Annotated in this window: 46 protein-coding genes (1 of these 46 only partly in view); 22 read left to right on the plus strand and 24 right to left on the minus strand. The window is 70.4% G+C overall.

From position 1 onward, the window contains the following. The 9 genes from AAFN69_RS19080 to AAFN69_RS19120 form a co-directional block, all read right to left on the minus strand. A protein-coding gene (locus AAFN69_RS19080; protein ID WP_347729758.1) for an ABC transporter substrate-binding protein crosses the window boundary here: on the minus strand, positions 1–1364 show its 5' portion. The gene continues 268 nt to the left of window position 1, outside the view; the window shows 1364 of its 1632 coding nt (coding positions 1–1364); its start codon is at positions 1362–1364; its stop codon lies off the left edge, out of view. A 114-nt stretch (positions 1365–1478) separates the two neighbouring features. Then, positions 1479–2417 carry a GNAT family N-acetyltransferase gene (locus tag AAFN69_RS19085; RefSeq protein WP_347729759.1) on the minus strand — a complete coding sequence of 313 codons (939 nt, stop codon included), beginning with the start codon at positions 2415–2417 and terminating at the stop codon, positions 1479–1481. Positions 2418–2580: 163 nt separating this feature from the next. Continuing rightward, positions 2581–3702 (minus strand): dipeptide ABC transporter ATP-binding protein, encoded by a 1122-nt coding sequence (locus AAFN69_RS19090; protein ID WP_347729760.1) that lies wholly within the window; start codon positions 3700–3702, stop codon positions 2581–2583. Positions 3703–3715: 13 nt separating this feature from the next. Continuing rightward, complete coding sequence (locus tag AAFN69_RS19095) at positions 3716–4777, minus strand: ABC transporter ATP-binding protein (RefSeq protein ID WP_347729761.1); 1062 nt, start codon at positions 4775–4777, stop codon at positions 3716–3718. Positions 4778–4787: 10 nt separating this feature from the next. Beyond that, the gene (locus AAFN69_RS19100) at positions 4788–5765 is read right to left on the minus strand and encodes an ABC transporter permease (RefSeq protein WP_347729762.1); all 978 of its coding nucleotides are present in this window, start codon (positions 5763–5765) and stop codon (positions 4788–4790) included. A 119-nt stretch (positions 5766–5884) separates the two neighbouring features. Continuing rightward, on the minus strand, positions 5885–7687 hold the full coding sequence (locus AAFN69_RS19105) for an ABC transporter substrate-binding protein (RefSeq protein ID WP_347729763.1): 1803 nt from the start codon (positions 7685–7687) through the stop codon (positions 5885–5887). Positions 7688–7785: 98 nt separating this feature from the next. Beyond that, positions 7786–8826 (minus strand): ABC transporter permease, encoded by a 1041-nt coding sequence (locus AAFN69_RS19110; RefSeq protein ID WP_347729764.1) that lies wholly within the window; start codon positions 8824–8826, stop codon positions 7786–7788. A gap of 1234 nt (positions 8827–10060) precedes the next feature. Continuing rightward, positions 10061–11962 carry a translational GTPase TypA gene (gene typA / locus AAFN69_RS19115; RefSeq protein WP_347729765.1) on the minus strand — a complete coding sequence of 634 codons (1902 nt, stop codon included), beginning with the start codon at positions 11960–11962 and terminating at the stop codon, positions 10061–10063. 734 nt (positions 11963–12696) lie between these two features. Next, positions 12697–15282: an ABC transporter family substrate-binding protein gene (locus AAFN69_RS19120; protein WP_347729766.1), complete on the minus strand. Its 2586-nt coding sequence runs from the start codon at positions 15280–15282 to the stop codon at positions 12697–12699. Positions 15283–15612: 330 nt separating this feature from the next. Here AAFN69_RS19120 and AAFN69_RS19125 point away from each other — a divergent pair, with 330 nt between their 5' ends. From AAFN69_RS19125 to AAFN69_RS19150, 6 genes are all read left to right on the plus strand, one after another. Continuing rightward, positions 15613–15861 (plus strand): hypothetical protein, encoded by a 249-nt coding sequence (locus AAFN69_RS19125; protein WP_347729767.1) that lies wholly within the window; start codon positions 15613–15615, stop codon positions 15859–15861. Between the two features lie 38 nt (positions 15862–15899). Beyond that, on the plus strand, positions 15900–16721 hold the full coding sequence (locus AAFN69_RS19130) for a hypothetical protein (RefSeq protein ID WP_347729768.1): 822 nt from the start codon (positions 15900–15902) through the stop codon (positions 16719–16721). Position 16722: 1 nt separating this feature from the next. Continuing rightward, on the plus strand, positions 16723–18669 hold the full coding sequence (locus AAFN69_RS19135; protein WP_347729769.1) for a fumarate reductase/succinate dehydrogenase flavoprotein subunit: 1947 nt from the start codon (positions 16723–16725) through the stop codon (positions 18667–18669). Continuing rightward, positions 18666–19472 carry a succinate dehydrogenase/fumarate reductase iron-sulfur subunit gene (locus AAFN69_RS19140; protein WP_347729770.1) on the plus strand — a complete coding sequence of 269 codons (807 nt, stop codon included), beginning with the start codon at positions 18666–18668 and terminating at the stop codon, positions 19470–19472. Before AAFN69_RS19135 ends, AAFN69_RS19140 begins: the two co-directional genes overlap by 4 nt. Before the next feature lie 790 nt (positions 19473–20262). After that, positions 20263–22320, plus strand: coding sequence for a TPM domain-containing protein (locus tag AAFN69_RS19145; protein WP_347729918.1), 2058 nt, complete (start codon positions 20263–20265; stop codon positions 22318–22320). A 112-nt stretch (positions 22321–22432) separates the two neighbouring features. Continuing rightward, on the plus strand, positions 22433–23146 hold the full coding sequence (locus AAFN69_RS19150; protein ID WP_347729771.1) for a PspA/IM30 family protein: 714 nt from the start codon (positions 22433–22435) through the stop codon (positions 23144–23146). Positions 23147–23238: 92 nt separating this feature from the next. Here the strand turns inward: AAFN69_RS19150 and AAFN69_RS19155 are convergent, their stop codons facing one another. The 5 genes from AAFN69_RS19155 to AAFN69_RS19175 all read right to left on the minus strand — a co-directional run bounded on the left by AAFN69_RS19155 (position 23239) and on the right by AAFN69_RS19175 (position 28486). Continuing rightward, positions 23239–25857, minus strand: coding sequence for a SpoIIE family protein phosphatase (locus tag AAFN69_RS19155; protein ID WP_347729772.1), 2619 nt, complete (start codon positions 25855–25857; stop codon positions 23239–23241). Between the two features lie 147 nt (positions 25858–26004). Further along, positions 26005–26421, minus strand: coding sequence for an ATP-binding protein (locus AAFN69_RS19160; protein ID WP_347729773.1), 417 nt, complete (start codon positions 26419–26421; stop codon positions 26005–26007). A 239-nt stretch (positions 26422–26660) separates the two neighbouring features. Continuing rightward, positions 26661–27083 carry a (deoxy)nucleoside triphosphate pyrophosphohydrolase gene (locus AAFN69_RS19165; protein ID WP_347729774.1) on the minus strand — a complete coding sequence of 141 codons (423 nt, stop codon included), beginning with the start codon at positions 27081–27083 and terminating at the stop codon, positions 26661–26663. A gap of 53 nt (positions 27084–27136) precedes the next feature. Next, positions 27137–27319, minus strand: coding sequence for an SPOR domain-containing protein (locus AAFN69_RS19170; protein ID WP_347729775.1), 183 nt, complete (start codon positions 27317–27319; stop codon positions 27137–27139). Positions 27320–27733: 414 nt separating this feature from the next. Further along, positions 27734–28486, minus strand: coding sequence for a GntR family transcriptional regulator (locus tag AAFN69_RS19175; protein ID WP_347729776.1), 753 nt, complete (start codon positions 28484–28486; stop codon positions 27734–27736). 279 nt (positions 28487–28765) lie between these two features. On the opposite strand from AAFN69_RS19175, the gene AAFN69_RS19180 reads away from it, so the two are divergent. Then, a complete protein-coding gene (locus AAFN69_RS19180) occupies positions 28766–30157 on the plus strand; it encodes a glycoside hydrolase family 18 protein (protein ID WP_347729777.1) in 1392 nt (463 codons plus the stop codon). 217 nt (positions 30158–30374) lie between these two features. On the opposite strand, the gene AAFN69_RS19185 is transcribed toward AAFN69_RS19180, so the two are convergent. Beyond that, a complete protein-coding gene (locus tag AAFN69_RS19185; protein ID WP_347729778.1) occupies positions 30375–31520 on the minus strand; it encodes a DUF4190 domain-containing protein in 1146 nt (381 codons plus the stop codon). 269 nt (positions 31521–31789) lie between these two features. Then, complete coding sequence (locus AAFN69_RS19190) at positions 31790–33373, minus strand: S8 family peptidase (protein WP_347729779.1); 1584 nt, start codon at positions 33371–33373, stop codon at positions 31790–31792. A gap of 180 nt (positions 33374–33553) precedes the next feature. Between AAFN69_RS19190 and AAFN69_RS19195 the strand changes: the two genes are divergently transcribed. The 3 genes from AAFN69_RS19195 (at position 33554) to AAFN69_RS19205 (ending at position 34638) form a co-directional block, all read left to right on the plus strand. Continuing rightward, complete coding sequence (locus tag AAFN69_RS19195; RefSeq protein ID WP_347729780.1) at positions 33554–33784, plus strand: type II toxin-antitoxin system RelE/ParE family toxin; 231 nt, start codon at positions 33554–33556, stop codon at positions 33782–33784. A gap of 328 nt (positions 33785–34112) precedes the next feature. Then, complete coding sequence (locus tag AAFN69_RS19200) at positions 34113–34382, plus strand: type II toxin-antitoxin system Phd/YefM family antitoxin (RefSeq protein ID WP_007266282.1); 270 nt, start codon at positions 34113–34115, stop codon at positions 34380–34382. Then, positions 34375–34638, plus strand: a complete 264-nt coding sequence (locus AAFN69_RS19205; protein ID WP_347729781.1) for a type II toxin-antitoxin system RelE/ParE family toxin — start codon at positions 34375–34377, stop codon at positions 34636–34638. The genes AAFN69_RS19200 and AAFN69_RS19205 overlap by 8 nt, the downstream gene beginning before the upstream one ends. A gap of 133 nt (positions 34639–34771) precedes the next feature. Here the strand turns inward: AAFN69_RS19205 and ychF are convergent, their stop codons facing one another. Next, a complete protein-coding gene (gene ychF, locus AAFN69_RS19210; protein WP_347729919.1) occupies positions 34772–35860 on the minus strand; it encodes a redox-regulated ATPase YchF in 1089 nt (362 codons plus the stop codon). Between the two features lie 286 nt (positions 35861–36146). Here ychF and AAFN69_RS19215 point away from each other — a divergent pair, with 286 nt between their 5' ends. After that, positions 36147–36719 carry a DUF6542 domain-containing protein gene (locus AAFN69_RS19215; protein ID WP_347729782.1) on the plus strand — a complete coding sequence of 191 codons (573 nt, stop codon included), beginning with the start codon at positions 36147–36149 and terminating at the stop codon, positions 36717–36719. A gap of 87 nt (positions 36720–36806) precedes the next feature. Here the strand turns inward: AAFN69_RS19215 and ppgK are convergent, their stop codons facing one another. Further along, on the minus strand, positions 36807–37547 hold the full coding sequence (gene ppgK, locus AAFN69_RS19220) for a polyphosphate--glucose phosphotransferase (RefSeq protein ID WP_347729783.1): 741 nt from the start codon (positions 37545–37547) through the stop codon (positions 36807–36809). 81 nt (positions 37548–37628) lie between these two features. Next, entirely contained in the window at positions 37629–38645 is a 1017-nt protein-coding gene (locus AAFN69_RS19225) for a 4-hydroxy-3-methylbut-2-enyl diphosphate reductase (protein ID WP_347729784.1), read from the minus strand. 78 nt (positions 38646–38723) lie between these two features. On the opposite strand from AAFN69_RS19225, the gene AAFN69_RS19230 reads away from it, so the two are divergent. Further along, complete coding sequence (locus tag AAFN69_RS19230) at positions 38724–40085, plus strand: APC family permease (RefSeq protein WP_347729785.1); 1362 nt, start codon at positions 38724–38726, stop codon at positions 40083–40085. A gap of 37 nt (positions 40086–40122) precedes the next feature. On the opposite strand, the gene AAFN69_RS19235 is transcribed toward AAFN69_RS19230, so the two are convergent. Continuing rightward, the gene (locus AAFN69_RS19235) at positions 40123–41085 is read right to left on the minus strand and encodes an NAD(P)/FAD-dependent oxidoreductase (protein ID WP_347729920.1); all 963 of its coding nucleotides are present in this window, start codon (positions 41083–41085) and stop codon (positions 40123–40125) included. Between the two features lie 230 nt (positions 41086–41315). On the opposite strand from AAFN69_RS19235, the gene AAFN69_RS19240 reads away from it, so the two are divergent. The 4 genes from AAFN69_RS19240 to AAFN69_RS19255 all read left to right on the plus strand — a co-directional run bounded on the left by AAFN69_RS19240 (position 41316) and on the right by AAFN69_RS19255 (position 44412). Continuing rightward, positions 41316–41966 (plus strand): XRE family transcriptional regulator, encoded by a 651-nt coding sequence (locus tag AAFN69_RS19240; RefSeq protein ID WP_347729786.1) that lies wholly within the window; start codon positions 41316–41318, stop codon positions 41964–41966. Positions 41967–42056: 90 nt separating this feature from the next. Next, positions 42057–43265, plus strand: a complete 1209-nt coding sequence (xseA, locus tag AAFN69_RS19245; RefSeq protein WP_347729787.1) for an exodeoxyribonuclease VII large subunit — start codon at positions 42057–42059, stop codon at positions 43263–43265. A 142-nt stretch (positions 43266–43407) separates the two neighbouring features. Further along, a complete protein-coding gene (locus tag AAFN69_RS19250) occupies positions 43408–43668 on the plus strand; it encodes an exodeoxyribonuclease VII small subunit (protein WP_347729788.1) in 261 nt (86 codons plus the stop codon). A 153-nt stretch (positions 43669–43821) separates the two neighbouring features. After that, positions 43822–44412, plus strand: coding sequence for a malonic semialdehyde reductase (locus AAFN69_RS19255; RefSeq protein WP_347729789.1), 591 nt, complete (start codon positions 43822–43824; stop codon positions 44410–44412). Between the two features lie 158 nt (positions 44413–44570). On the opposite strand, the gene AAFN69_RS19260 is transcribed toward AAFN69_RS19255, so the two are convergent. Next, positions 44571–45104: a DUF4245 domain-containing protein gene (locus AAFN69_RS19260; RefSeq protein ID WP_347729921.1), complete on the minus strand. Its 534-nt coding sequence runs from the start codon at positions 45102–45104 to the stop codon at positions 44571–44573. A gap of 136 nt (positions 45105–45240) precedes the next feature. Between AAFN69_RS19260 and glpX the strand changes: the two genes are divergently transcribed. Then, positions 45241–46272: a class II fructose-bisphosphatase gene (glpX, locus tag AAFN69_RS19265; protein WP_347729790.1), complete on the plus strand. Its 1032-nt coding sequence runs from the start codon at positions 45241–45243 to the stop codon at positions 46270–46272. Positions 46273–46565: 293 nt separating this feature from the next. Here glpX and AAFN69_RS19270 read toward each other — a convergent pair whose 3' ends face one another. Both AAFN69_RS19270 and AAFN69_RS19275 read right to left on the minus strand, forming a co-directional pair. After that, complete coding sequence (locus tag AAFN69_RS19270) at positions 46566–46919, minus strand: WhiB family transcriptional regulator (protein ID WP_347729791.1); 354 nt, start codon at positions 46917–46919, stop codon at positions 46566–46568. A 151-nt stretch (positions 46920–47070) separates the two neighbouring features. Continuing rightward, positions 47071–47748 (minus strand): DUF1707 domain-containing protein, encoded by a 678-nt coding sequence (locus AAFN69_RS19275; RefSeq protein WP_347729792.1) that lies wholly within the window; start codon positions 47746–47748, stop codon positions 47071–47073. Between the two features lie 203 nt (positions 47749–47951). On the opposite strand from AAFN69_RS19275, the gene AAFN69_RS19280 reads away from it, so the two are divergent. After that, on the plus strand, positions 47952–49691 hold the full coding sequence (locus AAFN69_RS19280) for a fumarate hydratase (protein WP_347729793.1): 1740 nt from the start codon (positions 47952–47954) through the stop codon (positions 49689–49691). Between the two features lie 141 nt (positions 49692–49832). Here AAFN69_RS19280 and AAFN69_RS19285 read toward each other — a convergent pair whose 3' ends face one another. After that, entirely contained in the window at positions 49833–51362 is a 1530-nt protein-coding gene (locus AAFN69_RS19285; RefSeq protein WP_347729794.1) for a ricin-type beta-trefoil lectin domain protein, read from the minus strand. 148 nt (positions 51363–51510) lie between these two features. Here AAFN69_RS19285 and AAFN69_RS19290 point away from each other — a divergent pair, with 148 nt between their 5' ends. The 4 genes from AAFN69_RS19290 (at position 51511) to AAFN69_RS19305 (ending at position 57600) form a co-directional block, all read left to right on the plus strand. Beyond that, on the plus strand, positions 51511–52908 hold the full coding sequence (locus tag AAFN69_RS19290; protein WP_347729795.1) for a class II fumarate hydratase: 1398 nt from the start codon (positions 51511–51513) through the stop codon (positions 52906–52908). Between the two features lie 44 nt (positions 52909–52952). Further along, positions 52953–53630: a DUF402 domain-containing protein gene (locus tag AAFN69_RS19295; protein WP_347729796.1), complete on the plus strand. Its 678-nt coding sequence runs from the start codon at positions 52953–52955 to the stop codon at positions 53628–53630. A 384-nt stretch (positions 53631–54014) separates the two neighbouring features. After that, positions 54015–55889: a SpoIIE family protein phosphatase gene (locus tag AAFN69_RS19300; protein ID WP_347729797.1), complete on the plus strand. Its 1875-nt coding sequence runs from the start codon at positions 54015–54017 to the stop codon at positions 55887–55889. Positions 55890–56136: 247 nt separating this feature from the next. Further along, the gene (locus AAFN69_RS19305) at positions 56137–57600 is read left to right on the plus strand and encodes a catalase (protein WP_347729798.1); all 1464 of its coding nucleotides are present in this window, start codon (positions 56137–56139) and stop codon (positions 57598–57600) included. Positions 57601–57671: the final 71 nt, after the last annotated feature.

Genomic DNA, 57671 nt, shown 5'->3' on the forward strand with positions numbered 1-57671 from the left:
AGGAAGTTCTGGATGAGCGGATAGTCCATCTGCCAGCCGGCCCGGAAGGGGCCCGACATCTTGGACTGGGTGATCTGGTTGCGGAAGTCGGCGAAGGTGCCGATCGGATTTCCGGCGCAGGCCCGGTCATTGCCGAGGGCGTTGTTGATGCTGTTGCAGACGGCGTCGACCCAGTCCTTGTGGGAGCCGGTGTCGGCGTTGTACGAGATCTTCAGGGTGCCGCCGGGGATCCCGCCGCCCTCCTTGACCAGCTTCTTCGCCTCGGCGGGGTTGTACTCGCAGGCATCGCCGCAGAGGGTGTCGCTGAAGCCGCCGTCCTCCCCGAGCACCGGTGAGGTCCAGTCCTTGGCGGGGGTGCGGGTCTTCTGGAAAATGGTCTCGGTGATCTGATCGCGGTTGATCGCCCGGGAGAGACCGGTGCGGAGCTTGGCACCGTCGGGGGTGTTCCACGCCTTGTCGTAGTAGGGGAAGGCGAGGGTCTGGATGATTCCGGCGGGGGTGTTGATGTAGCGGTCGCCGAGATCCGCCTTCACATTCTTCAGCTGGGACGCGGGAACGTCGTCGACCAGATCGAGATTTCCGGCGGTCAGATCGGTGTAGGCGGTGTTGTTGTCGGTGTAGACCTTGAGATTCACCCCGCCGTTCTGGGCCTTGTCGTCGCCGGGGTAGTCATCCCATTTCCGCAGGGCCATCTGGGAGCCGCGGTCGTACGAGGAGACGGTGTACGGGCCGTTGCCGACGGGTTTGGCGATCCAGGCGTCGTGATCGTCGTAGAAGGTCTTCGGCAGCGGGGCGAAAGCGGCGTAGCCGAGGGTTTCGGGCCAGGTGGAGAATTTCTGGGTGAGCTTGACGGTGAAGGTCCGCTCACCGGTGACCTTGAGGCCCGACATGGTCTTCGCCGTCGGATTCCCGGACTCCGGGTGGATCTGCTCGTACCCCTCGATATAGCCGAAGAAGTAGGCGTTCCGCTGGTTGTTCCGGAGGTCGGCCCCGTAATTCCAGGCGTCGACGAAGGACTGGGCGGTGACCTTCTCGCCATTGCTGAAGGTCCAGCCGTCCTTGACGGTGATGGCGAAGTTGACCGAGTCGGAGGTCTCGATCTTCTCGGCGAGCATGTCCTGGGCCTCGCCGGTCTTCGGGTCGTACCGCTTGAGACCGCGGAAGATCATGTCGAGGACCTTGCCGCCCTGCACCTCATTGGTGTTGGCGGGCTCCAGCGGATTCTGCGGATCACCCCAGGACGCGCTCACCACTCCACTGGCGCCGCTGCCGCCTCCGCTGTCGCCGCCCCCTCCGCAGGCCGTCGCCGCCAGGGCGACGGCCAGTGCGCATGCGGTCCACTTGGCGTGCGTGGCTCCACGCATGGAGTGCCTCCTCGGTCCCGATCATCACTTAGGACCGAATATCACCTGATAAGGAGGCACAGCGCATGTCAGCCGCCGCCGTTCGGACGAAGCTCCGGGGCCGGTGAGGTGAGATCACCCCCCGGACACGGGGAGGGTCACCTCCCAGGTGTCGACGGCGAAGTGGGTGCGCATGCCGTGTGCCTCGTAGAGACGGAGGGCGCCGGTCACATTCTCCGTGTCCACGCCGAGGCCGATGGTGTCACGGCCGTACCCGGCGTACACCCCGAAGGCATGGCGCAGCAGATATCCGGCGATACCCCGGCCGCGCTCGCTCTTGCGCACTCCGAGCGCGCTGATCCAGCCCATCGACTCCCGGTCATTGCGGGTGAGCAGGATGGCCACATCGCCGGATCCGGCGGCGGAGGCGATCCAGACCCGCGACCAGTCGATGTGCGCGCCGAGGTCGTCGAGCCACTTTTGGTAGGTGCTCGGCTGGTGGTCGAAGTGCTCGGCGAAGGTCTCCTCCACCAGGGCGTGGGCCGCCCGGCGGTCGGCCTCCTCGCGGCAGTCCCGCAGGGCGATCCCCTCGGGCGGGCTCGGGACCGGATCGCCGGCGCCGGTGATCGCCCTGGTCAGGACGTGGTACTTGCGCACGGTCCGCCAGCCGCGGCCGGTGAGCAGGGAGACATCCAGGGTCGGGCGGACATTGAGATGGAGATGGACCACGGCCCGGTCCGCGCCATTGGCCGCGGCCCGGCGCACCGCCTGCGCCTCCATCAGCTCCAGCAGCCGCTCCCCCGCGTCCTGGTGCTCGGGAAGGATGTAACTGTCCATGTCGATCCGGTCGGCGCCGGAGTCGTCCCACATCAGGCCGTATCCCACGAGCCGGTCGCCCCGGTGGGCCAGCCAGGAATTCTCGGCCAGCCCGGCCTCGGGGTGGGAGAGGTCGTCCCGCACGGAGTGCAGATCGGTCTCCGCCCGGCCGATCTCGATCAGGTCCACGGCATTGAGCAGGTCGCATATCTCGGCGGCGTCCGCGGGAACCGCGGGTCTGATGGTGAGGTCGTCCATGGGATCACTGTCCGGCGCGGGGCGGGGCCGCTGCAACGGATTTTCGCCCGGGGGCGCTCCTCGGGGGCCGGGCACACGGCAGGGCCCCGGGACAGCGGCCGGTTCTCACCGGCCCGCTGTCCCGGGGCCCTGTCGCGCGGGGTCCGCCGGGGCGGAATCCCGTTCAGCTCTTCGGGTCGTGACCCTCTTCCAGCGCCACCAGCGCCGGGTCCATGATCACGTCCTCGGTGCGCACCACCGTCGGGTCCTCCGGGAAGTGGCAGGCCGTGAGGTGGCCCTCGCGGCTGCCGGAGAGCTGCACCAGCGGCGGCGCCTCCGACGCGCACTTGTCCTGCGCCTTCCAGCAGCGGGTGCGGAAGGGGCAGCCGGACGGCGGCATGATCGGCGAGGGCACATCGCCGGAGAGGCGGATGCGCTCCTTCTTGTTCGCGTCGACATCCGCCTCGGGCACGGCCGAGAGCAGCGCGTGCGTGTACGGGTGCCGGGGCCGGGTGTACAGGGAGTCGCGGTCGGCGACCTCCATCACCTTGCCCAGGTACATCACGGCGACGCGGTGCGAGAAGTGCCGGACGACCGCCAGGTCGTGCGCGATGAAGAGGAAGGCGATGCCCAGCTCGTCCTGGACCTTCTGGAGCAGATTGACGACCTGCGCCTGAATGGACACATCGAGCGCCGAGACCGGCTCGTCCGCGACGATCAGCTTCGGCTCCAGCGCCAGGGCGCGGGCGACGCCGATGCGCTGGCGCTGGCCGCCCGAGAACTCGTGCGGGAAGCGGTTGTAGTGCTCCGGGTTGAGACCGACGGTCTCCAGCAGCTCCCGGACCCGGGCCTCGCGGCCGCCGGCCGGGTTGATGCCGTTGACCTCCATCGGGCTCTTGATGATGGTGCCGACGGTCTGCCGCGGGTTCAGCGACGAGAACGGGTCCTGGAAGATCATCTGGATCTCGGACCTGATCGGCGCCAGCTGCTTGCGGCTCGCGTGGGTGATGTCCTGACCGGAGTAGGTGATCTTGCCACCGGTCGGCTCCAGAAGCCGGGTGATCAGACGTCCGGTCGTGGACTTGCCACAGCCGGACTCACCGACGAGTCCGAGGCTCTCGCCCGGGTACACGGTCAGATCGACCCCGTCGACCGCCTTGACGGCGCCGACCTGGCGCTTGAAGGGGAACCCGCCGTAGATCGGGAAGTGCTTCTGCAACCCCTCGACGGTGAGCAGCGGCTCACCCCGGTCGCCGGGTGTCCCGCTGGATTCCTGCTGCTTAGGCAGAGTGACGTTCTCGCTCATGTCTCTGCGTCTCCTAGCCCAGCCGGGGCTTGATCTGATCGATGAAGATGGACTGCTTCTGGTCCGCCGAAAGATGGCAGGCGCTGGCCCGCCCGGCGGGCAGCGTCGGCCTGTCGGCCGAGCACAGTCCACCACTGACCTGGTCCTTGAAGGAACAGCGGGGGTGGAAGGCGCAGCCGGTCGGCGGGTTGAGCAGGCTCGGCGGCGAACCGGGGATCGGGACCAGCGGCTCGTCGAGCGGACCGCTGAGACGCGGCATCGAGCTGAGCAGACCCCAGGTGTACGGGTGCTTCGGCTGCTGGAGCACCTCGCGGACACTGCCGCGCTCCACCGCCCGGCCCGCGTACATCACCAGCAGATCATCGGCCATGTTGGCGATGACACCGAGGTCGTGGGTGATGAAGATGATGGCCGACCCGAACTCCTGCTGGAGGTCCTTGAGCAGGTCCAGGATCTGGGCCTGCACGGTCACGTCGAGCGCGGTGGTCGGCTCGTCCGCGATCAGCAGATCGGGGTCGCAGATCAGCGCCATGGCGATCATCGCGCGCTGGCGCATACCGCCGGAGAACTGGTGCGGGTAGTCGTTGAAGCGGGTCGCGGGCTGCGGGATGCCGACCTTGGCCAGCATCTCGATGGCGCGCGCCTTCGCCTCCTTCTTGGAGGCGCCGGTGTGCTTCATGTACGGCTCGGCGATCTGACGGCCCACCGTGTAGTACGGCGAGAGCGCCGTCAGCGGGTCCTGGAAGATCATCGCGACCTTGTTGCCGCGGAGCTTCTCCATCTCCTTCTCGGGGGCGCCGACCAGCTCGGTGCCATCCAGGTGGATCTCGCCCTCGACGTGGGCCGTCTTGGGGTTGTGGAGTCCGAGGATGGTCAGGTTGGTCACGGACTTGCCGGAGCCCGACTCGCCCACGATACCCAGCGTCTTGCCGCGCTCGACATCGAAGGACAGGCCGTCAACCGCGTTGACGAGGCCGTCCTCGGTGGAGAACCGCACCCGCAGGTCGCGGACCGAGAGGAAGGCCCCCGGCCCGGTCGGGGCCGGTGTGTCTTCGGTCTTGGTCAGAGTGGTCACGGTCGATCTCCTAGGCGAGGCGCACGCGCGGGTCGATGTAGGCGTAGGCGAGGTCCACGAGGATGTTCAGAATCAGGATGAAGAAGGCTCCGAACAACATCACGCCCATCGTCAGCGGCAGGTCCTTGGTCAGCGAGGAGTCGACCGCGAGCCGGCCGATACCGGCCAGGTCGAAGGTGAACTCGGTGACCACGGCTCCCGCGAGCAGACCACTGAGGTCCATGCCGAGAATGGTGACGATGGGGGTGAGGGATCCACGCCAGGCATACCGGAAGAATACGTACCGCTGCTTCATGCCCTTCGCGCGCGCCGTGCGGACGTGCTCTTCCTGAAGCTGTTCGATCATCGTGGAGCGCGCCATACGCGTGTACTGCGCGGTGAAGATGGTCGCCATGACGGCCCAGGGGATCAGCATGCCGACCACCCAGCCCGCCGGATCCTCCGTGAACGGAACGTACTCGGGATTCTCGAGCCAGCCCGTGCTGTACACGAAGAGACCGAGGACGATCGGACCGAGGAAGTAGATCTGGAACGAGCTGAGCACCATCGAGGCGCCACTGACGATCCGGTCGAGCGAGGTACCGCGCTTCCAGGCCGCGAGCATGCCGCTGCCGAGACCCAGGGTCAGGAAGATCACCAGACCGCCGACGGTGAGCGAGAGCGTCAGCGGGAAGCGGTCGATGATCGAGTCCCAGACGAATTCCTGGGTGCTGAAGGAGAGGCCCAGGCACGGTGCGGAGCAGTGTCCCTGAGCGAAGTCGCGGCCGGCCACGATGCCGCCCATGAACTCCCAGAACTGGGAGGTGATGGGCTTGTCCAGACCGAGGTTCTCGCGAATGTTCGCGATGTTCTCCGGCGTGCAGTTCTTGCCGCAGGAGAGTTCGGCGAAGTCCTGGGGGATTGTGTAGAACAGGAAGAACGTGAACGCGCCGATCAAAAACATGATCACTACGGCGCCGGTCAACCTGCGGAGGAGGAACTGAAGCATCGCGGGAGGCTGCTCTCTTCGAAGGCGGCGGGGGTTGGAGACGTGGGCCCGTGGGGGTGCGCTCCGCCTGGCGCGCACCCCCACGGATCAACCGATGGCCGGGGTGATCCGGCGTACGGCTACGGCTTCTTCAGGAAGATGTCGTTGATGTCGATGTAGCTCGACTCGGTGCTGTACTTCACACCGCCGACGTTCGATCCCGACAGCTGCATCTGCTTCGAGTAGTAGACCGGAGCGGCGGGGTTGACCTTCTCCACGATGTAGTGGTGGATCTCCTCCCACTTCTTCGCGGCGGCGATCGGGTCCATCTTCAGGGCCTCGTTGATACCCTCGGTGACCGTCTTGTCCTTGATGTGCGAGTAGTTCGAGCCACCGTCGGCGACCAGGTCACCGTCGTAGACCGGGGTGATGACCGTGGACGGCGACGGCCAGTCCTGGCCCCAGCCGGTCATGTAGAGGTCGAACGGGTTGTTGATCTTGCCGATCTGCTCGTAGAAGGTGGCGCGGTCGATCTCCTTGGACTGGACATCGAAGCCGAGCTCGCCGAGCGCGTTCTTGATGATCACGGCCTGCTTCTGGCCGCGCGGCGTGTTGGAGTGCGCGTAGGTCAGCTTGGTGCCCTCGGCGACACCCGCCTCCTTCAGCAGCTCCTTGGCCTTCTTCATGTCGCCGTTGGGCTTCTTGAGCTTGCCGAACGGGTCGTACGTCGGGTCGTAGCCCGGCAGGGTCGGGGCCATCAGACCGCCGGCGAGCTCGCCGCCGTACTTGCCGCCGTCCTGGGCGATCATCCGCTGGTTCGGGATCGCGTGGGTGATGGCGTCGCGGACGCGCTTGTCCTTCATTCGGTCCAGGTTGAACGTCATCTGCCAGACGTAGGGCTGGAAGCCCTTGATGCTGCGCTTGTTCACCGCGGGGTTGGTGATGACGTCACGGATCTGGGTCGGGTCGACCGAGTCCGTGAACTGGATCGCGTTCTTCGCGTCACCCTGGTCGGCGATCAGACGCTTGGTCTGGCTGGCCTGGTCGATCGTGAAGGTGAAGTTGTAGCCGTCCACGTACTGGTGGCGCACGGCGTCCGTCTTCGGGTCCCAGTTGGTGTTCTTCACCAGCGTCATGGACTTGCCGGACTTGTGCTCGGCGATCTTGTACGGACCGAGCGACGCGGGCCGCTTGTCGTACTTCTCCTTGGTGTCCGCCTTCTCGGGGACGATGCTGTAACCGGCCATGGCGAGCGCCTGCGGCAGGTCCGGCTGCGCGTCCTTGAACTTGAAGATGACCGTCTTCGCGTCCGGGGTGGCGAGAACCGAGTCGGGCAGGTGCTTGCCCTTGTACGGGCCGTCCGGCAGCGCGAGGCGGTAGTCCTTGCCGTCGGCGCCGGAGAGCCAGCTCTGGACGAAGGTCGGGCCGTCGAAGATGAACTTCGCGTACAGCCGCTCAATGGTGTGGCGGACGTCGGCGGACGTGATGACGTTGCCGTTCTCGTCCTTGATGCCGTCCTTGAGGGTGTACTTCCAGGTCTTGCCGCCGTCGGTGGTGGTACCCGCGTCGGTCGCGACGTCGCCGACAACCGTCAGGTTGCCCTTGTCGTCCTCCTGGAAGTTCGTCAGACCGCGGTGCACCAGGTTGGAGAACTGGCCGGCGTCGCTGACGTAGATCTGACCCGGGTCCATGTGGCTCAGGCCGGACTGCATGTACACATTGACGACGCCACCGGGCTTGGCGCCCGGGACCTCGGCGGCCGGGCCGTTGGAGTCGGCGGCCTTGCCGTAGACAACCGGCTTGGACTGCGCGGCGGCGTCCTTCTGCGACTTGGACTCGTCCTTGGTCGTGCCCTCGTTCTTGGAGCAGCCCGTGAGAGCCAAGGAACCGGCCGCGGCAGCGACGACTATGGCGCGCACCGTACGTGAGCGAAGGGGCTTCATGATGCTCGTGCACCTACCTGTCCGTTGTAATTCAACACAAGCTGCCTGACCGTCCGGTTGCCCGGCGCGGGGGCGGCAGCCACCCCCGCCCTAGGACGTCACCGTCCGGTCTTGGGGTCGAACGCATCCCGGACGGAGTCGCCGAGGAGGTTGAACGCGAGAACGAACACCACCATCGCGACACCCGGGAAGAACATGAACGCCGGGTTCTGCTCGTACACCGCGGAGCCGACCGCGAACATCCGGCCCCAGTCAGGGGTGGGCTCGACGAATCCGACACCGACATACGAGAGGAACGCGATCGTCAGGATGGAGCTGGGCAGCATGTAGGTGCCCTGAACAAGGATCGGGGTGACGATGTTCGGCAGGATCTCCTTGCGGACGATCCGCCAGCGGGAGGCACCCGACACCTTGGCCGCCTCCACGAACTCGCGCTCCCGCAGGGAGAGCACGGAGCTGCGGACCAGACGGGCCATGCCCATCCAGCCGAGGAACCACATCACCAGGATGATCGCGACGGCGCGCAGATAGGTCGGCGTCTCGTCCCGGGGGGAGACGAACATCGCGGTCACGACCGGCATGAAGGCGATGAAGAAGAGCTGGCTGGGGAAGGCGAGGAAGAAGTCGGTGATCCGGCCGAGCCAGTAGTCGACCTTGCCGCCGAAGTAGCCGCTGACCATGCCGATGACAACGCCGGTGACCACGCAGAAGAAGGTGATCACCAGGGCCATGTAGAGCGAGGTGCGCATGCCGTACAGCAGCATGGTGAACACATCGCGCCCGAGCTCCGGCTCGACACCGAACCAGAAGTCTCCGGAGACACCGCCGAAGGTGCCCACGGGCATGGAGAAGTCGTCGAGGAGACCCTCGTAGCCGGCCTCGTCCGGGTAGAGCGTGTACGGGTCCTTGCCGTACAGCTTGGAAATCACCGGCGCCAGGGCGGCGATCGCGAAGAAGAAGATGACGATGCCGGCGGAGATCATGCCGGTGCGGTCGCGCTTGAAGCGCGTCCACATCAGCTGGCCGGGCGAACGGCCGAGGTGGCCCTTGTCGTCCGCCGCGTCGTTCTTCTTGGTCGCGGAGTCTTTGTCCAAGGTGACAGAGGTATCCGTGGCCTCGGCCTCAATTGGACTGGTCATGATGTGTCCATTCACGGGTGTCGGGTGACCCGCGTCCTGCGCACGGCGGTCTCGACGGGCGAGTGGGTTCACTCGTACCGTCGGAGCCGCCGTTGACGATCCCCCTGTCCGGCGGTACCCGTGGCGGGTACGGCCGTACAGCCTCATGCCGGTCAGTCAGTAACGGGCATTTCGGCTGGAAAGTACGTCAATAGGGATTGATTCCACCCTCAGGAGCGCGAGCCGAGCGGTTGACCGGGGCTCAGGATCGGCGGCCGACGTCTGCGGCCGGCCTGGATGGAATGCGCTGGAAACCGGCCGTACAAGCCATCTGCGACGACCCGACCCCACTGGCGCTCGTGGCACCGCGCATGGGTTCCTCCTCATGAGTCCACGTGTTCACTGCAAGGCTGGGCACAGGACACCCCCGCCGACACCCCTGACGGCGAAGAGCTGTACCCCGTGTGCTCGTGAGTCGGCGCTCCCCACAGCGCATGACCCGTTGACCCGAGCTAGTGAAGCCAACTATTGGGTAAGTTCGGGCTGTAAACCACACTTAAAGCATCTCGTTTTGGCAACATCAGCCGAGGCCCGAGGACCAAAATTCGGACAAAGGGATCACAGACAGACACCCCCGAAACGGACTGTTAATACAGGTTTCCGGTGAGCTACGCCCGATAGTCGGACAGGTCGGGTAGGAAAACCTGTTGACGGACGGTCCGGCGGCGATGGTCCAATCCATCAGTTTCCCACGCGGGGAGCGAGCGCAAACGACCCGGGCGGCCCCTCTTCGGGGCCGCCACCCGTGTTTTCGGCCGGATGGCCGATCTTGGTCGTTATGGGGCTTGTGCGGGGTGGCGGGCCGGACGGATGGCCGCCGGAGCCTCACAGGGCGCCCATGGGGCCTGTGAGGTTTCTGAGGCGAATGGGGCGCACAGGGTGCGTGTGGCGGTCCTGGGGGCGGTGGCCGGGGCGCTGGGGGCGTACGGGGGCGGTCCGCGGGGGTGACCCACGCGGAGGGTGCACAGGGGAGCGCACGGGGAGGGCGCGCACGGCCCGTCCGTACGGCCGGGGCGGCCGGGTCCGCTTCGAGCGGGGTGCGGCTTCGAGCAGGGTGCGGCAAGGATTCGAGCGGGGGGCGTCATGGTGATGACGCAGGTGGGGTTGGGCACAAGTACGGCGGCCGGCCCTGGTCAGGGTCGGCCGCCGTACTTGTTCAGAGCTGTTCGGTTGTACTCCGGCTCGTGCGGGCCGGTCAGCCGTGCTTGGCGCGGGAGGCCGCACGGGCGCGCTCGCGCCCGTCCAGGTTCACCTTGCGGATGCGGACCGCCTCCGGGGTGACCTCGACGCACTCGTCGTCGCGGCAGAACTCCAGCGACTGCTCCAGCGACAGCTTCCGCGGCGGGACGATCGCCTCGAAGGAGTCGGCCGAGGAGGAGCGCATGTTGGTGAGCTTCTTCTCCTTGGTGATGTTGACGTCCATGTCGTCGGAGCGGGAGTTCTCGCCGACGATCATGCCCTCGTAGACCTCGGTGCCGGGGTCGGTGAAGAGGACGCCGCGCTCCTGGAGGTTGGTCATCGCGAAGGCGGTGACCGCGCCGGAGCGGTCGGCGACCAGGGAGCCGTTGTTGCGCGTGCTCAGCGGGCCGAACCAGGGCTCGTGACCCTCGTGGATGGAGTGGGCGATGCCCGTGCCGCGGGTGTTGGTCAGGAACTCCGTACGGAAGCCGATGAGGCCGCGGGACGGGACGACGAACTCCATGCGGACCCAGCCGGAGCCGTGGTTGGACATGTTGTCCATCCGGCCCTTGCGGACACCCATGAGCTGGGTGACGGCGCCCATGTGCTCCTCGGGGACGTCGATCGTCATTCGCTCGACGGGCTCGTGGACCTTGCCGTCGACCTCCTTGGTGACGACCTGGGGCTTGCCGATGGTCAGCTCGAAGCCCTCGCGGCGCATCTGCTCGACCAGGATGGCGAGCGCCAGCTCACCGCGGCCCTGCACCTCCCAGGCGTCCGGGCGCTCGGTGTCGAGCACGCGGAGCGAGACATTGCCGACCAGCTCGCGCTCCAGGCGGTCCTTGACCTGGCGGGCGGTGACCTTGCGGTCCTTGACCGCAGCCTTGTTGTCCGCGCCCTTGCCGGTGCCGCCCCGGCCGACCAGCGGCGAGGTGTTGGTGCCGACGGTCATGGAGATCGCGGGCTCGTCCACGGTGATCAGCGGCAGCGCGATCGGGTTCTCCGGGTCGGCCAGCGTCTCGCCGATCATGATGTCGGGGATACCGGCGACGGCGCAGATGTCGCCCGGGCCCGCCACCTCGGCGGGCTTGCGGGTGAGGGCCTCGGTCATCATCAGCTCGCTGATGCGGACGTTGGAGATGGTGCCGTCGCGCTTGATCCAGGCCACGGTCTGGCCCTTGCGCAGCTCGCCCTGCTCGACGCGGAGGAGCGCGATACGGCCGAGGAAGTTGTCGGCGTCCAGGTTGGTGACATGGGCCTGGAGCGGCGCGGACTCGTCGTACTCGGGGGCCGGGACGGTCTCCAGGATGGTGGAGAAGAACGGCTCCAGGCTGTCGCTGTCGGTCGGGACCGAGCCGTCGGCGGGCTTGGTCAGCGAGGCTACACCGTCACGCGCGCAGGCGTAGACGATCGGGAACTCGATCTGGTCCTCGTCGGCGTCCAGGTCCAGGAAGAGGTCGTAGGTCTCGTTGACGACCTCGTCGATCCGGGAGTCGGGACGGTCCGTCTTGTTGATGCAGAGGATGACGGGCATCCGGGCCTGGAGGGCCTTGCGGAGCACGAAGCGGGTCTGCGGGAGCGGGCCCTCGGAGGCGTCGACCAGCAGAACGACCGCGTCGACCATCGAGAGACCGCGCTCGACCTCGCCACCGAAGTCGGCGTGGCCCGGGGTGTCGATGATGTTGATCGTGATGGGCGCACCGCCCGCCTTGGGGTGGTACTTCACCGCCGTGTTCTTGGCGAGGATCGTGATGCCCTTTTCACGCTCAAGGTCGTTGGAGTCCATGACCCGGTCGTCGACCTGCTGGTGCGCGGCAAAGGCACCGGCCTGCTTCAGCATGGCGTCGACCAGGGTGGTCTTGCCGTGGTCGACGTGGGCGACGATGGCGACGTTACGGATGTCATGGCGCGTGGGCATACTGGCTGGCGCTTCTCTCGATCGTGGGATGCGGCGTAGAAATGCGGCGGTTTCCTCGTACGCCCCGCCGGGGCGGACGCGCCGCGGCTCACTCCCATGGTACGGGGCTGGCGCGCGCGGGGCTTCCCGGTCCGCAGTGGGAGACGCGGACCACGGGGGAAGGCGAGGGGGTGAGGGCGCTGCCCGGCGTACCTGAACTGCCGGAACTTCCTGAGATCAAGTCAACGGGTGACCCCGATTCTGCCCGCCGGAATCTCCGCCGGGCAAGAAAGTTGAGCCAGTTCTGAGGTTTCCGGAGGTTTCTTTCGAATCTCCTCGGCGCCGGCGGGGCGGGCCGGCCGGGCGGATGGCCGGGGGAACTCTCCGCGTCCGGACGATTACCGAATGTCGATTTCCGGCTCGGGGAATTCTGCGGATTTATCGATTCCTGGCGAGTGGTTCATCCGCGATTGGTAGAGAAACGTATGGGTTCAGGGGGCCAATGGCTCGCTGAAATCCGCCGGGATTCGGCCGGTTCGCCGCAGCCGGTGGATTCCGGTGAGCCATGCGGCGGCGGGGCGGCGGTTTCGCGGATCGCGGCGGGGCGGGTGCGGGGGCAGGGCAGGGGTCGGCTCGGACGGGGAGGCGGAGGCGGGCTCGGACGCGGAGGCGGGCTCCGGCCGGGAGTCCCCGGCCGGAGCCCGTTGGGCCGGTGCGTGTGAGGCCGGTGCGTGTGAGGCCGGCGCGTGTGGGTCTCAGTCGGACTCGGCCGGGTCCGCGCTCTCCGCGGCGTCGGCGGATTCCTCGTCCGCGGCCGGCTCCGCGCCGGAATCGGAGTCCGCGGCCGCGTCGGAATCGGTGGCGGAGTCCGCGTCCGAGTTCGCGTCCGCGTCCGCGTCCGTGTCCTGCTCGGAATCGGCCCCGGCGGACTCCTCCGCTCCGGAGGGGGCGGGAGCGGTGCCGGCGGACGGTCCGGCCTTGGCCGCCGCGGACGGGGCGAAGCCGATGTCCTGATAGCGCGGGGTGGCGAAGCCGAAGGCCCCGGCATTGCGGACACCGGGCTTGACCGCGACGAGCTCGGGGCGCTGATAGAGCGGAATCGATCCGGCCGCCGCCCAGATCCGGGCGTCCGCGCGGCGCACCAGCTCGCGGGCCTCGTTCTCGTCGAGCTCGGCCGCGGCCTGCTCGAAGAGCTGGTCGATGTAGTCCGTGCCCACCCGGGTGTAGTTCTGCTCGACCAGGAGCGAGCCGTCGTCGGCGGGCTCGGGCTTGGCGTAGATGGGACGGGCGTCGGTGGCCGGGTAGGCGGTGGCCGGCCAGGAGTAGAGGGCGAGGTCGTAACGGCCGGAGGCCACGTGATCCTTGAAGTAGCTCGCGTCGGCGACCTTGACCAGCTCCGTCTGGATCCCGATGCGGTCCAGCATTCCCGCGATCTTCTCGCCCACGGCGCGCAGCGACTCCGACCCCGGGCCCGAGGGGAGGACGAAGCGGAGGGAGAGCGGCTTGCCGTCCTTGCCCAGCCGGCCGCCGGCGGCGACCGGGGCGGCCGTGCCGGCCGGGGCGTACGCTCCGGCGGCCCCGCCCTTGCCCTCGCTGCCGCCGTCCCGGGCGGTGGTCCGGGCCGGGAGATCCTCCCCGGACCTCGCCCGGGGCTGGAGCGCGAGCTCCTGGAACGCCACCGGGGCGGGCGCGAGCACCTGCGTACCGCCTGAGCCGGCCCGGTTCAGGTCGTCGTCCCCGACGATGTAGAGCCCTTCGCTGGAGGGGCGGTCGGCGGCGCTTCCGTCGGCGATCCGGGGCCGGCCGGGATTGCCGGGGTTCTTCGGGGCCGCGACGGCGCCCCGGTTCTTCCCGTCGGAGCCGGAGTCGTCGGAGTCCGGTGCGGCGCTCTTCTCCGCCTTGCCCCCGGCCTTGGCCGGTTCCGGTTTCTTGAGCGCTCCGCCGGGGACCCATCCCGCGTCCGCGAGAAGTGCCTGGGCCTCCTGGGTGCTCTGCTCGCCGAGCGCTCCGCTGTTGTCGGTGTACGCCCGCTGGCCGGCCAGCGCCAGATGGCTGCCGGGCGGGATGGCGGGGAGACCGAGCGGGCTCAGCACGGTCTCGGCGAGTTCCCGCCGGTCCAGTGCCCGGGCCACGGCGCGGCGCACCCGGTCGTCGGCGAGCGGTCCGGACTCGCCGTTGAGCGCGAGCTGGGTGAAGGAGGGTTCCAGGGATTTCCGCACGACGAAGCGGCGGAGCCCGGTCTGTTCCGCGGCGTAGACCTTGATCGCCTCGGCGGTCCGGGCGCGGGCGGCCAGCGCCGCCCCGGCCGCCTCCTCGTCGGAGCCGTGGGCGGTGGCCCAGGAGCGCAGGGCGTCGGAGAGGGCGACACGGCGGGCCGCCGGGCCGTGGGCGGGGAGCGGGCCGGCCGCTCCCGCGCGCCGTGCGGCCAGCACGATCCGGTTGGCGGTCGGGCGGTCGATCTCGGCGATGTCGACCCGGTCGGCGGCGAGCGCGGCGGCCCGCTCGCGCCGGGGCACGGCGGTCAGCACCAGACTGTCCAGCTTGGCCGGATCGCCCCACCAGCGGGGGTTGCGGACCAGGGTGGCCCGGCCGGCCTTGCGGTCGAGGGAGTCGAGCCGGAAGGGGCCGGCCGTGGCCTTGAGGCTGTTGCGGGCGCCGTCGTTGAAGGCGGTCGGGGAGCCGGTCACCTGCTTGGGGTACAGCGGGGTGAAGAGGGACTGCCAGTCGGCGTAGGGCTTCTTGAAGGTCACCTTGACCTCCAGGTCGTTGGCGCCCTTCTGGATCTCCTCGATGCGGTCGTAGCCGGCGTTGCGCGCGGTCCAGAAGGCGCTGTCCCGGCCGCTGAGCGCACGCCACTGGGCGGCGAAGTCGGGGGCGCCGACCTCCCGGCCGTCGCTCCACACGGCCTTCTGGTTGAGCTTGTAGAGCACCACCTGTTTGGGCTCGCGCTCCACGATTTCGGCCGATTCCACATAGTCCGGGTTGCGCTGGGGGCGCCCTCTGCTGTCCAGGGTGAAGAGGGAGGGGAGCACTGCGGCGGCGACCCGGGAGGTGCCGGCGTCGGCGTCGGCCTGGAAGGTGTTGAGGGTGGCCGGCACGGCATCGACGGCCCAGCGGAGGCTTCCGCCGTCGCCGACCCGGCTGCGGGTGGCCGCCGCGATGTCCTGGGCGGTGGCCTGTCCGGTGGAGTCGTCCGAGGTGCAGCCCGCGAGGACGGGCAGGACGAGCGCGCCTCCGGTCAGCAGCGCCACGGCGCGAAGGGTGCGGGCGGCCCGGGCGTCCCGGGAGGCCGGGGACGTCCGGGGGCCGGCACTCCCGCTTGGCTCGTCGACCTGGGACATGGGCGCTACCTCTTCGTCCTGTTTCACGGAATTTCGGATGATCACATCTATGGCACGTCACTGAAGTGGACGGGGAGCCGAGGGCGGCGCAGACACGGCGCCCCTCGCCGTCAAAGCCACTCGTACGGCCCAATCGCGGTCTGTACGCATCACGGCGGAAACCGCCAGAATGGGGTTACCTGGGCAGAAACCACTAAGGGTGTGCCCGGAGCGCCGTTGATGAGAGCCGATGAGAATCCCGTACGTCCCCTTCACAAGCGGGATGTGAGGCGCAACACTCGCAGGCGCATGAACGACGCCACCCGCACGCTGCGGAAGTGAGGGCAAGTCATGTCCCAGCAGGAAGATCTGGCCACGATCCAGCACCGCCTCGACGAGCTGACCCAGCGTGTCGGAGAACTGGAACGGACCGTCGATCAGCTGAGTGGCGCCGGAGCCCGACCGCCCGGCGGCCCGGCCGCGCGGAAAACGACGGACCGCACCGAACTGGTCACCATCCCCGACGATCCGTACAACCACGCCCTGTGGACGGACTCGGACGACGAGGGCCTCGGCGTCCGAGACCGGCACGCTCCCTGACCCGGCCTGACCCGAAGGGCAGGTCCGAGGAGACCTCCTTGGCCACTGGTACCCGACCACCACAACCGCACAGCGGAGTGCACGGAGCCACCCGCGCCGCCATCAGCCCACGTCATCTGCGGACGGACCGCTGGTGGCTGGCGCCCGCGCTGACCGCCGGCGGGCTGCTCGCCTTCATCGTCTACTCGACCTGGCGGGCGTTCGCCAACGCGGACTACTACGCGGCGCCCTATGTGTCGCCCTTCTACTCCCCCTGTCTCGCGGAGAACTGCGTACCGATGAAGGGCGGCCCCAACTGGGAGATCTTCGGCAGCTGGTGGGGGCTCTCCCCCGCCCTGCTGATCCTGATCTTCCCGCTGGGCTTCCGGCTGACCTGCTACTACTACCGCAAGGCGTACTACCGGGGCTTCTGGGCCTCGCCCCCCGCCTGCGCGGTCGCCGAGCCGCACACCTCGTACACCGGTGAGACGCGCTTCCCCCTGATCTTCCAGAACGCGCACCGGTACTTCTTCTACGCGGCCGTCCCGGTCGCCGGAATTCTGACCTACGACACCGTCCTCACCTTCCGGAACGATCAGTACGAGTGGGGCCATATGGGCCTCGGCACCTTCATCTTCGTGGTGAACGCCGTACTGATCTGGGCCTACACGGCCTCCTGCCACTCCTGCCGGCACATCATCGGCGGCCGGCTGAAGCACTTCTCGAAACATCCGGTGCGCTACCGGCTCTGGGGCTGGGTCGGCAGGCTCAACGCCCACCACATGGGGCTCGCCTGGGCATCACTGATCAGCGTCGCGATCGCCGATTTCTATGTCTATCTCGTCGCTTCCGGCGTCTTCGACGATCCGAGGTTGTTCTGATATGACGCAGTTCGAACGCCAGCAGTGGGACGTGATCGTGGTCGGCGCGGGCGGTGCGGGACTGCGAGCCGCCATCGAGGCCCGGGAGAGGGGCGCCCGTACGGCGGTGATCTGCAAATCCCTCTTCGGCAAGGCCCATACGGTCATGGCGGAGGGCGGTATCGCCGCCTCCATGGGCAATGTGAACTCCGGCGACAACTGGCAGGTGCACTTCCGCGACACCATGCGCGGCGGGAAGTTCCTCAACCAGTGGCGGATGGCGGAGCTCCATGCCCGCGAGGCCCCCGACCGGGTGTGGGAGCTGGAGACCTGGGGGGCGCTCTTCGACCGGACGCCCGACGGAAAGATCTCCCAGCGCAACTTCGGCGGCCATGAGTACCCGCGGCTCGCGCATGTCGGCGACCGCACGGGCCTGGAGCTGATCCGCACCCTTCAGCAGAAGATCGTCTCGCTTCAGCAGGAGGACAAGGCCGAGTTCGGCGACTATGAGGCCCGGCTGAAGGTCTTCCAGGAGTGCACCGTCACCCGGATTCTGAAGGAGGACGGTCCCGGCGGCGGGGGGCGGGTGTCGGGCGCCTTCTGCTACGAGCGGGAGTCCGGCCGGTTCTTCGTGCTGGAGGCCCCGGCGGTCGTGCTGGCCACCGGGGGAATCGGCAAGTCGTTCAAGGTGACCTCCAATTCCTGGGAGTACACCGGGGACGGCCACGCGCTGGCCCTCCTCGCGGGCGCCTCGCTGCTCAACATGGAATTCGTGCAGTTCCATCCGACCGGGATGGTCTGGCCGCCGTCGGTGAAGGGCATCCTCGTCACCGAATCGGTGCGCGGCGACGGCGGGGTGCTGCGCAATTCCGAGGGCAAGCGGTTCATGTTCGATTACATCCCGGATGTGTTCAAGGAGAAGTACGCCCAGTCGGAGGAGGAGGGCGACCGCTGGTACGAGGACCCGGACAACAACCGGCGGCCACCCGAACTGCTGCCCCGCGACGAAGTGGCGCGGGCCATCAACTCCGAGGTGAAGGCGGGCCGGGGCTCCCCGCACGGCGGGGTGTTCCTGGATGTGTCGACCCGGATGCCCGCCGAGGTGATCCGGCGGCGGCTTCCGTCGATGTACCACCAGTTCAAGGAATTGGCGGATGTCGACATCACGGCCGAGGCGATGGAGGTCGGCCCCACCTGTCACTACGTGATGGGCGGCATCGCGGTCGAATCCGACACTGCGGCCGCGGCCGGTGTCCCCGGGCTGTACGCGGCGGGTGAGGTCGCCGGCGGCATGCACGGCTCGAACAGGCTGGGCGGCAACTCCCTCTCCGACCTGCTGGTCTTCGGCCGCCGGGCGGGTCTGCACGCGGCGGAGTACGCGACGGGCATCGGCGACCGGCCGGTGACCGCCGCCCGTGCCGTGGACGAGGCGGCGGAGGAGGCCCTGCGCCCCTTCGGCGCGGAGGGCGCGGCCGGCGGGACGCCCCCGGAGAATCCGTACACCCTCCATCAGGAGCTCCAGCAGACGATGAACGACCTGGTGGGCATCATCCGCCGGGAGGCGGAGATGGCACAGGCGCTGGAGAAGCTGGCGGAGCTGCGGGTCCGGGCCCGCCGTGCCGGGGTGGAGGGCCACCGGCAGTTCAACCCGGGCTGGCACCTGGCCCTGGATCTGCGGAACATGCTGCTGGTCAGCGAGTGCGTCGCCCGCGCCGCTCTGGAACGCACGGAGAGCCGCGGCGGGCACACCCGCGAGGACTGGCCCGGCATGGACAGAACCTGGCGGCCGGTCAATCTGATCTGCCGCCCGGCCGATCCCGCGTCCATCGGGTCGGCGGCCGCCGACCCGCTGCCCGGCCAGATCTCCCTCGAACGCAGGGCCACCGACCCCATCCGCCCGGACCTGCTCGCCCTCTTCGACAAGGAGGAGCTGGTCAAGTACCTCGCCGAAGAGGAGCTTTTCGAGTGAGCCAGACTCCCGTCACACCCGCCACCGCCTCCCAGCAGTACCTGGCCGCCTTCCGGGTGTGGCGGGGCGACCGGGACGGCGGCCGGCTGGAGGACTTCTCCGTGGAGGTCCACGAGGGTGAGGTCGTCCTCGACATCATTCACCGGCTCCAGGCGACCCAGACCCCCGATCTCGCCGTCCGCTGGAACTGCAAGGCGGGAAAGTGCGGTTCGTGCAGCGCGGAGATCAATGGCCGCCCCCGGCTGATGTGCATGACCCGGATGTCCGTCTTCAGCCGCGAGGAGACCATCACGGTGACCCCGCTCCGCGCCTTCCCGGTGGTGCGCGATCTGGTGACCGATGTGACCTTCAACTACACCAAGGCCCGGGAGGTGCCGGCCTTTGTGCCGCCACCGGGGGTGGCGGCGGGCGAATACCGCATGCAGCAGGTGGATGTCGACCGCTCGCAGGAGTTCCGCAAGTGCATTGAGTGCTTTCTCTGCCAGGACACCTGCCATGTGGTGCGCGACCACGAGGAGAACAAGGAGGCTTTCGCCGGACCGCGCTTTCTGATGCGGGTCGCCGAGCTCGACATGCACCCGCTCGACGCGGCGGCCGAATCGGGCCTGGACCGCAAGAAGAGCGCGCAGGACGAGCACGGCCTGGGCTACTGCAACATCACCAAATGCTGCACGGAGGTGTGCCCCGAAGGGATCAAGATCACCGACAATGCGCTGATTCCGCTCAAGGAGCGGGCGGTGGACCGGAAGTACGATCCGCTGGTCTGGCTGGGCAACAAGATCAGACGGCGCGACGGGGCCTGACCCCGCGGCCGCACCCCGCGCAGCCGATGACGATGGGTGCGGTGATCTTGGGTCCCTGTCCCCGCCTCTGCCGCTGTCCCCGCCGTCGCGCGCGCCCGCCGCGGCGCGTTCGGGGTCGGGTTCGGGCAGGGGTCCGGGTTCGGGTCCGCGTCCGCGTTCGGGTCCGCGTCCGCGTTCGGGTCCGGGTCCGGGTCCGGGTCCGGGGCACCCGGCGGGCGGTCCACCGGGCCGCCCGCCGGCCGGTCCGGCCAGTGGAGTGCCGGCCGGCCGGCCCGGTGGGCCGCCGGGTGGAGCGACCGGTGGACACACGAGTGGTCCGGCCGGTGTTCCGGCGGACGGCTCGTGAGAGAACCCAGCGGCCGTGCGTGGCCACCGGACCCGGCCCGGTGCCGCGGGAACCGCGCCGGCCCGGCGCGGCGCGGGACATGTTCGTACGCTCACTGCACTCCCCCCGTCAGCGGTGTCGCGTGACCTCCAACGCTAGACTCCGCTACTGACAGTCACCACCCTCTGTCCACTTCACGCCAAGTCGCGAGGACCGAAGTGCGGACATAGCCTCCGAAATGTGACGCGAATAGCCTCCCGCGCCCTGTCGGCAGTGCTGGTGGCGGCGTGGTGGCTGGTCGCGCCGGCCGCACCGGACGCCGCGGCCGCCCATGCCCGTCCCCCCGCCGCGGCCCCCGGGCACGCCGGCGCCGTACCCACGCACCCCGCGCACCCCGCCGCCGGCGAGCGCGCGCACCCCGCCGCCCCACCCGCGCACCCGGCCACCGCCCTACCCGCCGCCGCCGTGCCCGCCGTGCCCGCCGTGCCCGCCGCCCTCACCGACGATCCGCCGGTCCTCTCCCGCGAGGGCCAGATCACCGACCGGGTCGGCGCCCTCGGCGACCGCCGGCCGGAGGTGGCGCGGAGCCTCGACCGGCTCCGGGACGGCGAGCGGCTTCAGCTCTTCGTCGTCTACGTACGCGACTTCTCGGGCAGCCCCGCGCAGGAGTGGGCCGATGCCACCGCCCGCCGGAACGGCCTCGGACTCAACGACATCCTGCTCACGGTCGCCACCCACGACCGGCAGTACGCGTACTGGGTGGACGCCTCGTCCCGGCTCACCGATGCCCAGCTCGCGAGCGTCGCGGACCGGGCCGTCGAGCCCGCGCTGCGGCGGAACGACTGGGCCGGAGCCGCCATCGGCGCGGCGAACGGCTACGCGGCGGTGGTGAGCGGGCGCCCCGTACCCGTACCCGCGATCACTCCCGGTGACCCCGATCCGGGCGGGTCCGGGACGGGCGCGGACTCCGACGCGGGCAGTCTGGTGCTGCCCATCGCCCTGGTGGGCGGGGCCGGGGCGATCGCCGCGTACACCTGGACCAAGCGCAGAAAGCGCGCCGCCACCCGGACGACTCCGCAGGGCGGCCGGGCGGGGTGGGCCGGCGGGGAACCGCCCCCGAAGCCGCTCGGCGAGCTGGACGCCGAGGCACGGCAGGCCCTGGTGGACACCGATGACGCGCTCCGCACCAGCCGGGAGGAGCTGGGCTTCGCCACCGCGCAGTTCGGCGAGGAGGCGGCCAGGCCCTTCCAGGAGGCCGTCGGCCATGCCGAGAGCGAGCTGACCGCCGCCTTCCGGCTCCGGCAGCGGCTGGACGACGCGTATCCGGAGGACGACATCACCCGGCGCGGCATGCTCGGCGAGATCCTTTCGCGGTGCGCGGACGCCAATCGGCGGCTGGACGCGGAGTCCGGTCAGTTCGACCGGCTGCGGGCGCTGGAGCGGACCGCGCCGGACGCGCTCGCCGCCGCGCGGGAGACGTTCGGGGAACTCGACGGCCGGCTGATGACCACCCGGGCGACGCTGTCGGTGATGGGTGAGCGGTACGCGCCCTCCGCCGCCGCGCCGGTCGCGAGCAGCGCCGAACAGGCCGGGGAACGGCTGCTCTTCGCGCGGACCGCGCTCGACCGGGCGGCCACGGCGATCGGCGCGGAGGACAACGGGACCGCGGCCGTGCAGGTGCGGGCGGCCGAGGGGGCGCTGGACCAGGCCGGCCGGCTGATCGAGGCGGTGGACCGGCGGGCCCGCGAGCTGGCCGAGGCGACGGGCGGACTGCCCGGCGCGCTGACGGAGACGGAGAGCGATCTCGCCGAGGCCGGCGGAGTGCTGAAGGGCATGCCGGCGGGGGTCTCCACGGCCGATCTCCAGGGCCGGATCGCGCGGGCGGAGCGGGTGGTCGCCGAGGTGCGCGGGGAGCTGGCGGCCGGGCCGTACGACCCGATCGACGCCCTGCGCCGGGTCGAGGAGGCGGACGCGGCGCTGGACGAGGCGCTGGCCGGGGCGCGGGAGAGCGAACAGGGAACGCGGCGGGCGAGGTCGCTGCTCGATCAGGCCGCGCTCGGAGCACGGTCGGCCGTCGGAGCGGCGGAGGACTACATCGCCACCCATCGCGGGGCGGTCGGCAGCGAGGCCCGGACCCGGCTGGCGGAGGCGCAGCGCCGGCTGCGGCGCTCGGACGGTCTCGCGGCCGGACCGGCGGATACGGGGCCGTCCGGCGCGGCACCCGGGGATGTGCAGGCGGCACTCGCCGAGGCACAGCAGGCCGACGCGCTGGCCCGGCAGGCCCAGCGGCTGGCCGAGGACGATGTGCGGGGGTTCGGGCGGGGCGGTCCGGGAGGGTCGGGCGGCGCGGGGGGCGGGCTCGGGGGCGCGGTGCTCGGCGGGATCATCCTCGGCGGACTACTGGGCGGGGGAAGCGGCGGGAGCCGTGGTGGCTTCGGCGGCGGTTCCGGGGGCTTCGGCGGCGGACCGGGGAGTTTCGGCGGCGGGGGCACGCGCGGCCGGATGGGCGGTGGTCGGTTCTGACCTGTTCGGGCGGTGCCGCGCGGTGCCCACGGCCCCCGGTCACCTCCGCCATCCCTTCCGTATCCGCTCGTTCCGCAGCCCGCTCCGGGCCGCTGTCACAGGGAGAAGTGCCATGACGAAGCAGACCGTTCTCGGGCGGGTCGCCCAGCTGGCGAAGGCGAACATCAATGCCCTGCTGGACCAGGCCGAGGATCCGCAGAAGATGCTCGACCAGCTGATCAGGGAGTACACCGACAACATCGCCGAGGCCGAACAGGCGGTGGCGGGCACCATCGGGAATCTGCGGCTGATGGAACAGGACCACCGGGAGGATGTCGCGGCGGCCGGGGAGTGGGGGGAGAAGGCGCTGGCGGCGAGCAGGAAGGCGGACGAACTGCGGGCGGCGGGACAGAATCCGGACGCGGACCGGTTCGACAATCTCGCCAAGGTCGCGCTGCAGCGGCAGCTCCAGTCGGAGAAGGAGGCGAGGACCGCGGAGCCGACGATCGCCTCACAGACGGAGCTGGTGGACAAGCTCCGGAGCGGGCTCGACAAGATGCAGGTGAAGCTGGGCGAATTGCGGGCCAAGCGGGACGAGCTGGTCGCCCGTTCCCGTACGGCGGAGGCACAGAACCGGATGATGGACGCGGTGAAGAGCGTCGATGTGCTCGATCCGAGCAGCGAGCTCGGCCGTTTCGAGGACAAGGTGCGGCGCGAGGAGGCGAGGGCGGCGGGGCGGCAGGAGCTGGCGGCCTCCTCGCTGGACGGCCAGTTCGAGGAGCTGGAGAGCCTGGGGGACACGGCGGAGGTGGAGGCGCGGCTGGCCGCCCTGAAGGCGGCCCCCTGACGAGTGCCCCGCCGGGAGGGCTCACGAACCGCGTGCGTACGGGTCCGGGACCACCGGCGGGAACACATCGCCGCCGGACGCCCGGGAGCGGCTCAGAACATGCTGAGCAGCTGCTCCACCGTGGGCTCGCCCGAGGAATTCCCGTCGGGCAGGGCGAGCTCGAACCAGACCGTCTTGCCGCGCGGGGTGCGCCGCGACCCCCAGGCCGCGCTGAGGAGGCCGACGAGCTGGAGCCCCCGGCCGCCCTCGTCCGTGTCGCGCGCCCGGCGGCGGCGCGGCTGGACCAGGCCCGCGTCCCACACCTCGCAGACGAGGGTGCGGTCGCGCAGCAGCCGGAGCCGGATCTCGCCCTCGCCGTACCGCAGGGCGTTGGTCACCAGCTCGCTGACGAGGAGCTCCACCGTGTCGATCAGCGGTTCGAGATCCCAGGAGGTGAGCAGCGCGCGGGAGAGCTCGCGGGCCCGGCCGACCGAGCGGGGTTCGCGGGGCAGCTGCCAGTCCCCGACCGCTTCGGTGGGCAGGCCCTGCATCCGGGCCATCAGCAGGGCGATGTCGTCCTCGCCGTGCCGGGTGTCGAGGGTGCTGAGGACGTGGTCGCAGACGTCCTCCAGCGACCGGGAGAGATCGGGGCGCAGCACCGTGGTCGGGGAGTGGTGGCCGGGGGCGGTGCGGGACGGGTCGGTGAGCGCGGCGCGGAAGGCCCGCAGCCCCTCGTCGAGCGGATGGTGGCGGGACTCCACGAGTCCATCCGTGTAGAGGGCGAGGAGCGCGCCCTCGGGGAGTTCGACCTCGACCTCCTCGAAGGGTTCGCCGCCCACGCCGAGCGGCATGCCCGGCGGCACATCCAGCAGCAGCGCCTCCGAGCCCGGTTCGACCAGGACGGGGGGCAGATGGCCGGCGTTGGCGAAGGTGGCGCGCCGGGTCACCGGGTCGTAGACGGCATAGACGCAGGTGGCGAGGTAGACCTCGGAGAGGTCGGCCTCACGGGACTTGTGCGCTACGCGCGTGGCCTGCTGGGTGCCGCTGGGGCTGCCGAGTCCGCGGGCGACCTCGTCGAGCGCGGAGAGCACCTCGGCGGGTTCGAGATCGAGCAGGGCCAGGGTGCGCACGGCGGTGCGGAGCTCGCCCATGGCGACGGCGGCCCGCAGACCGCGGCCCATCACATCACCGACGACCAGGGCGGTGCGGTGGCCGGGCAGTTCGATGACGTCGAACCAGTCGCCGCCGACCTCGGTGGCCGTGTTGCCCGGGAGATAGCGGCAGGCGATGTCGAGCCCGGCGGCCTCCGGGTCGCCCGGCGGGAGCAGGCTGCGCTGGAGGATGAGGGCGCGTTCGTGTTCCCTGCGGTAGAGCCGGGCGTTGTCGATGCAGACCGCGGCGCGGGCGGCGAGCTCGACGGCGAGGGCCCGGTCGCGCTCCCCGAAGGGCTCGCTTCCCTTGGTCCGGGAGAACTGCACCAGTCCGACGACGGAGTCGTGGGCGACCATCGGCACCGCGAGGGTGGACTGGACGAGGCTGCCGTCCTTGCCGGGGATGTACTCCACCCGGGCGTCGCGCAGTGCCTTGGCGCAGGGCGAGTGGAAGGAGTAGCGGTGCACCTCGCCGACGGCGGTCGGGGTGTCCCCGCGGGAGCCGCAGCCCGGGGTGGTGATCAGCGGGGAGTCGGAGACGGCGCTGGCGAAGGCGACCCGGCGCAGTGCGGCGCTGCCGCCCCGGCCGTGGCTGTCGGTGTGGACGGTGTCCCACCGCCCGGGCGGTGCCTCCTCGCCGGTGAGGAGCCCCTGGTAGAGGTCGACGGACGCGAGGTCGCAGAAGCCCGGGACGGCGACGTCGAGGAGTTCGCGGGCGGTGGTCTCCAGATCGAGGGAGTTCCCGATGCGGGCGCTCGCCTCATTGAGGAGTGCGAGATTGCGCCGGGCGCTGGCGGCCTCCCGCGCGGCTACCTGGCGGCGGGTCACATCGGTGCCGATCCCGGCGACTCCGACGGGCTGGCCGGAGCCGTTGTGCACGCGATAGAGGTTGATGGACCAGTGCCTGCGGTCGACGCTGTTGGGGGCGGCTCCGACGAGCTGGAGGTCTATCGCGGACTCACCGGTCTCCAGGACCCGGCGGAGCGAGGCGCTCATCCGGTCGGCCTCGGAGCGGGAGAGATAGTCGTGGACGGTGCGCCCCCGGTGCTCCTCCACGGTGCCGCCGAAGACGGCGGCGAAACGCTGATTGGCGCGCTGGACCCGGAGGTCGGTGCCGAACAGCAGAAACGCGAAAGGCGATTGGCCGAAAATCGCCTGCGATGCGGCCAGATCGGTCTCGATCCGGCGCAGTGCGCGGACATCGACGACGATACAGAGCGCGGCGCGTTCACCGGTCTCGGACTCGGTCGGCATGACATAGATCTCGGCGAGGCCGCCGGCTCCGCCGCCGTGCGGCAGCCGGAAGGGGACGAGCCCCGTCCACTCCTTGCCGTCGAGGATCTCCGCCATCTGCCGGCGGCCCCGGCCGCGCAGCTCGGCGGGCATGAAGATGTCGACCGGGTCCCTGCCCGTGACCTGGGCCGCCGTCATGCCGAAGAGGTCGGCGGCACGCCGACTCCACCGCTCGACCAGCCCATCAGGGCCTATCGAGAACGACGCCACCCTGATGTGGTCATAGATCGAGCCAGGCGGACTGCTCTGCCACACGACACTGTCCGTCGTCCCGGATATCTCGCTCACGCGACCGTCCCCTCCAGCTCACCGCACCGGACCGGCCATGACCGCAGTATTCAGCACTACGGTTCCGGCGCACACGGCGTTCACGATCACAGCACGGTCTCGTTCATTTTGCGCCGTCCGAGACGTGATCGTTGTCCCTTCACACTTTTAACCGGACAGAGCCAGCTCGAACCACACTGTCTTCCCTTGTGTGTCACGTCGTGTTCCCCAGCGGCGCGCGGAGCCGGCGACGAGCTGCAACCCCCGGCCGCCCTCGTCGTCGGGGGCGGCGGTCCGGGCGGTCGGCGGATCCGGGAGCGGATCGGAGACCTCGACCAGAAGGAAGGGGGCTCCCCCGTCCGGATCGCGGTGCGCGAGCCGTACGCCGATGGGGCCGGAGGCGTACCGCAGGGAGTTGGTCACCAGCTCGCTGACCAGCAGGACGGTCACATCACCGACCGCCCGGTCCAGCCCCCAGCGGCGCAGGGTGTCCCGGACGGCGTGGCGAGCCGCGCGTACGGCGTCGGGCTCGGCGGGGAAGGTCCATCCGGCGCACGGGCCGTCAGTGTCGATCACGCCGCTCACTTCCCGGACGGCAGCAGATCCGAATCCGCAGCGGATCTGAATCCCATATCGGGTGACTAATCGACACATACCCGATATTCGGGACGAGATATCCCGTTCCGGCCGGTCCTGGGCTCATCGTTGACGCGAACGGCGTAGGAAGCACCCGCCCGGCGCACGCCGCACGGCCCGCGCGCACCCGGCGCGGCGGCGGGCCTCCCGCCCGCCCCGGACGCCCCGGTACGCCCCCCGGGCGCGGGTCAGTCCCGGGCGCCGCCGGCGGGGCGCGGCAGCTCGCGCAGGATGCGGACGGCCTCCGCCACGGCGGGGCGGTCCTGGTCGAGCCAGTCGACGGTGTCGGACTCGTCCGGGGCCAGCCAGCGCAGATCGTCGTGGTCCTCCAGCGGCCGGGGCTCCCCGGAGAGCAGCCGCACCGTCCAGACCTGGAGTACGAGGCCGGGCCGCACCGGCCACTCACCGGGAATCCGGTCCAGCGGCTCCGCTTCGACCCCGAGCTCCTCGCGCAGCTCCCTGACGAGCGCGTCCTCGGGCCGCTCGCCCGGCTCCAGCTTGCCGCCGGGCAGCTCCCAGCGGCCCGCGACCTCCTCGGGGGCGCTGCGGCGCGCGGCCAGCAGCCGCCCCTGGTCGTACACGGCTCCGGCCACCACGATGCGATCAGTCATGGCCGGAGCGTACTGCGCACGGAGCGGAGGAACCGGCTCCGGGGCAGCCCCGGCTAGAGAGAGGGCGTCCGGCCGATGCGTTCGACCCAGTAGAGCTGGCGGTGGCCGCGCGCGTCGAGGGTGTCGGCCAGCTGCCGGGCCTCGTCCTCGGTCGCGTACCGCCCGACCCGATAGCGGTTGCCGTTGTCGTCCTGGCGTATCACCAGCCAGGGGAGCACCGGAGTGCTCTCGTTCATCGCGCCCCTCCCTCAATGGGTTCGCAGGTACTCGACGCCGACCGGGAAACAGCACTACGCATATGCCGGAGCGTACGCCTGACCTTCACTCAGCGGATACGGGTTTACACAAAGAGGCAGGAAACCGGGGCGCACTTGCGTGAATGCGCCCCCTCATATCTCCCATAGCGCCCCACGGGCCCCAAAGCGCCTCGGCGGCATCCCATCCGCCCCGGACCCTACCGGGGGGAAGGGCGCACCGGGATGCCGCGGCGGGCCCGGGATGCTGCGGCGGGCGCTGCGCTTCACCGGCGGGCCCGGGATGTCACGGCGGGCGCCCCTCTTCACCGGCGGGCGCTCACGAGGCCGGCGGGCCCGTACCCGGCCCGCGGCCCCGGCACATCCGCGGGCCCGCAGCGCGGAAGTGCCTGCGGCTCACCTCACCGGCAGGTGGTACCCGATCCGGAAGCGGTCGGCCGGCACCACGACATCGGCCGTCTCCACCGCCCGCCCCGACGCGTAGAAGGTGCGTGCCACCACCATCACCACATGTCCCGGGACCCCGCCCAGCGTCACCAGCTCGTCCGCCGTCCCCGGCCGCGCCCCGACCTCCTCGGAGACGTTGTCCACCACGATGTCGATCGCGGCCATCCGCTCCACCACCCCGCAGCCGCCCAGCGGCCCCTCCTCGGGCAGCATCACCGGGGTGCGCCCGGTGATGCCGAGCGGCTCCCAGGAGGTGGAGAGCATGATCACCTCTCCCCCGTCGCGGAACACATAGCGGGTGCACATCACAGCGGATCCGGTCTCCACCCCGAGCCGGCGGGCGGTCTCCGGCCCCGCCGGCTCGCGCTCGCTGGCGGCGTCCCAGGTGCCCCGGGTGCCGTCGGCGGCCTGCTCCTGGCGGAAGGGGCCGGCGCCGGAGGCCGGGCGGTAACCGGAACGGGCGATACGGCGCGGGGTGGGGTGCTCGCGCACATAGGTGCCGGAACCGGAGCGGCCCTCGACCAGCCCCTCGGCGATCAGGACCCGGCGCGCCTCCAGGGCGACCGTGTCGGAGACTCCGTACTCCTCGCGGATGCGGGCCTGCGAGGGGAGGCGGGTGTGCGGTGGCAGCGACCCGCTGACGATCCTGCTGCGGAGATCGCCCGCGACACGGAGATAGGCGGGCTGCTCACCAATTGCCACGCGCGACTCCCCACACATTGACAGACGGCAACAGCCTGACAAGCACGGTTTGTTCGCCGCAACCTTAGGCCAAGGTTTCACTCGAAGTGATGAGCCGCCTCGCGCCTCCGATTCCCTTGCGGGCCCCCGCGCGACTTACCCGAGGTACGCCAGATCCTTCCGCCCCAAAGCATTGACCTCAATGGTCCAGACCAATACGGTCCTTCCCACTGCACGACGCCCGTTCACGGAAATGTTCCGGCATCCGCACATGCCGGAACACGCACAGGAATGAGTCCCATGCGTCGAAGAACCCTTGTCCGCACCACCATCGCGGCTTCGTCACTCGCGCTGATCGCCACCGTCGCCCCGGCCGCGGCCGCCGGCCCGGTCTCCGCCGCCCCGGCCGGCGCCGTGAGCGCCACCGCCTCGGCCGATGACGACGATGACGACCGCAAGCGCTCGTACAAGCGCATCGGCTACTTCACCCAGTGGGGTATCTACGGCCGGGACTTCCAGGTCAAGGATCTGGACACCAGCGGACAGGCCGCCAAGCTGACCCACATCAACTACGCCTTCGGCAATGTCAGCCCGGCCGGGAAGTGCTTCGTCGGCGGACCGGCCGGCGAGGGCGACTCCTGGGCGGACTACGGCCGCCCGTCGACCGCCGCCGAGTCGGTCGACGGAGTCGGCGACACCTGGGACCAGAAGCTGGCGGGCAACTTCAACGAGCTGCGCGAGCTGAAGGCCAAGCACCCCGGCCTCAAGGTGATGATCTCCCTCGGGGGCTGGAGCTGGTCCACCCACTTCTCCGACGCGGTTCTCACCGCCGAGAAGCGGAAGGCATTCGTCTCCTCCTGCATCGACCTGTACATCAAGGGCAACCTGCCGGTCGAGGGCAGCCGCGGCGGGGACGGCTCGGCGGCCGGAGTCTTCGACGGCGTGGACCTCGACTGGGAGTGGCCCGGCTCCGCGGGCGAGGCGGACACCCCCTACCGTCCCGAGGACAAGAAGAACTTCACCGCGCTGGTGCGGGAGTTCCGGACCCAGCTCGACGCCTACGCGAAGTCGCAGGAGAAGGACAAGGCCAAGCGGAAGCACTACGACCTGAGCGCCTTCGTCGCGACCGACCCCAAGAAGATCGACGCGGGCTTCGAGGTCCGCAAGATCATGCGGGACTTCGACTTCGTGAACCTCCAGGGCTACGACTTCCACGTCTCGGGCGAGAAGACGACCAACCAGCAGTCCGCGCTGTACGCGAAGAACGACTACAGCGTGGACCAGACGGTGAACGACTGGCTCAAGCGCGGCGCCCCCGCGCACAAGCTGGTCATGGGCCTGCCCTTCTACGGTCAGGGCTGGACCGGTGTCACCGGTGGCGGCGACGGACTGAACCAGCCGGCCGCGCGCCCGGCACCCGCCACCCACCAGGCCGGTTACGAGGACTACAAGGCGATCAAGAAGCTGGTGGAGTCGGGCACGTACAAGGTGCACCGGGACCGCAAGAACGGCCACGCCTGGGTCTTCGACGGCAACACCCTGTGGACGTACGACGACCCGACCGTGCTCCGCGCCAAGACGGAGTACATCCGCGAGGAGGGTCTGGGCGGCGCGATGATCTGGTCCCTCGACGGGGACACCGCGGACGGCGAGCTGATGTCGGCGGTCGACCGCGGGCTGAAGCGCCGCTGACGCGGAGCGGAATCGTGCCCCGGAACAGGGGCCGGGACACGACCTGAGCGAGGCCGGTGTCCGCGGGCTGTCGGTGGCCCCGGACACCGGCCTCTTCCCTCTGTCACGGGCGGAAGGGGCCGGCCAGGGGCGGAGGAGACCGCGCGACCGCGGCGGAGGGGGCCGGCCACGGACCGGCCGGCCCCGGTCATCCGGCGAGCGGCCGGCCGCGCCCGCGTCAGGCGGCGTCCGCGGACTCCTCCGGCGGCACCGTGACGAGGTCGAGCGGGCCGCGGACCGCGATGGCGGTGCTGTCGCGGAGAAGCTCGTAGCCGTCGGCGACGTTCGTCCAGAAGATGTCGCCGTCCTTGGCCCGGGCCGCCTTGTCCAGGTGATCGCTCATCCCCCGGAACTCCTCGGCGCGCCGCCCGGCGGCGGCTGCCGCGGCGGTGGGCCACTTGTGCGCCTTCAGGGCCGCCGCGTGCTCCGCGTAGACCTCCGAGGAGTCACGGGCCCAGGACTGGAACTTCTTCTTGTTCGCGTCGAAGTCCTCGTCCTCCGGCTGGAGAATCGCCGTCCCGTCGGCCGCCGCCTCCGCCTGCAGGAAGAGCAGCTGGTGGGTGTCGAGAGTGGTCGCGTCCTTCCGGACGGAACCGGTGGTCGGCCTGCCGTCGGTCATGGCGAAGCCGCAGGTGACCTGCCGGTCGCCGAGCGCCCAGCCCTCCCGGGTGGGGAGATAGTCGTAGTACTCGATATCGGCCGGGATGTCCCAGCTGTCCAGCGAGTACGCGTCGCTGATGACCGCGCACCGCTTCTCCGAGATCGACTCGACCTCGGCGGTCCCGGGGTACTTGTCGAATCCGGTGATCGTGAAGGTGCCGGTGACCTCGGCCTCGTGCTTCTTCGCGCAGTCCACGATCTGGATGTCGACGGTCTCCGCCGCCCCGGTCCCCTTGCCCGGGACGTTGTAGCAGTCCCCCTTGTCCAGATCCTCCACGAACCGGGTACTGGCCACCTCGTCCACGTTCTTCTCGAACTCGTCCCAGGCGTCACCCGCCGCCCCGGAGACGAGGAAGAGCGTGAGCAGCAGCGTGCTGACGGCCGAGACCGCGATGCCCGCGATCGCCATGCCGCGTCCGCGCTGGCCCTTCCGCTTGATCTGCCGGAGTGCGACCACTCCGAGGATCAGCCCGATCGGCGGCCCGCAACAGACGATCCCGGTCACCAGCGAGGCGATGGAGAGCCCGTTCACCGGGACCTTCGGCGGCGGCACGGGATATCCCGGGAACTGCTGATACGCCTGGTACGCCGGGTGCTGCTGCGGCTGCGACTGGTCGGGCTGCCGGCCGTGCGGTTCCGGACCGCCCGGCTGCGTCGGGTCCACTGGTGGGGTGCTCCTCGTGACAATGACAGGAATGCGGGAATGAGGGTGTCGGAATCGTATAAACAGACTGATTCGGTGTACGCGGCGGGTCCGGGACCGCGCACGGGAAAAGGCGGCCGCCGTGGCGACCGCCTTTCCGTGACCGGGCCCCGGAAGGCCGGGGATCCCGTACAGGATCCCGATCACGAGCCCATATACCGGCTCATATTACTCATTCGGTACGTCGGGGCTCGGGTGCGGGCCCACCCCCGCGACCGGGCCGGGAGCGGCTAGAACTGAAGGCTCCAGGAGTCGATCTTCCCGATGTCCGCTGCCGCGTTGTCACTGACCCGCAGCTTCCAGACGCCGTTCGCGACCTCCGCCGACCCGTTCACGGTGTACGTGGTGATCACGTTGTCCGCGCTGCCGCCGTCCCCGAACGCCTTGAGGTTGTAGACGGTCCCGTCCGGAGCGACGAGGTCGATGCGCAGGTCACCGATGTAGGTGTGCTTGATGTCGACCGGCACGCTCAGGACGCCGGGGGCGTTGCCGGGCACTCCGCTGACGGTGATCGGCGACTCGACGGTGGTGTTGTCGGCGATGGCGTAGTCAGTGGCGTTGTCGAACCGCGGGCCGGGGGGCGGGGTGGTGCCGGTGCCGACGTAGAGCAGCCGGTTCGGGGAACCGGTGCCCGGCGAGCCCACCACATTCGGGGTGGCGGCGGCGGTCAGGGCGGCGCCCACCTGAGCCGGGGTGGCGGTGGGGTTGTCCGCGAGATGGAGCGCCGCGACACCCGCGACATGCGGGGCTGCCATCGACGTACCCGAGATGGTGTTGGTCGCCGTGTCGCCGGTGTTCCAGGCGGAGGTGATCGAGGAGCCCGGGGCGAAGACATCGACCACGGAACCGAAGTTGGAGAAGCTGGAGCGGGCGTCGGTGTTGGTGGTGGAGCCGACGGTGAGGGCCTCGGTCACCCGCGCCGGGGAGTAGTTGACCGCGTTGGCGTTGGAGTTGCCCGCCGCGATGGCGTAGGTGACGCCGGAGGCGATGGAGTTGCGCACCGCCGCGTCGAGGGTGGCGTCCGCCCCGCCGCCGAGGCTGAGGTTGGCGACGGCCGGCTTCACCGCGTTCCGGGTGACCCAGTCGATACCGGCGACGACCTGCGCCGTGGTGCCGGAACCCGCGTTGTTGAGGACGCGCACACCGACGATCCTGGCGTTCTTGGCGACTCCGTACGCGGTGCCCGCGATGGTGCCGGCGACATGGGTGCCGTGACCGTTGCCGTCCTGCGCGACATTGTCGTTGTCGACCGCGTCGTAGCCGTCGACGGCCTGGCCGCCGAAGTCCGCGTGGCTGACGCGCACACCGGTGTCGATGACATACGCGGTCACACCCTGCCCCGCCGAGTCGGGGTAGGTGTAGCTCTGGTTGAGCGGAAGGTTGCGCTGGTCGATCCGGTCCAGGCCCCAGGACGGCGGGTTGGGCTGGGTCGCGTTGATCGTGAAGACGCGGTCCTGCGCGACGGCCGCGACGGCCGGGTCGGCGGCGAACTTCTTCGCCTGCGCCTCGGAGAGCTCGACGGCGTACCCGTTGAGGGCGGACCGGTAGGTCTTCTTGATCTTCGCGCCGTACTCGGCCGCGAGGGCCTTCCCGGCCTTGGATCCGGCCTCGGGCGCGGAGTCGCGGAGGGTGACGATATAGCTGTTCGCGATGACACCGGGTGTGCCCGCGTTCTGAATGACACCTTCCGCGGCCGAGCCCGCCGAGCCGGCGGCGCTCGCGGGGAGAGCCGAGACCGCGCCGAGGGCGAGGGCGGCGGCGATCGCTGTCGTGGCCGCGGCGAGTCTTCGCGGTGAGATGCGGAGCACGGACATGTGGGGGGTCCTCCTCTGTTGACAGCCGAAATCCGGTCGTAAATCCAGTCAGGTGCATGACAATTGATGGCTACCGGGGTCGCCATGTCCATGACTTTCCTGCCGTCGAAAGATTGGCCGATCCATAGGAATCCCACAAGGGTTGGCGCAGCGCCGTAACACACGCGCCATACAGCCGCCATGCGCGGCGGGGGCGGGGGGCGGTGCGGAGAGGTCCGCGACATGGCACCGCGCATCCCGGCGAAGCCGACCGAGCCGGAGAGCGATCCGCTCGGCTACAACACGACCGCACTCGTGTCCCAGCCGGAGCGCCGCCGTCTGCGAGTCGGCGACCACCGCATCGTCCACACCATCGACAACGGGGAACTCGTGGTCCGGGTGGTGCATGCGGGACAGCGGTCAACGGCGTAAGGGACCTGACCGCCTTGCGGGACCCATCGCAGCCGGCCCCGCGCCGGAGTCCTCGGCCCGGCCGACAGGGTGACGGCGAGGGGGCCGGACTCCACCGAGTCCAGCCCCCTCTCCATTCCGCACGCCCGTCGGACGCCGAACCGTCAGACGTTGAAACGGAACATTGGGCGCAGAGCTCTCACCTGCGAAAACGCGGTTTTCGGCGATCCCATCCAGCACCAGTCCAGCACGGTGCGAATCCATCCAGCACATCCAGCACGAGCGATAGAGCGCCAGAGACCTGCCGCGCGCGTTGTGTACACATGGAACACTCAGTACCCTTGGGCGCATGACGCAGCCACTGCCCATAGAGTCCATCCGCGACGTGCGCGCACACCTGGCGGAGGTCGTGGAGCGCGCAGACCGCGACGACGTACCCACGGTGATCACGCGCCGAGGCAAGGAAGTCGCCGCCGTCGTCTCCATCGAGGTACTGCGCAAGTACCAGGAATGGGAAGAGCGCGAGATCAACCGGATCATCGACGAACGCATGGCCAACCCGGCACCCGGCATCCCGATCGAGGACATCATGAGGGAGACGCTGGCGCGCAGTGAGTGAGTACCGCACCGTCTTCCGACCCGAAGCCCAGGCAGAGCTGCGCAAGATCCCCCGCGACATGGCGCTGCGCATCCTGGCCAAGCTGACCGAGTTGGAAACCGACCCTCTCGGCTTCAACACCACCGCACTCGTGTCTCAGCCCGAACGTCGCCGCCTCCGTGTCGGCGACTACCGCGTCGTCTACACGATCGACAGCGGGGAACTGGTGATCTGGGTCGTGCACGTCGGACACCGGTCCACCGTTTACGAGACCTGACTACCACTGACCCCGCGTCAGAATATCCAGCACCCATCCAGCACGGTGACGACGAAGGGGTCGGACTCGACGGAGTCCGACCCCTTCTGACCTGCACGCTTGACCAATCAAGTCACGTGCAGTAAGTACACGGCTACACGTTGAAACGGAACTCCACCACGTCGCCGTCCTGCATCACGTACTCCTTGCCCTCCATGCGCGCCTTGCCCTTCGCGCGGGCCTCGGCGACCGAGCCGGTTTCGACCAGGTCGGCGAAGGAGATGACCTCGGCCTTGATGAAGCCCTTCTGGAAGTCGGTGTGGATCACACCGGCCGCCTCGGGGGCCGTCGCGCCCTTCTTGATCGTCCAGGCGCGGGTCTCCTTCGGGCCGGCCGTCAGATAGGTCTGGAGGCCGAGGGTGTCGAAGCCGACCCGGCCCAGGGTCGCCAGGCCCGGCTCCTCCTGGCCCATCGACTGGAGGAGCTCCAGCGCCTCCTCGTCGTCCAGCTCGATCAGCTCGGACTCGATCTTGGCGTTCAGGAAGATCGCCTCCGCCGGGGCGACCAGCGCGCGCTGCTCGTCCTTGAACTCCTCGTCGACCAGTTCGTCCTCGTCGACATTGAAGACATAGAGGAACGGCTTGGTCGTCAGCAGGTGCAGCTCGTGCAGGAGCGCGCCCTGCTCGGTGCCCTTGTGGAAGCCGGCCGAGAAGAGCGTCTCGCCCGACTCCAGGACCTTCTGCGCGGCCTCGACCGCCGCGAGGACCGCGACCTTCTCCTTCTGGAGGCGGGACTCCTTCGTCAGCCTCGGCACCGCCTTCTCCACCGACTGGAGGTCGGCGAGGATCAGCTCGGTGTTGATCGTCTCGATGTCGTCCTTCGGCGAGACCTTGCCGTCGACATGGACGACGTTCTCGTCCTTGAAGGCCCGGATGACCTGGCAGATCGCATCCGACTCACGGATGTTCGCCAGGAACTTGTTGCCCAGGCCCTCACCCTCGCTGGCGCCGCGCACAATGCCCGCGATGTCGACGAAGTCGACCGTCGCGGGGAGGATCCGCTGCGAGCCGAAGATCTCGGCGAGCGTGGCGAGCCGGGGGTCGGGGACGCCCACCACGCCGACATTCGGCTCGATGGTGGCGAACGGGTAGTTGGCCGCCAGCACGTCGTTCTTGGTCAGGGCGTTGAACAGGGTCGACTTGCCGACATTCGGCAGGCCGACGATTCCGATCGTGAGCGACACGTTGGCGACTTCCTGAGATGAGGACCGGCTGATGGCCGTACGGGTGATGACCGGCTGATGGCCGTACGGCGTCGGCCCGGGCATGGACCGATCCCCCAGTTTACGGGCCGGTCCCGCCGGGATGCTCACGCGATCCGCCCCGGGTCCCTTCGGGGGCGGGCGGGGCCGCGGCGGAGCGGAACGCGGCACGGTCCGGAGCCGTCCGGGAGTCGAACTCTTCGCCAAGGTCATCCAAAGGGCGTGTCCTGTGCCTTGTTCCTCCCCGTTCGCGGCCTACGTTGGTGGAGTGGAGCAGCACAGGACCAGTGACCCGCGGAGCCGGCAGCGGCCCAAGCCCCCTCTCTCACCGCAGAACGCCCTCGCCGAAGGGCCCGGCGTGTACGGGGTGAGGCCCGCCGCGCCGCCCGCGCGGCCGGTGCCGCCCGTGGTGCTCGCGCTGCGGCGGCTGCCCGAGCCCCGGCTCACCGGTCTCGGCGGCGGGCTCTTCGCCGTGGTGACGATGGTGCTGATCGGGACGCTGGTCCGGCTGCTGCTGGACAGCTCCGCCGTGGTGTACGGGGTGCTCTTCCTGCCGGTCTGCGCGCTGACCGCGCTCTGGGTGCGGGAGGCCGATGTGGTCACCGCCCCGATCAGTGTGCCCATCGCCTTCGCGGCCGGCATCGTGCCGGTCTCCGGCGGGCAGGGCGGTCTCGGGGGTCACATCATGGCCGTCGTCACCTCGCTCGCCGTGCACGCGGGCTGGCTCTACGGCGGCACCCTGGTCGCCGGGCTCATCACCTGCGTACGGAAGGTACGGGCGATGGGGCGGCGCAGGCGCCGGGTCCGCCCCGGTCCGCCGCCGCCGTCCGGCCGCCGCTGAGGCCGCGCCGCCCTTCCCGTACCGCCCGCTCTTCCCGTACCGCCGGCCGCCCTTCCCGTACCGCCGCGCACTCCGCCCGCGCGGGGGTCAGCGCTCCCGGGCCGCCATCGCCGCGCCGACGATTCCCGCGTTGTTCTGGAGCTCCGCCGGGACGATCTCGGCCCGGATCCCCTCGATGTGGGGCAGGAACTTCTCCGCCTTCCGGCTCACCCCGCCGCCGATGATGAACAGCTCGGGCGAGAAGAGCATCTCCAGATGGGCGAGGTACTTCTGCACCCGGTGCGCCCAGTGCGGCCAGCTCAGATCCTCGTCCTCGCGGGCCTTGGTGGAGGCGTGCTTCTCCGCCTCCCGGCCGTGCAGCTCCAGATGGCCCAGCTCGGTATTGGGCACCAGCCGCCCGTCGATGAAGAGCGCGCTGCCGATCCCCGTACCCAGTGTCAGCATCATCACCGTGCCCTTGCGCCCGCGCCCGGCGCCGAAGGTCAGCTCCGCGACGCCGGCCGCGTCGGCGTCGTTGAGCAGGGTCACGGAGGCGCCGCCGAGGCGGTCGCCGAGCAGCCGGGCGGCGTCGATGTCGACCCAGCCCTTGTCGACATTGGCCGCGGTACGAGTGATTCCGCCGGTCACGACGCCGGGGAAGGTGATGCCCACCGGGCCCGACCAGCCGAAGTGCCCCACCACCTCCGCGACCCCGTCGGCCACCGCCTCCGGTGTCGCCGGGTGCGGTGTCAGCACCTTGTACCGCTCCTGGGCCAGATCCCCGCGCTCAAGATCCACGGGAGCGCCCTTGATGCCGGATCCGCCGATGTCCACTCCGAACACGTTCATGGATCCCACGTTACGGGCAGCTCCCGGCTGTCACTCGCCGAAGCCGTGAGGGAGCACCGGAACCGGCCGGTGCGCCGGGTGTCAGCTCGCGGCAGCCGCCGCCTCCGCCTTCTCGACCAGTGCCGCGGCCTCGGCGCGCAGATCCCGGCGGAGCTCCTTGGGCAGCGAGAAGGTGATGGTCTCCTCGGCCGCCTTCACGAGCTCGACGTCCTGGAATCCGCGCTGGGAGAGCCACTCCAGGACCCCCTCGACCAGAATCTCCGGCACCGAGGCGCCCGAGGTCAGGCCGACCGTGGCGACGCCTTCCAGCCACGCCTCGTCGATCTCCTCGGCGAAGTCGACCAGATGGGCGGCGCGCGCGCCCGCGCCCAGCGCGACCTCGACCAGCCGGACGGAGTTGGAGGAGTTCTTCGAGCCGACGACGATGACCAGATCGGCCTCGGCGCCCATCTGCTTGACCGCGATCTGCCGGTTGGAGGTGGCGTAGCAGATGTCGTCGCTCGGCGGGGAGATCAGCTGCGGGAACTTCTCCTTCAGCTTGTCCACCGTCTCCATCGTCTCGTCCACGGAGAGGGTGGTCTGGGAGAGCCAGACCACCTTGGACTCGTCGCGGACCTCGACCTTGGCCACGTCCTCGGGGCCGTCGACCAGGGTGATGTGGTCGGGGGCCTCGCCGGAGGTGCCGATGACCTCCTCGTGTCCCTCGTGGCCGATGAGGAGGATGTCGTAGTCGTCGGCCGCGAACCGGACGGCTTCCTTGTGGACCTTGGTGACCAGGGGGCAGGTCGCGTCGATGGTGGCCAGATTGCGCTGGGCGGCCTCCTCGTGGACGACCGGGGCGACGCCGTGCGCGGAGAACATCACGATCGAGCCCTCGGGGACCTCCGCCGTCTTCTCGACGAAGATCGCGCCCTTCCGTTCCAGGGTCTGGACGACGTACTTGTTGTGGACGATCTCGTGGCGGACGTAAACCGGCGATCCGTACTGCTCAAGGGCCTTCTCAACGGCGATCACGGCGCGGTCCACGCCCGCGCAGTAGCCACGGGGAGCGGCGAGCAGGACGCGGCGGGCAGGAGACGAAGCAGTCATGCCCCCCATCGTAAGGCCGCCCAGAAGAGGCGGGAGATCACCTCCTCGGGGAAGACTGCTGTGTGGCGGCGGACGAGTGGAGGCCGGATGGCGGCGGAGCGGGTGTCCGGGTCCGGGCACGAGGACAACGGTGAGCTGCGGCGGACGCTCGGCTTCCGGGATCTGGTGGTGTACGGGCTCCTCTTCATCGCGCCGATGGCGCCGGTGGGTGTCTTCGGCACGCTGGACGCCAGATCGCACGGCGCGGTGGCCCTGGTCTATGTGGTCGCGACGATCGCGATGGCGTTCACGGCGGTGAGTTACGCGCAGATGGTCCGGGTGGCCCCGCTCGCCGGTTCGGTCTTCACCTATGCCCGCAAGGGGCTCGGCGAGGGGCCCGGTTTCATCGCGGGCTGGATGGCGCTGCTGGACTATCTGCTCATTCCGGCGGTGGCGTATCTCTTCTCCGGCATCGCCATGGAGGCGTTGGTTCCGGAAGTGGACCGCTGGATCTGGACCGGCATCGCCGTGGTGGTGACCACCCTGCTGAACCTCTGGGGGGTGCGCGCGGCGGCCCGCGTCGGTTTCGCGGTGCTGGTGATGGAGATCGTGGTGCTGCTGGTCTTCGTGGTGTCGGCGGTGGTCGTGCTCGTACGGGACGGGGCGCACCGTGACTGGTTCTCGCCCTTCACGGGCGACACGGGTTTCTCGATGGCGGCGGTCTTCGGGGCGGTGTCGGTGGCGGTGCTGTCGTATCTGGGCTTCGACGCGATCGCCTCGTTCGCCGAGGAGGTCACCGGCGGGTCGCGGAAGGTGGCCAGGGCGGTGCTGTTCTGTCTGGCCCTGGCGGGGGTGCTCTTCATCGTGCAGACCTATCTGGCGGCCCTGCTCCAGCCCGTGTCGTCGGCGGAGCTGGCGGCGGATCCGGCCCGTCAGGGGTCGGCCTTCTACGACGCGGTCGACACCTCGGTGGGGAGCTGGCTGCACGATCTGATCGCGGTGAGCAAGGCGATCGGGGCGGCGTTCGCGGCCCTGGCCGGGCAGGCGGCGGCGGGGCGGCTGCTCTTCGCGATGGCGCGGGAGCGCCGGCTGCCGAAGGCGCTCGCCCGGACGGACGGGGGTGTGCCCCGGGTGGCGCTGCTGCTGGCGGCGGCGGTGAACCTGGTGGCGGCGGTGTGGGCGGCGCGGCGGGACGACGGTCTGGACCATCTGGTCTCGGTGGTCGACATCGGCGCGCTGACGGCCTTCGTCCTGCTCCACGCGAGCGTGGTCGGCTGGTTCGTGGTGCGGCGGATGGCGGGGCGGCCGGACTGGCTCCGGCATGTGGTGGTGCCGGTGCTGGGTGCGGCGGTGCTGATCGCGGTGATGGCGGAGGCGTCGGGGGCGGCGCAGGTGGTCGGTGTGATCTGGCTGGGGATCGGACTGGTGGTGCTCGCGCTGCTGTCGGGGCGGTCGCCGCAGCGGCGCTGAGCGGCCGGGGACCCGCGGGCGCGGGCCCCCGGAGCCGTCAGGCCGCCCGGTGGGCCTCCAGGGCGAGGGCGGTGTCCTCGTCCACCAGGTCGTGGTTGAGGGCGATCGCCGCGGCGGATCCGGCGCCGGCCGCGGTGATCACCTGGGCGCGGGGGTTGACCACATTGCCCGCCGCCCACACCCCCGGCACCCCGGTCCGGCCGGAGGCGTCGGTGGTGACCAGGCCGTTTCCGTCCCTGACACAGCCGAGTCCGGTCAGCAGCCCGTCCAGGGGCACCATGCGCGGCCGGACGAAGACGGCGGCGCGGGGGATCAGCCGGCCGTCGGTCAGCCGGACTCCGCGCAGCCGGCCGTCCGGCGCCGTCACCAGCCGTGCGGCCTCGCCGTCGGCGACCCGGACACCGCGGGCGGCCAGCCGCTCCCGCTCGCCGCCGGTGAGCCCGGCGCCGTCCGCGGGCCCGCCGTCCCGCGCCGGTCCGCCGGGCCGGTCCGGTGCGTACGGGATGAGGACGACATCGCCGGACCACTGGCGCAGCAGCAGCGCCTGCTCCGCGGCGCCCGGCCGGCCGCCCAGCACTCCGAGCGGCTGGTCGCGCACCTCGTAGCCGTGGCAGTACGGGCAGTGGAGCACGTCCCTGCCCCAGCGCTCCGCCACACCCGGGAGGGCGGGCAGTTCGTCGCGGAGCCCGGTGGCCACGAGCACCCGGCGGGCCCGGAGCGCGGCGCCGCCGGAGAGCCGGACGGTGAAACCGGGGTCGACGCGGTCCACCCGGGCAGGGACGAACTCCACTCCGCAGCCGGCCGCCTCGGCCCGGCCGGCCGCCAGCAGCTCCGCGGGGGGCATGCCGTCCCGGGAGAGAAAACCCTGCATATGGGCGGCCGGGGCATTGCGCGGTTCGCCGGTGTCGACGACCGCGACCCGGCGGCGGGCCCGGCCCAGCACCAGGGCGGCGCTCAGTCCGGCCGCGCCGGCGCCGATCACCACCACGTCATGGGCCATGTCATGTGTCACGTCACGCACCGCCGCTGTCGACGGTGCCGCCGCTGTCGCCGCTTCATCCGGGTCCGTCCCGGCGGCCCGCCCGCCGGCCGTCCCGGCCCGCGGGGTCTTCCCGTTCCTGCCCGTGCTGTCGCTCAAGGCGATCACCTCCGCGCACAGGCTGCGGCCATGGTCCCGGAACCGGCAATGTTTGTTGCCGGTTCCGGGATGCCCGGGAGAGCATGGCGGGCATGGAGACCTCACCCGCCATCGCCCGCGCCCTGACCGAGGTCGGGCCGCGCCTCAAGAAGCTGCGCAATGAGCGGGGGGTGACCCTGGCGGCGCTCTCGGCGGCCACCGGGGTCTCCAAGAGCACGCTCTCCCGGCTGGAGTCCGGCCAGCGCCGGCCCAGTCTGGAGCTGCTGCTGCCCATCGCCCAGGCGCACCAGGTGCCGCTGGACGAGCTGGTCGGGGCCCCGGAGGTCGGCGATCCGCGCATCCGGCTCACCCCCCAGCGGGCGCCGAACGGCAGTGTCGTCCTGCCGCTGACCCGTCAGCCGGGGCCGCTCCAGACCTTCAAAATGGTCATTCCGGTCACCAAGGACACCCCGGATCCGTGCACCCACGAGGGGTACGAATGGCTCTATGTGCTGTCCGGCCGGCTCCGGCTCGTCCTGGCCGAGCACGATCTGGTGCTCGGCCCCGGCGAGGCGGCCGAATTCGACACCCGGCTGCCGCACTGGTTCGGCAGCACCGGCGAGGGAGCGGTGGAGGTGCTGAGCCTCTTCGGGCGCCAGGGTGAGCGGATGCACGTACGCGCCAGGCCCCGGGGCCGGGGGGACGCGGCGGAGGCGGCGCCGGCGCCCGGGGGGACGGTCCACCGCGCCCGGCCGGCCGGGTAGCCGGGGCGCGGGACACCCCGCCGGCGGGGCTCGGCGGCGTCCGGGGCGGATGCGGTTCCGTTGTCGTACCCGGCCGTTACTCTCGCTCGTATGGCTCTCAACACGTCCCCCGACGCCCCCCTCCCCGTCGGCGAGGTGTCCCGGCTGATCGGCGGATGGATCGACCGGCTCGGGGCGGTCTGGGTGGAGGGGCAGATCACCCAGCTGTCCCGGCGGCCCGGAGCGGGGGTCGTCTTCCTGACCCTGCGGGATCCGTCGTACGACATCTCGGTGGGGGTCACCTGCTATCGGCAGGTGTTCGACGCCGTGGCCGACATCGTGGCGGAGGGCGCGCGGGTCGTGGTCCACGCCAAGCCCGAGTGGTACGCGCCCCGCGGACAGCTCTCCCTGCGGGCCGTGGAGATACGGCCGGTCGGGATCGGGGAGCTGCTCGCCCGGCTGGAGCAGCTCAAGCGGTCGCTGGGGGCGGAGGGGCTCTTCGCCGCCGACCGCAAGAAGGCGCTGCCGTTCCTGCCGCACCGGATCGGGCTGGTCTGCGGGCGCGCCTCGGCCGCCGAGCGGGATGTTCTGGAGAATGCGCGGCGCCGCTGGCCGGCCGTCCGCTTCGAGGTGCGCAATGTCGCGGTGCAGGGTGTTCACGCGGTGACCCAGGTCGTCCGGGCGGTCAAGGAGCTGGACGCCCTCCCCGAGGTGGATGTGATCATCGTGGCGCGCGGCGGCGGCAGTGTGGAGGATCTGCTGCCGTTCTCCGACGAGGAGCTGGTGCGCACCGTCGCCGGCTGCCGTACGCCGGTGGTGTCGGCGATCGGCCACGAGCCGGATGCCCCGCTGCTCGACCTCGTCGCCGATCTGCGGGCCTCTACCCCGACCGACGCGGCCAAGAAGGTCGTCCCCGATGTGGGCGAGGAGCTGGAGCGGGTGCGCCTGCTGCGGGACCGCTCGCTGCGGACGGTGCGCGCGCTGCTCGACCGCGAGGAGCGGGGGCTGGCCCACACCCTGGCCCGTCCGTCGATGGAGCGTCCGCACCGGATGGTGGACGAGCGGGCGGCGGAGGCGGAGGCGCTGCTGGCGCGGAGCCGGCGGGTGCTGGGGCATCTGCTGGACCGGGCCGAGTCGGAGCTGGCCCACACCCGGGCCCGGGTGGTGTCGCTCTCCCCGGCCGCGACCCTGGAGCGCGGCTACGCGGTGCTCCAGCGGGCGGACGGTTCGGTGGTGCGCTCCCCGGAGGAGGTGTCCGGCGGCGACGAGCTGCGGGCGCGGGTGTCGGAGGGCGAATTCGGCGTACGGGTCACGGAGTGAGCGGGCCCGCGGCCCTGTGCGCGCGGGGTGTCCCGCCGGCCGGTTCCCGGTCACCGGCGCCATGCCCCCGAAAGACCGCCGGAATCCCCGGCATTCCCAACATCCCCGATATCCCCGATATCCCCGAAAGAGAAGACATCACATGACTGCCGGCACGGACGACGAGACCACGCTCGGGTATGAGCAGGCGAGGGACGAGCTGATCGAGGTCGTACGCCGGCTGGAGGCGGGCGGCACGACCCTGGAGGAGTCGCTGGCGCTCTGGGAGCGGGGCGAGGAGCTGGCGAAGGTCTGCCGCCACTGGCTGGAGGGCGCCCGCGCCCGGCTGGACGCGGCGCTGACCGGCTCCTCCGGCCCGTCGGACTCATCGGCCTCCCCGGACGAGGACGCGCCGGGGAGGTGACGTCCCGGGCCCCGGCGACACCCCTTCCGACCTGGGGTGGAGGGTCCGGCCGGGTGTGAGGTGCCTCACGGCGCGGATTTAGTTGAAATTTAATCCACTGCGCTACGGTTGCACCCGGTCGTACATCCCCACCGCCCCGAAAGGTGCGCCAGCATGTCCCTCGTCCTTGACCCCACCGCTCAGGATCTCCTCTTCCGCGAGGCCCGGACCGCCAACACGTTCACCGACGAGCCGGTGACCGACGAGCAGGTGCAGGCGATCTACGACCTCGTCAAGTTCGGCCCGACGGCCTTCAACCAGAACCCGCTCCGGGTGGTGCTCGTCCGCTCGGCCGAGGCCCGCGAGCGCCTGGTCCCCCACATGTGGGAGGGCAACCAGGCCAAGACCGGCACCGCCCCGCTGGTCGCCGTCCTCGCCGCCGACAATGAGTTCCACGAGGAGCTGCCGGAGCTGCTTCCGCACTTCCCGCAGGCCAAGGACGTCTTCTTCGCCGAGCGCCCGGTCCGCGAGGAGGCCGCGAGCCTCAATGCCGCGCTCCAGGCCGCGTACTTCATCGTCGGCGTCCGTGCCGCCGGCCTGGCCGCCGGACCGATGACCGGCTTCGACTTCGCGGGCGTCCAGAAGGAGTTCCTGGACGAGGACCACACCCCGCTGATGATCGTCAACATCGGGCGCCCGGGCGAGGACGCCTCCTTCCCGCGCAGCCCGCGGCTCGCCTACGACAGCGTGGTCACCACCGTCTGACCCGCCCGGCGCGAGCCGGCGCACCGCGCATACGGGACAGGGCCGCCGCACCGATGAGGTGCGGCGGCCCTGTGCCGTGCCGTGCCGTGCCGTGCCGTGCTGTGCTGTGCTGTGCACGGAAACGATCCCGGCGGCCGTGCGGACAGCCGGGAGGGCGGTCAGGAGGACGGGGCCGGCTGCGGCCGCGGCGCCTCCAGCGCCTCCGCCATCTCCGTCAGCCGCTCCAGCGGCGCCGTGCCGGTCACCACCGTCGTGGCCCCCTTCTCCACGCGCACCAGGGCGTCGTACTTCGGCCCCTCCCAGCGCTGCCAGGTCTCGCCCGCCACCTGCCGGGTCTTCCCGGTGTCCGCCGCGTCGTGGGTGACCTTCGCGATGAACTTGGCGCTCGGTCCGGTCGACTGCTCGACCGCCACATACTCCCGGTCCGGGTCGAGGAAACCGAGGTGCCAGGCGTTGGCGGCCATCCGGTCGTACTCCACGGAGGTCGCCCGCCACCCCTTGTCCAGCCCCTGCGGCGCCAGCACCGGATACGGCGCGGCGCGCTGTGCCGTGACCAGCTCGATCCGGTAGTCCACCACCCTGGTCGGGTCCTTGTCCTCGTCACGCGGGAGAACCACGTAAATGGTCCCGACGACGGCACCGATGGCCGCCATCGAAAGGATCATGTCCCGAACTGTCTGCTTGCCTCGCATACCTGCCACGGGACCATCGTCGCATCCATGGGTCGCGCTCAAACGTGGGCCCCACCGCTCATTCTGTCGGCCTGCGGATAGAGTTGTTCACACCCTCAGTTTTTCCGGTCGTCGCCGTACAGAAAGGTGCGCTCCGATGTCCGAGCACAACCTCCCGTCCCAGCTAGAGGTCTCTCCCGAAGCCCCGGACCGCAATCTGGCACTGGAACTGGTCCGTGTCACCGAAGCCGCCGCCATGGCCGCCGGGCGGTGGACCGGGCGCGGCGACAAGAACGGCGCCGACGGGGCCGCGGTCAAAGCCATGCGCACCCTGGTCCACACCGTCTCGATGAATGGCGTTGTCGTCATCGGCGAAGGCGAGAAGGACGAAGCGCCGATGCTCTTCAACGGAGAGCACATCGGCGACGGAACCGGCGCCGAATGCGATATCGCCGTCGACCCGATCGACGGCACCACCCTGGCCGCCAAGGGAATGCCGAACGCCATCGCGGTACTGGCCGCCGCCGACCGGGGGGCCATGTTCGACCCCTCGGCGGTCTTCTACATGGACAAGCTCGTCACCGGCCCCGAGGCGGCCGAATTCGTCGACATCAACGCCCCCGTGTCGGTCAACATCCGGCGCGTGGCCAAGGCCAAGAGCTCCGCCCCCGAGGACGTGACGGTGGTCATCCTCGACCGGCCGCGCCACGAGGGCATCGTCAAGGAGATCCGCGAGACGGGCGCGCGGATCAAGTTCATCTCGGACGGCGATGTCGCCGGCGCCATCATGGCGGTCCGGGACGGCACCGGCGTCGACATGCTCATGGGCATCGGCGGCACCCCGGAGGGCATCATCACCGCCTGCGCCATCAAGTGCCTCGGCGGAACGATTCAGGGCAAGCTCTGGCCCAAGGACGACGCCGAGCGCCGGCGGGCCCTCGACGCCGGCCACGACCTGGACCGGGTGCTGCTCACGGACGATCTCGTCCGGGGCGACAACGTCTTCTTCGTCGCGACCGGCATCACCGACGGCGAGCTCCTGCGCGGGGTGCGGTACCGCGCGGAGACCGCGACGACCCAGTCGCTGGTGATGCGCTCCAAGTCGGGCACCATCCGGCAGATCGACTCGACGCACAAGCTGTCGAAGCTGCGCGCGTACAGCGCGGTGGACTTCGACCGCGCGCAGTAGCGCGGAGACGCGGGCGGGAAGACGGGAGGGGCCGGCCGGGTGCGACGGGCGGCCCCTCCCGGCCGTCGGCGTCACGCGGGGAGCCGGACCATGCCCCGGCCGTACGGCACCCGCTCGCGGCGGCACCGGACGGACGGACACGGACACGGCGAACTCAGGGTGCGCGCCGCACCCGTACAGCGGCTTCGGCGCGCGCACCCGTGCGCGGGCATGCCGGACCCCGGACACCCCGCGCCGTCACACTCGCACCCCCTGACACAGGGGATGCGCACAACTACCGAACGTGTCCGCCACTAGGCAGCGGACTGCGACTTCTTGACATCGACATCCCGCCTCCTGCGCCGCGCCAGCACCACCCGGCGCTCGGCGGCGGTCAGGCCGCCCCACACCCCGTACGGCTCGGGCTGGAGCAGGGCGTGTTCCCGGCACTCGACCATCACCGGGCAGCGGGCGCAGACCCGCTTCGCGGCCTCCTCGCGCGACAGCCGTGCGGCCGTTGGCTCCTTGGAGGGTGCGAAGAACAGGCCGGCCTCGTCACGCCGGCACACCGCCTCCGCGTGCCAGGGCCCGTCCTGGTCTTCCCTCGCGGGTACCCGCTGGGGCGGAACAGCGGTCACCTGCAAGGACTGGTACGGCAGTTGCAGCACGGTCTACTCCTGACGACGGCTTCGCGAGCGAGAGACGATGCAGCTGTCCCTACCCGCTGTGCGCACGCCTATTCACTGAGTGGCGTCCGGTTCCGGGGCACGGAACCGCGCACCGGCGCTCACGACCGGAAAACACTCCGGGGCGCTGCTGTCAGCCCAGGTATTTGCGCAGGCGGCGCTGGAGGTCGGAAACGCGCCGTCCGCGCTTCGGTTTGGCCTCCACATTGCCGAAAACGGAGTAGCCGTTCACCACGACGACCGGGGCGTCCGGGTGGACCGCCTCCAGACCGCGCACCTCGAAATTACCGAAAACTCCATTGCCATTGCCACGGAGAGTGATGTTTTCGGGAACCGTGACCTCGACATTCCCGAAAATCGTGGTCGCGTCGATCACCGTGACCCGCTGCTCGAACATCGCCTCGGTGAGATCGATCTCCACATTCCCGAAGAGCGCGAAAACCTTGGTGCGGCGGCCGACCCGCCAGCGGCCCTTCCGGGTCGTGCTGGAGAAGACGGCGATCAGATTCTCCGCCTCCCCCTCGGCCTCCCCCGGCCCGTGGGCGTACGCGCCCGGCTCGGCGTCCTTCCGCGCCCGGGGCAGGTCGCCGACGATCGGCTGGAGCTCGCCCACGGTCTTGGCGCGGTAGACCGCATCGATGCGCTCGGAGTGCTCCTCGGGGTCCAGACGGCCCTCCGCCAGCGCGTCCCGGAGGATGTCGGCGATCCGGTCGCGGTCCGCGTCGGAGGCGCGCAGGGCGTCCGCGGGGCGCGCGGCGGGGCGGGGCTCGGCGGGGACGACGGGTTTCGGGGGCTGCTTTTCGAGGTCCACGGACTCAGGGTATCCAAACGCGATAGATCGCGACTAGGGGCAACACCGCCCGCAACCCCGCCGAACCGGCCCGCGGGCATGTCTCAAGTGAGCCTTACCTCACCTCGGACGGCGCACCGGCGCGTTCTACGCTGGGAAACCGCGCCGCTCTCCGGCAGCAAGCCCGTGGAACCCTTCGAGTCCGTCGAGTGAGGAATGGCCCCATGTCCCCTGAATCCTGTCCGTCCGAGGCGGCTGCTCCCCGTCCCCTCGCCCCTGGGTTCGCCTACTCCGAACTGCTCCCGCTCGGTCCCGACACCACGCCCTACCGGCTGGTGACCTCCGAGGGCGTCTCCACCTTCGAGGCGGACGGGCGCACCTTCCTCAAGGTCGAGCCGGAGGCGCTGCGCACCCTGGCGGCCGAGGCCATGCACGACATCTCGCACTATCTGCGGCCGGCCCACCTCGCCCAGCTCCGCCGGATCGTGGACGACCCCGAGGCGTCCTCGAACGACAAGTTCGTCGCGCTCGATCTGCTCAAGAACGCCAATATCGCGGCGGCCGGGGTCCTCCCCATGTGCCAGGACACCGGCACGGCGATCGTGATGGGCAAGCGCGGCCAGAACGTCCTCACCGCGGGCGGCGACGAGGAGGCCCTCTCGCTGGGCGTCTTCGACGCGTACACCAAGCTCAATCTGCGCTACTCGCAGATGGCCCCGCTCACCATGTGGGAGGAGAAGAACACCGGCTCCAATCTGCCCGCGCAGATCGAGCTGTACGCGACCGACGGCGGCGCCTACAAGTTCCTCTTCATGGCCAAGGGCGGCGGCTCGGCCAACAAGTCCTTCCTCTACCAGGAGACCAAGGCCGTCCTCAACGAGGCGTCCATGATGACCTTCCTGGAGCAGAAGATCCGCTCCCTCGGCACGGCCGCCTGCCCGCCGTACCACCTCGCGATCGTGGTCGGCGGCACCTCCGCGGAGTTCGCGCTCAAGACCGCGAAGTACGCCTCCGCGCACTACCTGGACGAGCTGCCGGCCGAGGGCTCGCCGACCGGGCACGGCTTCCGGGACAAGGAGCTGGAGGAGAAGGTCTTCGAGCTCACCCAGCGGATCGGCATCGGCGCGCAGTTCGGCGGCAAGTACTTCTGCCACGACGTCCGCGTCGTGCGGCTGCCCCGGCACGGCGCCTCGCTGCCGGTCGCCATCGCCGTCTCCTGCTCGGCCGACCGCCAGGCCGTCGCGAAGATCACCGCGGAGGGGGTCTTCCTGGAGGAGCTGGAGAGGGACCCGGCGCGGTTCCTGCCGGACACCACGGACGAGCACCTGAGCGAGAACGCCGAGCGCGCCGGGAACACCGCGGACGATGTCGTGCGGATCGACCTCAACCGGCCGATGGACGAGATCCTGGCCGAGCTGACCAAGTACCCGGTCAAGACGCGGCTCTCGCTCACCGGACCGCTGGTGGTCGCGCGCGACATCGCGCACGCGAAGATCAAGGAGCGGCTCGACGCGGGCGAGGAGATGCCGCAGTACCTCAAGGACCACCCGGTCTACTACGCCGGCCCCGCGAAGACTCCCGAGGGGTACGCCTCCGGCTCCTTCGGCCCGACCACCGCCGGGCGGATGGACTCCTATGTGGCGCAGTTCCAGGCCGCGGGCGGCTCCAGGGTGATGCTCGCCAAGGGCAACCGCAGCAAGCAGGTGACGGACGCCTGCGGGGAGCACGGCGGCTTCTACCTGGGGTCCATCGGCGGTCCGGCGGCGCGGCTGGCGCAGGACTGCATCAAGAAGGTCGAGGTCGTGGAGTACGAGGAGCTGGGGATGGAGGCGGTGTGGCGGATCGAGGTGGAGGACTTCCCCGCGTTCATCGTCGTGGACGACAAGGGGAACGACTTCTTCACGGAGCCGGCTCCGGCGCCGACGTTCACGTCGATTCCGGTGCGGGGGCCGGGGCTGGTCTGACCGGCCGGCAGGCGGGTCCGGGGCGCGCGCCCCGGCCCCCTCGCGGGGGCTGCGCCCCCGTGCCCCCATTCCTCCGTCGCCGGACGGCCCGGTTCGCGCGTCCCGGCCGGGCTTGGCGTCCCGGCCGGACGGCTCGGTTCGTCAGGCGAAACGCTGGTTCGCCGTGCCCGCGCACGGGCTGAGCCGCAGCGGGGACCTCGCCGAGGGCAGTGTCACGCACAGCTCCCTCGCCCGCTCCGGGCGGATCGTGGCGCCGTCCTTCACGAAGCGCTGGTTCTCGGCGCCGGAGCAGTCCCAGATGATCGGCTCGGCACCCGGGCGGTAGTCGGCCCGGGGGATGTCCAGGCAGCGGTCCTGGGTCAGCTCGGTGTGGATCGAGCGGGCGGCCGGGTCGTACCACCAGCCCTGGTTGCGGCCTCCGTGGCAGTCCCAGCCGGTGACCGGGGTGCCGTTGCGGGTCACCGAGGCGGGGACGTCCGCGCAGGTGCCCGTGGCCTCGTTCCGGAGCGGGCGGAAGAGGTCGTCCCAGGCTCCGGGGCGGAGCACCGGGCGGGCGGCCGAGGAGACATCCGCGCAACTGGCCTCGCGGAGCCCGGAGTCGTACAGCTGGGTGAGGCAGGAGGCGAAGGCGGCGTGGCCGCGCGCGTTGGGGTGGAAGGACTGGCGGGCCGAGTTGGCGTCCGGCGGGATGGGGTTGGAGACGTCCAGGTACAGACCGCGGGCCCAGGTGTTCTGGGTACAGACCTCATGGCCGTGGAAGAGGCGTGAGTTGTCGAGGTGGATCGCGCCGGTGGCGCGGGCCGCGGCCCGGATGCCGCGTTCGAAGACGGGGACGGCGGTGTTGCGGGCCCAGACGGTGTCGGAGTCGTAGCCCATGCCGCCGCAGATCAGCTTGCCCGGGAAATCCGGGTTGTCGCGGAAGTCGGGGCCGATCGGGCCGGGGTAGCTCATCACCACGAGCTTGTAGTCGCCGTCGGCGTACCCGGCGTCCGTCATCACGGTGCGCAGATCGCGGACGGTCTGCTCGACCTTGGGACGCAGACCGTCCACCCTGGCCTGCCAGCCGGGGGCGTACTTCGGCTCGCAGGGGCCCTGGAGGGTGACATAGCGGACGACGCAGTCGGTCATCACCGGGCCGAACTGGAGGTCGTCATTGGCGCCCGCGACCAGCAGGACCATCTTGATCCGGGTGTTGCGGGCCTTGACGGCGAGATTGTCGCTCTGGACCAGCTCGTCGGCGTACTGCTTCGTCCCGCCGATCCGGATGTTCCCGGTGTGGGCTCCCGAGCAGGAGACGTTCCAGGTCACATCGGCCGGGATGCCGGTGCGGTGGATCGCGGCCCCGGGCGAGCGGTGGCACCAGTTGTCGGGCCCGTTGGTGCCGGGCTCGTAGTCCCCGATGCCCTCGCCCGAGATCTCGCTGTCGCCGAGCGAGATCAGCCCGGTGCGGCGGTCGGCGAGGGGCCGTTCGGCGGGGCTGCCGTAGAGCTTGACGGCCTCGGCGGCCCGGATGGCCTCCAGCGCGGGCGGCAGCGGTACGGAGGCGCGGGGCGCTGCCCCGGGCTCGGGGGGTAATGCCCCGGCGGGGCTCGCGAGCCCCAGCAGTGCGGTGACGGCCAGCGCGGCGCCGGCCGCGACGGTACGGCGGAAACGGTGTCCCGTGTGTCCCACGGTGCCTCCCCTGTTCTTGGTTACCCCCGGTATTTACTGGTCGGTAGCGCGAATGGGAATAGGGGCGGCAGCACCAATGCTCATCCCTGTGCGGGACCAAAAGGCATCAGGAGTCCCGCACAGGACTCTCACAGGAGGCAGTTCAGCGATGACCGACGCCGGAGACGACTACCGCATCGAGCACGACTCCATGGGCGAGGTGCGGGTGCCCGCGCATGCCAAGTGGCGGGCGCAGACCCAGCGGGCGGTGGAGAACTTCCCGGTGTCGGGGCAGCGTCTGGAGCGGGCGCACATCGCGGCGCTGGCCCGGATCAAGGCGGCGGCGGCGCAGGTCAACGCCGAGCTGGGGGTGGTGGACAAGGACATCGCGGGTGCCATCGCCGATGCCGCGGCGGAGGTCGCGGAGGGGCGCTGGGACGACCATTTCCCGGTGGATGTCTTCCAGACCGGCTCAGGTACCTCCTCGAACATGAATACCAATGAGGTGCTGGCGACCCTCGCGAGCGAGCGCCTCGGCCGGCCCGTCCACCCCAATGACCATGTGAACGCCTCTCAGTCGTCCAACGATGTCTTCCCGTCCTCCATCCACATCGCGGCGACCGGCGCCGTCACGGGCGATCTGATCCCCGCCCTCGGCCGTCTCGCGGCCTCGCTGGAGCGCAAGTCGGCGGAGTTCGCCGAGGTGGTGAAGTCCGGGCGCACCCACCTGATGGACGCCACCCCGGTGACGCTGGGCCAGGAGTTCGGCGGGTACGCCGCCCAGATCCGGTACGGGATCGAGCGGCTGGAGGGGGCGCTGCCCCGGCTGGCCGAACTGCCCCTCGGCGGCACTGCGGTGGGCACCGGGATCAACACACCGCCCGGCTTCTCCGCCGCGGTGATCGCCGAGGTCGCGCGGGCCACCGGGCTGCCGCTGACCGAGGCCCGCGACCACTTCGAGGCACAGGGCGCGCGGGACGCGCTGGTGGAGACCTCCGGCCAGCTCCGCACCGTCGCCGTCTCGCTCACCAAGATCTCCAACGATCTGCGCTGGATGGCGAGCGGTCCGCGCACCGGGCTCGCCGAGATCAATCTGCCCGATCTCCAGCCGGGTTCCTCGATCATGCCGGGCAAGGTCAATCCGGTGATCCCCGAGGCCGTGCTGATGGTGGCCGCGCAGGTGACCGGCAATGACACCACCGTCGCGGTGGCCGGCGCGGCGGGCAACTTCGAACTGAATGTCATGCTCCCGGTGATGGCCAGGAATCTGCTGGAGTCGGTCCGGCTGCTCTCCGCCGCCGCCCGGCTGCTCGCCGACCGCACCGTGGACGGGATCACCGCCAACGCCGAACGGGCCCGGGAGTACGCCGAGTCCTCGCCCTCCGTCGTCACCCCGCTCAACAAGTACATCGGGTACGAGGAGGCCGCCAAGGTCGCCAAGAAATCACTCGCGGAGCGGAGGACGATCCGTGAAGTCGTCCTCGAATCCGGCTACATCGAGCGTGGAGACCTGACCCTGGACCAGCTGGACCAGGCACTTGACGTGCTGCGGATGACGCGCCCGTGAGCCGGATCGCTGCGCGGACGGAGCCGTACTCCTAAAATCTGCTCATGACAGGCACGGAACGCATCGAACGCTGGTCGCCCGGGGACCAGATCCTCTGGCGCTATCGCTGCCATGCCCCGGACCTGACCGGCCATGGCATCGAGATCTGCCGGCCCGTGACGGTCGTCCGGGACACCGACGAGGTGATCGCCGTCTGGATGGCCCCGGGCACGGAGTGCGTCAAGCCGGTGCTCGCGGACGGCACCCCCGTCCACGAGCAGCCGCTCGCCACCCGCTACACGGCACCGCGCACGGTGGTCCGTGACCGCTGGTGGGGCACGGGAGTGCTCAAGCTCGCCCGGCCCGGGGAGCCCTGGTCGGTCTGGCTGTTCTGGGATCCCGGCTGGCAGTTCAAGAGCTGGTACGTCAACCTCGAGGAGCCGCGCACCCGGTGGGCGGGCGGAATCGACTCCGAGGATCACTTTCTGGACATCTCGGTCTTTCCGGACCGTCAGTGGGTCTGGCGGGACGAGGACGAGTTCGCCGAGGCCCAGCGGGTGGGGCTGATAGGGCCGGAGAAGGCCCGCCGGGTCCGCTCCGCGGGCCAGGAGGCCCTGGGTGTCATCCAGGAGTGGGGATCGCCCTTCCGGGACGACTGGCAGCGCTGGCGGCCCGATCCCGCCTGGCCCGTACCGGAGCTTCCGGCGGACTGGGCCAGCGTCCCCGCGAGGCTGGCCTCATGAGCCGGTACGGGGCCGCGGCCCGCCCGCGCGGGGGCCGGGAGCGCGCCGCCGCGCCGCCGCCCGGGCATTGACGGAGATCACCCACCCAAGATGTCCGACTCCCGTCGGGGAACTCACACCGGCGCATACGACGTCGTGAGACTCTTGATACGCCCCCTGGGGGCAAACGTAGGATCGTCGTCCGCAGGGCTGCGCCGCCGGTGACCTTCGTCGGTAACCATCGAGCGCAGCACCGGACCTGACCGCAAGTCATCTCAAGTCACTTCTAGGGGGTGGAGCCGTGCCGGATGCCCGCCACCCTGTCGACGCCACCCGCAGAGCGGGTATACCGCCTCACGAGGCGTTCGCATCGCACACCCGGCCCAGACGGACGGAAGCCCACGCGTGACGGAGCAGCCCACCTCCCATGAAGGCCGGCAGCCCTTGGCTGCCCGGCCGCAGGAACGCGCCCGGCCGCGGGCCGAGACGGCGGGCACCGCCGCCGTGCCCGGACCGGCCGTTCCCACGCCCAATGGCCCCCCGCAGGACATGCAGGACCTGGCGGCCACGGCCAAGAGAGAGGGAGACCGGCTGCGCTTCGTCGGAGCCGCCACCCGTCGCATCGCCCGGGGCATAGACCTGGACGAGATCGTGCTGGGGCTGTGCCGGGCCACCGTGCCCACCTTCTCCGACGCGATCCTGGTCTATCTCCGCGATCCGCTGCCGGTGGGCGACGAGCGTCCGGTATCGCCCTTCGTGCTGCGACTGCGCCGGACGGACCGGCTGCGTTTAGCCGATGACACCGCCGACTTCGGCGCCGTCTCGCCCATCGCCGTCATCGACCCGCACAACGACCTCACCCCGGCAGCGGAGCTGTGCGAGGTGCGGTCCGGCGGGGCGCTGTCGGAGGTGCTGCGCGGGGTGCGGCCCGTCTTCGGCGACTCCGCGGCGGCCCGTGCCGCGCTGCCGGAGCTGCTGGGCGCGGACCGGACCGTGCCCAACGGGCACCGGGCGATCCTCGCCCCGCTGCGCGGGCGGCGGCGGGTGATCGGGGCGGCCGTCTTTCTGCGCCGTCCGGACCGGCCCGCCTTCGAGCCGAACGACCTGCTGGTCGCGGCGCAGCTCGCCACCCACACCGCGCTGGGCATCGACAAGGCGGTGCTGTACGGGCGGGAGGCGTACATCGCGGACGAGCTCCAGCGCACCATGCTGCCCGAGGGGCTGCCGCAGCCGACCGGTGTGCGGCTCGCCTCGCGCTATCTCCCGGCGGCGGAGACGGCCCGGGTCGGCGGCGACTGGTACGACGCGATCCCGCTGCCCGGCAGCCGGGTGGCGCTGGTGGTCGGCGATGTCATGGGGCACTCGATGACCTCGGCGGCGATCATGGGCCAGCTGCGGACCACGGCGCAGACACTGGCGGGGCTCGATCTGCCGCCGCAGGAGGTTCTGCACCATCTGGACGAGCAGGCCCAGCGGCTCGGCCATGACCGCATGGCCACCTGCATGTACGCGGTGTACGACCCGGTCTCGCACCGGATCACCATCGCCAACGCCGGGCATCCGCCGCCGGTGCTGCTCCATCTGGGCGGCCGGGCGGAGGTGCTCCGGGTGCCGCCCGGGGCGCCGATCGGGGTCGGCGGGGTGGACTTCGAGGCGGTGGAGCTGGACGCACCGGCCGGGGCGACCCTGCTGCTCTACACGGACGGCCTGGTCGAGTCACGGCTGCGGGATGTGTGGACCGGTATCGAGCAGTTGCGGGAGCGGCTCGCCGCCACCGCGCAGCTCACCGGTCCGGACCATTCACCGCCGCTGGAAGCGCTCTGTGACGATGTGCTGGACATGCTCGGACCGGGTGACCGGGACGACGACATCGCCCTGCTCGCCGCCCGGTTCGACGGGATCGCGCCGAGCGATGTCGCCTACTGGTTCCTGGAGCCGGAGGACGCCGCTCCCGGGCGGGCCCGGCGGCTCGCCCGGCGGGCGCTCTCCCGCTGGGGTCTGGAGGAGCTGAGCGACGCGGTGGAGCTGCTGGTCAGCGAGGTGGTGACCAATGCCGTGCGGTATGCCGAGCGGCCGGTGACCCTGCGGCTGCTGCGCACCGATGTCCTGCGCTGTGAGGTCGGCGACGACTCGCCGCAGCTTCCCCGGCAGCGGAAGGCGCGCGACACCGACGAGGGCGGACGCGGGCTCTTCCTGGTCAACCGGCTGGCCCGGCGGTGGGGGGCCACCCGGCTCTCCAGCGGCAAGGTGGTCTGGTTCGAGCTGCCGGCGCGGCTCTGACAGCGGGCGGGGGCGGCCGGTCCGCGTACCGCCCCGATCGGGTGCACCACGCGTGACGGGGTTCGGGCGGCTCTTCGGAGCCGCCCTTTCCCTTTGCCCCCGCTCCCCCGGGGCGCGGCCGGCGGCCGGCGGGGTGTTCCCGTCGCGCGGCCGGCCCGGTCAAGTTGCCGACACCTTGTCGGCGACGTTGACTGGGGTACGCGGCCGAAGTGACCACCCCTACTTCCCCCTGGACGGGAGGACGCTCGTGACCGAGTCACCCCCCAAGGCTCCGTACACGACCAACAACGTCGGAATCCCGGTGGCGAGTGACGATCACTCGCTGACCGTCAGCCCCGACGGCCCGGTGCTGCTGCACGACCACTATCTGCTGGAGAAGATGGCCCAGTTCAACCGTGAACGGGTCCCCGAGCGGGTGGTCCATGCCAAGGGCTCCGGAGCGTACGGCTTCTTCGAGGTCACCCACGACGTGAGCCAGTTCACCAAGGCCGATCTCTTCCAGCCGGGCAAGCGCACCGACATGCTGGCGCGCTTCTCCACCGTCGCCGGCGAGCAGGGCACCCCGGACACCTGGCGGGACCCGCGCGGCTTCGCGCTGAAGTTCTACACCGAACACGGCAACTACGATCTGGTCGGAAACAACACCCCGATCTTCTTCATCCGCGACGCGCACAAGTTCACCGACTTCATCCACTCGCAGAAGCGCCATCTGGTGACCGGTCTGCGGAACAACGAGATGCAGTGGGATTTCTGGACCCTCACCCCCGAGACGGCGCACCAGGTCACCTATCTGATGGGCGACCGGGGCATCCCCAAGTCGTACCGCTTCATGAACGGCTATGGCTCGCACACCTATATGTGGGTCAACGGCGGCGGCGAGCGGTTCTGGGTGAAGTATCACTTCATCAGCGATCAGGGCGTCGACTTCCTCACCCAGGCGAAGGCCGATGAGCTCGCCGGCAGCGACGCGGATCTGCACCGGCGGGATCTGCACGAGGCGATCGAGTCGGGCAACGCCCCGAGCTGGACCCTCAGGGTCCAGGTCATGCCCTTCGACGACGCGCCGGATTACCGGTTCAACCCCTTCGATCTGACCAAGGTGTGGCCGCACGGCGACTACCCGCTGATCGAGGTCGGGCGGATGACGCTGAACCGGAATCCGGAGGACTACTTCATCCATATCGAGCAGGCCGCGTTCGAGCCGTCGAATCTGGTGCCCGGCATCGGGGTCTCGCCGGACAAGATGCTGCTGGGCAGGGTCTTCTCCTACCCGGACACCCACCGTTACCGGATCGGGCCGAACTACGCCCAGCTCCCGCCGAACCGGCCGCACTCGGCGGTGAACTCGTACGCCAAGGACGGGCCCATGCGGTACACACCGTCGCAGGTGGCCATGCCGTACGCGCCGAACTCCTTCGGCGGCCCGGCGGCCGATGTGGAGCGGTTCGGTCATCCGCCGGGGTGGGCCAGTGCGGGCGAGATGGTCCACGCGGCGTACACCCTGCGCCGGGACGACGACGACTGGGGGCAGGCGGGCACGCTGGTCCGTGAGGTGATGGACGACGCCGCCCGGGACCGGCTGGTGTCGAATGTCGCCGGGCATCTGAGCGACGGTGTGGGCGGAGCGGTTCTGGACCGGGCGTTCCAGTACTGGCGCAATATCGACCAGACGGTCGGCGACCGGATCGCCAAGCAGGTCAACGGCGGCTGAGAGCGCGTACGACGGCGGGGTCGGCGTGGCGGGCGGCGCGGGGGCCGGAGCGGACGACGGCTGGCTGCTGC

Source organism: Streptomyces sp. CAU 1734, from assembly GCF_039888735.1.
GTDB lineage: Bacteria > Actinomycetota > Actinomycetes > Streptomycetales > Streptomycetaceae > Streptomyces.

Excerpts from the sequence above, each read along its gene's own strand:
- AAFN69_RS19085 (WP_347729759.1), bottom strand. The coding sequence starts at position 2,417 with ATGGACGACCTCACCATCAGACCCGCGGTTCCCGCGGACGCCGCCGAG.
- AAFN69_RS19090 (WP_347729760.1), bottom strand. The coding sequence starts at position 3,702 with ATGAGCGAGAACGTCACTCTGCCTAAGCAGCAGGAATCCAGCGGGACA.
- AAFN69_RS19100 (WP_347729762.1), bottom strand. The coding sequence starts at position 5,765 with ATGCTTCAGTTCCTCCTCCGCAGGTTGACCGGCGCCGTAGTGATCATG.
- AAFN69_RS19105 (WP_347729763.1), bottom strand. The coding sequence starts at position 7,687 with ATGAAGCCCCTTCGCTCACGTACGGTGCGCGCCATAGTCGTCGCTGCC.
- AAFN69_RS19110 (WP_347729764.1), bottom strand. The coding sequence starts at position 8,826 with ATGACCAGTCCAATTGAGGCCGAGGCCACGGATACCTCTGTCACCTTG.
- typA (WP_347729765.1), bottom strand. The coding sequence starts at position 11,962 with ATGCCCACGCGCCATGACATCCGTAACGTCGCCATCGTCGCCCACGTC.
- AAFN69_RS19120 (WP_347729766.1), bottom strand. The coding sequence starts at position 15,282 with ATGTCCCAGGTCGACGAGCCAAGCGGGAGTGCCGGCCCCCGGACGTCC.
- AAFN69_RS19125 (WP_347729767.1), top strand. The coding sequence starts at position 15,613 with ATGTCCCAGCAGGAAGATCTGGCCACGATCCAGCACCGCCTCGACGAG.
- AAFN69_RS19135 (WP_347729769.1), top strand. The coding sequence starts at position 16,723 with ATGACGCAGTTCGAACGCCAGCAGTGGGACGTGATCGTGGTCGGCGCG.
- AAFN69_RS19150 (WP_347729771.1), top strand. The coding sequence starts at position 22,433 with ATGACGAAGCAGACCGTTCTCGGGCGGGTCGCCCAGCTGGCGAAGGCG.
- AAFN69_RS19165 (WP_347729774.1), bottom strand. The coding sequence starts at position 27,083 with ATGACTGATCGCATCGTGGTGGCCGGAGCCGTGTACGACCAGGGGCGG.
- AAFN69_RS19170 (WP_347729775.1), bottom strand. The coding sequence starts at position 27,319 with ATGAACGAGAGCACTCCGGTGCTCCCCTGGCTGGTGATACGCCAGGAC.
- AAFN69_RS19180 (WP_347729777.1), top strand. The coding sequence starts at position 28,766 with ATGCGTCGAAGAACCCTTGTCCGCACCACCATCGCGGCTTCGTCACTC.
- AAFN69_RS19190 (WP_347729779.1), bottom strand. The coding sequence starts at position 33,373 with ATGTCCGTGCTCCGCATCTCACCGCGAAGACTCGCCGCGGCCACGACA.
- AAFN69_RS19195 (WP_347729780.1), top strand. The coding sequence starts at position 33,554 with ATGCGCGGCGGGGGCGGGGGGCGGTGCGGAGAGGTCCGCGACATGGCA.
- AAFN69_RS19200 (WP_007266282.1), top strand. The coding sequence starts at position 34,113 with ATGACGCAGCCACTGCCCATAGAGTCCATCCGCGACGTGCGCGCACAC.
- ppgK (WP_347729783.1), bottom strand. The coding sequence starts at position 37,547 with ATGAACGTGTTCGGAGTGGACATCGGCGGATCCGGCATCAAGGGCGCT.
- AAFN69_RS19225 (WP_347729784.1), bottom strand. The coding sequence starts at position 38,645 with ATGGGGGGCATGACTGCTTCGTCTCCTGCCCGCCGCGTCCTGCTCGCC.
- AAFN69_RS19230 (WP_347729785.1), top strand. The coding sequence starts at position 38,724 with ATGGCGGCGGAGCGGGTGTCCGGGTCCGGGCACGAGGACAACGGTGAG.
- AAFN69_RS19235 (WP_347729920.1), bottom strand. The coding sequence starts at position 41,085 with ATGGCCCATGACGTGGTGGTGATCGGCGCCGGCGCGGCCGGACTGAGC.
- AAFN69_RS19240 (WP_347729786.1), top strand. The coding sequence starts at position 41,316 with ATGGAGACCTCACCCGCCATCGCCCGCGCCCTGACCGAGGTCGGGCCG.
- xseA (WP_347729787.1), top strand. The coding sequence starts at position 42,057 with ATGGCTCTCAACACGTCCCCCGACGCCCCCCTCCCCGTCGGCGAGGTG.
- AAFN69_RS19250 (WP_347729788.1), top strand. The coding sequence starts at position 43,408 with ATGACTGCCGGCACGGACGACGAGACCACGCTCGGGTATGAGCAGGCG.
- AAFN69_RS19255 (WP_347729789.1), top strand. The coding sequence starts at position 43,822 with ATGTCCCTCGTCCTTGACCCCACCGCTCAGGATCTCCTCTTCCGCGAG.
- AAFN69_RS19260 (WP_347729921.1), bottom strand. The coding sequence starts at position 45,104 with ATGCGAGGCAAGCAGACAGTTCGGGACATGATCCTTTCGATGGCGGCC.
- glpX (WP_347729790.1), top strand. The coding sequence starts at position 45,241 with ATGTCCGAGCACAACCTCCCGTCCCAGCTAGAGGTCTCTCCCGAAGCC.
- AAFN69_RS19280 (WP_347729793.1), top strand. The coding sequence starts at position 47,952 with ATGTCCCCTGAATCCTGTCCGTCCGAGGCGGCTGCTCCCCGTCCCCTC.
- AAFN69_RS19290 (WP_347729795.1), top strand. The coding sequence starts at position 51,511 with ATGACCGACGCCGGAGACGACTACCGCATCGAGCACGACTCCATGGGC.
- AAFN69_RS19295 (WP_347729796.1), top strand. The coding sequence starts at position 52,953 with ATGACAGGCACGGAACGCATCGAACGCTGGTCGCCCGGGGACCAGATC.